This is a genomic window from Bremerella cremea (assembly GCF_039541315.1).
GTDB lineage: Bacteria > Planctomycetota > Planctomycetia > Pirellulales > Pirellulaceae > Bremerella > Bremerella cremea.
Map to the genome: position 1 here is coordinate 2,880,895 of NZ_BAABFZ010000003.1, position 56,973 is coordinate 2,937,867.

The 56,973-nt window shown below is 56.8% G+C and carries 51 protein-coding genes (2 of these 51 cut by a window edge); 29 read left to right on the forward strand and 22 right to left on the reverse strand.

Annotated elements, in window-relative coordinates; genetic code table 11:
* Positions 1–1,208 carry the 3' portion of a penicillin acylase family protein gene (locus ABD890_RS14035; protein WP_345090454.1) on the forward strand. Its footprint begins 1,027 nt before the window's first position, so the window shows 1,208 of its 2,235 coding nt (coding positions 1,028–2,235); the start codon falls outside the window, past its left edge; its stop codon occupies positions 1,206–1,208.
* On the opposite strand, the gene ABD890_RS14040 is transcribed toward ABD890_RS14035, so the two are convergent.
* The 3 genes from ABD890_RS14040 to ABD890_RS14050 all read right to left on the reverse strand — a co-directional run bounded on the left by ABD890_RS14040 (position 1,159) and on the right by ABD890_RS14050 (position 2,976).
* Positions 1,159–1,371 carry a hypothetical protein gene (locus tag ABD890_RS14040; RefSeq protein ID WP_345090456.1) on the reverse strand — a complete coding sequence of 71 codons (213 nt, stop codon included), beginning with the start codon at positions 1,369–1,371 and terminating at the stop codon, positions 1,159–1,161. The two genes, ABD890_RS14035 and ABD890_RS14040, sit on opposite strands and share 50 nt — an antisense overlap.
* 27 nt (positions 1,372–1,398) lie before the next feature.
* Positions 1,399–2,031, reverse strand: coding sequence for a DUF6677 family protein (locus ABD890_RS14045; protein ID WP_345090459.1), 633 nt, complete (start codon positions 2,029–2,031; stop codon positions 1,399–1,401).
* Between the two features lie 207 nt (positions 2,032–2,238).
* Complete coding sequence (locus ABD890_RS14050; protein WP_345090461.1) at positions 2,239–2,976, reverse strand: AAA family ATPase; 738 nt, start codon at positions 2,974–2,976, stop codon at positions 2,239–2,241.
* A gap of 138 nt (positions 2,977–3,114) precedes the next feature.
* Here ABD890_RS14050 and ABD890_RS14055 point away from each other — a divergent pair, with 138 nt between their 5' ends.
* The gene (locus ABD890_RS14055; protein ID WP_345090464.1) at positions 3,115–3,819 is read left to right on the forward strand and encodes an RsmE family RNA methyltransferase; all 705 of its coding nucleotides are present in this window, start codon (positions 3,115–3,117) and stop codon (positions 3,817–3,819) included.
* Here ABD890_RS14055 and ABD890_RS14060 read toward each other — a convergent pair.
* Entirely contained in the window at positions 3,788–4,300 is a 513-nt protein-coding gene (locus ABD890_RS14060; RefSeq protein WP_345090466.1) for a hypothetical protein, read from the reverse strand. The genes ABD890_RS14055 and ABD890_RS14060 overlap by 32 nt on opposite strands.
* 77 nt (positions 4,301–4,377) lie before the next feature.
* A complete protein-coding gene (locus tag ABD890_RS14065) occupies positions 4,378–5,163 on the reverse strand; it encodes a sugar phosphate isomerase/epimerase family protein (protein ID WP_345090469.1) in 786 nt (261 codons plus the stop codon).
* 207 nt (positions 5,164–5,370) lie between these two features.
* Here ABD890_RS14065 and ABD890_RS14070 point away from each other — a divergent pair, with 207 nt between their 5' ends.
* The 6 genes from ABD890_RS14070 (at position 5,371) to rpiB (ending at position 13,626) form a co-directional block, all read left to right on the forward strand.
* Positions 5,371–8,037, forward strand: a complete 2,667-nt coding sequence (locus ABD890_RS14070; protein WP_345090472.1) for a hypothetical protein — start codon at positions 5,371–5,373, stop codon at positions 8,035–8,037.
* A 47-nt stretch (positions 8,038–8,084) separates the two neighbouring features.
* A complete protein-coding gene (locus ABD890_RS14075) occupies positions 8,085–8,903 on the forward strand; it encodes a Nif3-like dinuclear metal center hexameric protein (RefSeq protein WP_345090475.1) in 819 nt (272 codons plus the stop codon).
* Between the two features lie 281 nt (positions 8,904–9,184).
* Positions 9,185–9,925: a glycosyltransferase family 2 protein gene (locus ABD890_RS14080; RefSeq protein ID WP_345090478.1), complete on the forward strand. Its 741-nt coding sequence runs from the start codon at positions 9,185–9,187 to the stop codon at positions 9,923–9,925.
* Complete coding sequence (locus ABD890_RS14085; protein WP_345090481.1) at positions 9,919–11,559, forward strand: hypothetical protein; 1,641 nt, start codon at positions 9,919–9,921, stop codon at positions 11,557–11,559. Before ABD890_RS14080 ends, ABD890_RS14085 begins: the two co-directional genes overlap by 7 nt.
* A gap of 59 nt (positions 11,560–11,618) precedes the next feature.
* On the forward strand, positions 11,619–12,989 hold the full coding sequence (locus tag ABD890_RS14090) for a GNAT family N-acetyltransferase (protein WP_345090484.1): 1,371 nt from the start codon (positions 11,619–11,621) through the stop codon (positions 12,987–12,989).
* 193 nt (positions 12,990–13,182) lie between these two features.
* Complete coding sequence (gene rpiB, locus ABD890_RS14095) at positions 13,183–13,626, forward strand: ribose 5-phosphate isomerase B (RefSeq protein ID WP_345090486.1); 444 nt, start codon at positions 13,183–13,185, stop codon at positions 13,624–13,626.
* A gap of 18 nt (positions 13,627–13,644) precedes the next feature.
* On the opposite strand, the gene ABD890_RS14100 is transcribed toward rpiB, so the two are convergent.
* On the reverse strand, positions 13,645–13,899 hold the full coding sequence (locus ABD890_RS14100; protein ID WP_345090490.1) for a biotin/lipoyl-containing protein: 255 nt from the start codon (positions 13,897–13,899) through the stop codon (positions 13,645–13,647).
* Between the two features lie 337 nt (positions 13,900–14,236).
* Between ABD890_RS14100 and ABD890_RS14105 the strand changes: the two genes are divergently transcribed.
* Positions 14,237–14,695, forward strand: coding sequence for a hypothetical protein (locus tag ABD890_RS14105; RefSeq protein WP_345090493.1), 459 nt, complete (start codon positions 14,237–14,239; stop codon positions 14,693–14,695).
* A gap of 399 nt (positions 14,696–15,094) precedes the next feature.
* Complete coding sequence (locus ABD890_RS14110) at positions 15,095–15,958, forward strand: hypothetical protein (protein ID WP_345090496.1); 864 nt, start codon at positions 15,095–15,097, stop codon at positions 15,956–15,958.
* Between the two features lie 9 nt (positions 15,959–15,967).
* Here ABD890_RS14110 and ABD890_RS14115 read toward each other — a convergent pair whose 3' ends face one another.
* The gene (locus ABD890_RS14115) at positions 15,968–17,158 is read right to left on the reverse strand and encodes a YcxB family protein (RefSeq protein ID WP_345090499.1); all 1,191 of its coding nucleotides are present in this window, start codon (positions 17,156–17,158) and stop codon (positions 15,968–15,970) included.
* A 130-nt stretch (positions 17,159–17,288) separates the two neighbouring features.
* Between ABD890_RS14115 and ABD890_RS14120 the strand changes: the two genes are divergently transcribed.
* Positions 17,289–19,007, forward strand: a complete 1,719-nt coding sequence (locus tag ABD890_RS14120) for an arylsulfatase (protein WP_345090502.1) — start codon at positions 17,289–17,291, stop codon at positions 19,005–19,007.
* Here ABD890_RS14120 and ABD890_RS14125 read toward each other — a convergent pair.
* Both ABD890_RS14125 and ppk1 read right to left on the reverse strand, forming a co-directional pair.
* Positions 19,004–20,215: a S1C family serine protease gene (locus tag ABD890_RS14125; RefSeq protein ID WP_345090505.1), complete on the reverse strand. Its 1,212-nt coding sequence runs from the start codon at positions 20,213–20,215 to the stop codon at positions 19,004–19,006. The genes ABD890_RS14120 and ABD890_RS14125 overlap by 4 nt on opposite strands.
* 112 nt (positions 20,216–20,327) lie before the next feature.
* Positions 20,328–22,499 (reverse strand): polyphosphate kinase 1, encoded by a 2,172-nt coding sequence (ppk1, locus tag ABD890_RS14130; RefSeq protein WP_345090508.1) that lies wholly within the window; start codon positions 22,497–22,499, stop codon positions 20,328–20,330.
* A 213-nt stretch (positions 22,500–22,712) separates the two neighbouring features.
* Between ppk1 and gmhB the strand changes: the two genes are divergently transcribed.
* Positions 22,713–23,420 carry a D-glycero-beta-D-manno-heptose 1,7-bisphosphate 7-phosphatase gene (gene gmhB / locus ABD890_RS14135; protein WP_345090511.1) on the forward strand — a complete coding sequence of 236 codons (708 nt, stop codon included), beginning with the start codon at positions 22,713–22,715 and terminating at the stop codon, positions 23,418–23,420.
* On the opposite strand, the gene ABD890_RS14140 is transcribed toward gmhB, so the two are convergent.
* Positions 23,368–24,441, reverse strand: a complete 1,074-nt coding sequence (locus ABD890_RS14140) for a hypothetical protein (protein WP_345090514.1) — start codon at positions 24,439–24,441, stop codon at positions 23,368–23,370. The genes gmhB and ABD890_RS14140 overlap by 53 nt on opposite strands.
* A gap of 276 nt (positions 24,442–24,717) precedes the next feature.
* Here ABD890_RS14140 and ABD890_RS14145 point away from each other — a divergent pair, with 276 nt between their 5' ends.
* From ABD890_RS14145 to ABD890_RS14160, 4 genes are all read left to right on the forward strand, one after another.
* A complete protein-coding gene (locus tag ABD890_RS14145; protein WP_345090517.1) occupies positions 24,718–25,914 on the forward strand; it encodes an SGNH/GDSL hydrolase family protein in 1,197 nt (398 codons plus the stop codon).
* 62 nt (positions 25,915–25,976) lie between these two features.
* Positions 25,977–29,447 (forward strand): PVC-type heme-binding CxxCH protein, encoded by a 3,471-nt coding sequence (locus tag ABD890_RS14150; RefSeq protein WP_345090519.1) that lies wholly within the window; start codon positions 25,977–25,979, stop codon positions 29,445–29,447.
* Between the two features lie 120 nt (positions 29,448–29,567).
* Complete coding sequence (locus ABD890_RS14155) at positions 29,568–30,773, forward strand: hypothetical protein (protein WP_345090522.1); 1,206 nt, start codon at positions 29,568–29,570, stop codon at positions 30,771–30,773.
* 96 nt (positions 30,774–30,869) lie between these two features.
* Positions 30,870–31,913, forward strand: a complete 1,044-nt coding sequence (locus ABD890_RS14160; RefSeq protein ID WP_345090525.1) for a DUF6268 family outer membrane beta-barrel protein — start codon at positions 30,870–30,872, stop codon at positions 31,911–31,913.
* A 16-nt stretch (positions 31,914–31,929) separates the two neighbouring features.
* Here the strand turns inward: ABD890_RS14160 and ABD890_RS14165 are convergent, their stop codons facing one another.
* From ABD890_RS14165 to panB, 5 genes are all read right to left on the reverse strand, one after another.
* Positions 31,930–32,397 carry a DUF4112 domain-containing protein gene (locus tag ABD890_RS14165; protein ID WP_345090528.1) on the reverse strand — a complete coding sequence of 156 codons (468 nt, stop codon included), beginning with the start codon at positions 32,395–32,397 and terminating at the stop codon, positions 31,930–31,932.
* Between the two features lie 192 nt (positions 32,398–32,589).
* Entirely contained in the window at positions 32,590–33,501 is a 912-nt protein-coding gene (locus ABD890_RS14170; protein WP_345090531.1) for a hypothetical protein, read from the reverse strand.
* 6 nt (positions 33,502–33,507) lie between these two features.
* Complete coding sequence (locus ABD890_RS14175) at positions 33,508–34,416, reverse strand: YceI family protein (protein WP_345090534.1); 909 nt, start codon at positions 34,414–34,416, stop codon at positions 33,508–33,510.
* Positions 34,417–34,526: 110 nt separating this feature from the next.
* The gene (locus ABD890_RS14180; protein ID WP_345090537.1) at positions 34,527–36,602 is read right to left on the reverse strand and encodes a thioredoxin domain-containing protein; all 2,076 of its coding nucleotides are present in this window, start codon (positions 36,600–36,602) and stop codon (positions 34,527–34,529) included.
* 59 nt (positions 36,603–36,661) lie between these two features.
* Positions 36,662–37,471: a 3-methyl-2-oxobutanoate hydroxymethyltransferase gene (gene panB / locus ABD890_RS14185; protein WP_345090540.1), complete on the reverse strand. Its 810-nt coding sequence runs from the start codon at positions 37,469–37,471 to the stop codon at positions 36,662–36,664.
* 283 nt (positions 37,472–37,754) lie between these two features.
* Between panB and ABD890_RS14190 the strand changes: the two genes are divergently transcribed.
* The 5 genes from ABD890_RS14190 (at position 37,755) to ABD890_RS14210 (ending at position 43,328) form a co-directional block, all read left to right on the forward strand.
* Positions 37,755–38,564 (forward strand): hypothetical protein, encoded by an 810-nt coding sequence (locus ABD890_RS14190; RefSeq protein WP_345090543.1) that lies wholly within the window; start codon positions 37,755–37,757, stop codon positions 38,562–38,564.
* 389 nt (positions 38,565–38,953) lie between these two features.
* Positions 38,954–39,316 (forward strand): DUF6438 domain-containing protein, encoded by a 363-nt coding sequence (locus tag ABD890_RS14195; RefSeq protein ID WP_345090546.1) that lies wholly within the window; start codon positions 38,954–38,956, stop codon positions 39,314–39,316.
* Positions 39,317–39,456: 140 nt separating this feature from the next.
* Positions 39,457–40,020 (forward strand): hypothetical protein, encoded by a 564-nt coding sequence (locus ABD890_RS14200; RefSeq protein ID WP_345090549.1) that lies wholly within the window; start codon positions 39,457–39,459, stop codon positions 40,018–40,020.
* Between the two features lie 203 nt (positions 40,021–40,223).
* A complete protein-coding gene (locus ABD890_RS14205) occupies positions 40,224–41,732 on the forward strand; it encodes an arylsulfatase (RefSeq protein WP_345090552.1) in 1,509 nt (502 codons plus the stop codon).
* Positions 41,733–41,807: 75 nt separating this feature from the next.
* Positions 41,808–43,328, forward strand: coding sequence for an RtcB family protein (locus ABD890_RS14210; RefSeq protein ID WP_345090555.1), 1,521 nt, complete (start codon positions 41,808–41,810; stop codon positions 43,326–43,328).
* Between the two features lie 75 nt (positions 43,329–43,403).
* Here the strand turns inward: ABD890_RS14210 and ABD890_RS14215 are convergent, their stop codons facing one another.
* Complete coding sequence (locus ABD890_RS14215) at positions 43,404–44,777, reverse strand: Gfo/Idh/MocA family protein (protein WP_345090558.1); 1,374 nt, start codon at positions 44,775–44,777, stop codon at positions 43,404–43,406.
* Between the two features lie 818 nt (positions 44,778–45,595).
* Between ABD890_RS14215 and ABD890_RS14220 the strand changes: the two genes are divergently transcribed.
* Together ABD890_RS14220 and ABD890_RS14225 are read left to right on the forward strand one after the other, a co-directional pair.
* Positions 45,596–46,558 (forward strand): DUF1559 family PulG-like putative transporter, encoded by a 963-nt coding sequence (locus ABD890_RS14220; protein WP_345090561.1) that lies wholly within the window; start codon positions 45,596–45,598, stop codon positions 46,556–46,558.
* Between the two features lie 39 nt (positions 46,559–46,597).
* Entirely contained in the window at positions 46,598–47,020 is a 423-nt protein-coding gene (locus ABD890_RS14225) for a leucine-rich repeat domain-containing protein (RefSeq protein WP_345090564.1), read from the forward strand.
* A gap of 102 nt (positions 47,021–47,122) precedes the next feature.
* On the opposite strand, the gene ABD890_RS14230 is transcribed toward ABD890_RS14225, so the two are convergent.
* Entirely contained in the window at positions 47,123–47,887 is a 765-nt protein-coding gene (locus ABD890_RS14230; RefSeq protein ID WP_345090567.1) for a rhamnogalacturonan acetylesterase, read from the reverse strand.
* Between the two features lie 160 nt (positions 47,888–48,047).
* Here ABD890_RS14230 and ABD890_RS14235 point away from each other — a divergent pair, with 160 nt between their 5' ends.
* Both ABD890_RS14235 and ABD890_RS14240 read left to right on the forward strand, forming a co-directional pair.
* A complete protein-coding gene (locus tag ABD890_RS14235) occupies positions 48,048–48,428 on the forward strand; it encodes a YciI family protein (protein WP_345090570.1) in 381 nt (126 codons plus the stop codon).
* A gap of 33 nt (positions 48,429–48,461) precedes the next feature.
* On the forward strand, positions 48,462–49,421 hold the full coding sequence (locus ABD890_RS14240) for an SGNH/GDSL hydrolase family protein (RefSeq protein WP_345090573.1): 960 nt from the start codon (positions 48,462–48,464) through the stop codon (positions 49,419–49,421).
* Here ABD890_RS14240 and ABD890_RS14245 read toward each other — a convergent pair.
* The 3 genes from ABD890_RS14245 to hpt are packed head-to-tail and all read right to left on the reverse strand — an operon-like array spanning position 49,400 to position 51,792.
* The gene (locus tag ABD890_RS14245; RefSeq protein ID WP_345090576.1) at positions 49,400–50,023 is read right to left on the reverse strand and encodes an exopolysaccharide biosynthesis protein; all 624 of its coding nucleotides are present in this window, start codon (positions 50,021–50,023) and stop codon (positions 49,400–49,402) included. The genes ABD890_RS14240 and ABD890_RS14245 overlap by 22 nt on opposite strands.
* A 60-nt stretch (positions 50,024–50,083) precedes the next feature.
* Positions 50,084–51,265 (reverse strand): glycosyltransferase family 4 protein, encoded by a 1,182-nt coding sequence (locus ABD890_RS14250; protein WP_345090579.1) that lies wholly within the window; start codon positions 51,263–51,265, stop codon positions 50,084–50,086.
* A complete protein-coding gene (gene hpt, locus ABD890_RS14255; RefSeq protein WP_345090582.1) occupies positions 51,262–51,792 on the reverse strand; it encodes a hypoxanthine phosphoribosyltransferase in 531 nt (176 codons plus the stop codon). The genes ABD890_RS14250 and hpt overlap by 4 nt, the downstream gene beginning before the upstream one ends.
* 118 nt (positions 51,793–51,910) lie before the next feature.
* On the opposite strand from hpt, the gene ABD890_RS14260 reads away from it, so the two are divergent.
* Positions 51,911–52,828, forward strand: coding sequence for a metallophosphoesterase (locus ABD890_RS14260; RefSeq protein WP_345090585.1), 918 nt, complete (start codon positions 51,911–51,913; stop codon positions 52,826–52,828).
* 16 nt (positions 52,829–52,844) lie between these two features.
* On the opposite strand, the gene ABD890_RS14265 is transcribed toward ABD890_RS14260, so the two are convergent.
* Positions 52,845–53,105 (reverse strand): DUF4190 domain-containing protein, encoded by a 261-nt coding sequence (locus ABD890_RS14265; RefSeq protein ID WP_345090587.1) that lies wholly within the window; start codon positions 53,103–53,105, stop codon positions 52,845–52,847.
* Positions 53,106–53,260: 155 nt separating this feature from the next.
* On the opposite strand from ABD890_RS14265, the gene ABD890_RS14270 reads away from it, so the two are divergent.
* The 3 genes from ABD890_RS14270 to ABD890_RS14280 all read left to right on the forward strand — a co-directional run bounded on the left by ABD890_RS14270 (position 53,261) and on the right by ABD890_RS14280 (position 56,543).
* The gene (locus tag ABD890_RS14270) at positions 53,261–54,022 is read left to right on the forward strand and encodes an alpha/beta hydrolase-fold protein (protein ID WP_345090590.1); all 762 of its coding nucleotides are present in this window, start codon (positions 53,261–53,263) and stop codon (positions 54,020–54,022) included.
* Between the two features lie 30 nt (positions 54,023–54,052).
* Positions 54,053–55,138, forward strand: coding sequence for a glycosyltransferase (locus ABD890_RS14275; protein WP_345090593.1), 1,086 nt, complete (start codon positions 54,053–54,055; stop codon positions 55,136–55,138).
* Between the two features lie 169 nt (positions 55,139–55,307).
* Positions 55,308–56,543, forward strand: a complete 1,236-nt coding sequence (locus ABD890_RS14280; RefSeq protein ID WP_345090596.1) for an LL-diaminopimelate aminotransferase — start codon at positions 55,308–55,310, stop codon at positions 56,541–56,543.
* Positions 56,544–56,550: 7 nt separating this feature from the next.
* On the opposite strand, the gene ABD890_RS14285 is transcribed toward ABD890_RS14280, so the two are convergent.
* A protein-coding gene (locus ABD890_RS14285; RefSeq protein ID WP_345090598.1) for a hypothetical protein crosses the window boundary here: on the reverse strand, positions 56,551–56,973 show its 3' portion. The gene runs 366 nt beyond the window's last position; only the last 423 of its 789 coding nucleotides appear in the window; its start codon lies beyond the right edge, outside the window; the stop codon is at positions 56,551–56,553.

The following is a 56,973-nucleotide window of genomic DNA, read 5'->3' on the forward strand; positions in this document are numbered from 1 at the left end:
CAGAGCAGTTCGGCGATGGCTACTACTTCTCGCTGGCCTGGACCGGGACGCAGGCACGTTCGGGCATGGCGATCGCCTCGTGGCTGCAGATGCTCCGGGCCGAAAGTACGGCTGAAGGTTTAGATGTCGCCAAGCATTGCCCGCAGCCAACCTTGTGCTGGGTGGTTAGCGATGTGTATGGCAATATCGGCCTGCAAGGGAACGGGCGATTCCCACGGCGGCGACACGATGTTTCCGGACTGGGACCGGTCGCAGCGTGGGACGCACGGAATCATTGGCAAGGTTCGATCGGGATCGACCAGTTGCCGCGAATCTATAATCCGGAATGTGGGTTCATCGCGACCGCCAACGAAGACATCAATCAGCCAGATCACCCGAAGCTGGTCAGCCAGACGTTGCCAGATTATCGCAAGCGGCGAATCGTTGAACGGCTGAACGAGATGGAGCAGATCACGGTCACCGATATGCAGCAACTGCAGTACGACCTGCTGAGCATTCAAGCCCGCGAGATCCTGCCGATTCTGCTCCCTTTCGCACCGGATGAACTGAAGGAAAAGCTGAAAGGCTGGGACTTCCGCTACGATCCAGCAAGCACCGAAGCGGTCGCGTTTCAGCGATTTTATCGCAACACCTTGCTCGAGATCTTTGGGCACGAGCGAGGTATGGGCCCGCGCCGAACGTTGTACCTGGTGACACGTGCAGGTTTCTCGAGCATGATCATCGCGGCCTGTGATGCGATCTTGAAGAAGGACTTGTCACTATGGTGGCAGTCGCGCGACAAAGGCGAAATGATCCATACGGCGGGGAAAAAGGTGCTGCTCGAAAAGGAGACGACCTGGGGCCAGTTCAACAGTTTCCATTTTACTGACCGCTTCTTTGGTGGTGGGCACGTGGGGCGGCTGCTTGGTTTCGACAGTCCGCAATATGCGATGCCAGGTTGCCATGCCACGGTGTTTCAAGGACACGTTCTGCAGACAGCGACACGCGAGTCGACCTTCGCGCCAAGTTATCACCTGGTGACTGACATGGCGAAGGAAGAGGCCTGGACGAACTTGCCAGGCGGGCCGAGCGAGAGTCGCTTTTCGTGGTATTACAAAAGCGACGTGCCGCGTTGGCTGGAAGGTGGCTACAAGCGGATTGCTCCCCAGAAAGAGGCGCCTACTGAGTCCAGCCCGCCAAAAGAATTACCAGAAAAACCGCTCCCATAAATCCCAGGATCCAAACGGCGGTATCCCACGAGTGCTTCAGGATGGCTGGCCAGGTTTCGTGCCGAGTCGCGCCGTAAACCAGGCTGACCACCACGATCAGTGGCAACGCATAAAGCACCAGTTGCGAGCCAGGGAACATAGCCAAGAGCGAGATTGGAAACATGGTCGAAGGTCTTCCAGTTGAAGGCGTTTAGGCGGGGCTTTCGGCCGATTGATTACGCTTCGTCTCGTCAGACGGAGCTTCTTCCTCTTCGTCGTCGCTACTGGAATCTTCTGCCTTGCGACTACGTTTCTTCTTTTCAGAATCGGGAATCATCCAGACTGGGCCGGCCCCGGCATCGTAGATCGCCAGCACGTTCAACAGACCCGCGATCATCGTGTACAGCGTGCCCATTTCAAACAGGTAGCCGTAGGTGCGATGCAGGTCGGCCATCTCACTGACATCGGCCGGCGGCGCCATGAAGCGGACGCCGTTGATTTCGATTGGGTCCATCTTCTGACGAATCAGCGCCGACTGGATCAACGCTGGCATCGCCGGCAGTCCGACGCCCAACTGGCAGAACAATGGCAAACGCTTCTCGGTGTTATCCCACTTGGCATACACCACGCGACCACCACCCATCGACAAGCCAAGGAAGTAGATCGACAGGATGCAGACCAAAAACAAGATCCCTTTGCCACGGCGACCCTGGTAAAGATGCCCAGCCCCCGGGACCAGCCAGGCCAGGATGGCGGCGGTCGTTGGGTTCTTCAGATCGACCGGAATGGGGGCGTAGGGATCTTGGTCCGATGCGGTAGGCTGGGACCCGGTGTCATTCGACATAGGTTAGACCGGTTAAAATATTCTGCTTGCGTAATCTCTCAATCTTAGCCGAATACGCTCTTGAATCCAGGCCAGTTATCGCCCTGCGAACGTGTTGCCAGATGATGCAACTTGAGAGATAGCAATTGGTTGCAATGCTAGAAGAGGTCGCGAAAGCTTGGGCCGATTCGACAAAATGATCGCCGGTTGGGCCTGGCGGAACTGGGCTCAGAGCAGTTCTTCGCGAATCGATTCGATCGATTCTGCAGTGACTGTTTCCGATTGGCCAGCTTCGGCGGCGAGCCGGGAAAGATCGAGAATCTGGGAGATCACCCGCGGCAAGCCTTCCGAATACCGCGAGACCGCAGCGATCGCCGCTTCGTCGATCTCTAAGGTTGGCTCAGGGTGCTCGGCCAAATAAGCGGCCGTGTACCGGGCCACGTCGGTTGGTTCCCAGGCTTCCAGCTCGATCTTCAGATCAGCCAGCTTCAGCAAGCGGAGATCGAACGAGTGCAGGTACTTCTGATCGACCGAAAGCAGCAGCGTGCTGTTGGCCTCGGACCCGCAGTGCATGCGAGCCAAGGAAAGCAGGATATCGGCTGTTTCGCGAGCGATTTCCTCGACATGGTCCACCACCACCACGACCGGACGTTGCTCGAGCGAATACGCTGTCAGTTGTTCGCGAATCTGGAACCACAGTTCGGCCGGCGTCGAAGTCATGCCGACGTCGGCTTTGAGCTGCGTGGCCAGTTCCCACAGGAAGTCGTGTTCGAAGGTTCCTGGCGTTTTCAGATAGGGAACAATCAATCCCTGGCGACGCTGCTGGGCGGTCCATTTCTCGAGCAAAGTCGACTTTCCGCTACCCATCGGGCCGGTCAAAATCGCAACGCGATCGCGACGCTGGAGGGCATACTCCAGACGGGCGATGGCCTCCAGATAAGCTGGGCTCTCGAAAAAGGGACTCATGTAGGGGACAATCGTTTGAAGGCTGCTAGCAGGTCGCGGGCGATAGCACCCGCGCAGGGCATTCCTGCCCTCAGTTTGTTTCGGTAGAATCCGGCCGCAGTCTTCACGCATTCCTGAACCTTGATTGCGCAACGCCGCATGTCTGAACGATTTTTTCTCGATCAACCTCCCGTCGCGGGTGAAGTCACCTTCGACGAAGCCGAGTCGCAGCATTTGGCAAAAGTGATGCGCGCCAACGTGGGCGACATGGTCGTCGGTTTCGACGGTGTCGGTATCGAATACCAGATCGAACTCATCTCCGTCGGTAAAAAGAAGGTGATCGGTACGGTTCGCCAGCAGGAAGAAGTTTCCCGCGAGGCGGCCCGGCAACTGACGCTGGCGGTCGCCTTGCCGAAAGGGGATCGTCAACGCTGGCTGATCGAGAAGTGTGTCGAATTGGGCGTGGCTCGGTTGATTCCGCTTCTCACGCAACGCGGAGTTGCCCAGCCGGTCGAAAAGGCGATTGAACGGCTACGCCGAGCCGTGATTGAAGCCAGCAAGCAGTGCGAACGCAACGTGCTGATGGAAGTGGCTGAGGGGCAGACGCTCGAGCAGGTCTTGGCCTCGCAGCCGGAAGTCGCCCTGATGCTACATCCCAGTGGCGACGCGATTCAACCGGCAACGATTGCGGCTGCCGGCCAGGTCTTAGGAATCATCGGACCCGAAGGTGGTTTCAGCGAGGAAGAAGTCGCCCAAGCAGCCGCCGCTGGCTGCCAGGTCGTTTCGCTCGGACCTCGCATTCTGAGAGTCGAAACGGCAGCCTTGGCGATGGCTAGTTTGGTGACGATTCCGCCGGGGCCTTAGCCTTTTCCAGCTTCTCGATTCGACCGAACAGGTGACCGCCGACCGGGCCATGCATCCAGGTACCTGCGTACTTGTCGCCATCGATCACGACATGAGAACTGAAGGTGCCCAGGCCCGGGATCGTCGTTTGATCAAGCGTGATCACAGGGGTCTTTCCCGCCCACTTCACTTCCAACGGGATCGGGAACTGGACGTCATGGTCGCCGTACTTGATCCGAGCGTTGAAGACCCATAGGTCTCCTTCGTCCAGTTTGCGGACGCTTTTGATCTCGTAGCGTTCCGGCTTGAGCCCTTTGTTTTCCTGGCCGACGATCGTGAACGAACCGATCAACGCGACATCTTTCATGTCGTTGGTGAAAGCCTCGAAAAGCTTGGCCTGGGTATCTTCAGGTTGGGCAGGCTCGTCCGCTGACGAAGTAGTCGGCAGCAAGATCGAAGCGGCCAAAGTCAATAGCAGCAGCAGAGGGGCGATACGAGGCATGGTTGTTCTCCGAGAAAGCTCGCGCGGTGGACGTTCTCGTTCATCCTACCGTTCTGGCAAGGGACCGCCAAACAAGATCACGGAATCTGAACGTTTCGGAGGTACTCCAGGCCATCGGACACTTCCTGGACGGGATGCTCTGGATGTTCGCGTTCGATGGTGATGAAGCCGCGATAACGCGCTTCTTCCAGCGAAGCGATCAACCATTGAAAGTCGACCGTGCCCCGTCCTAAGGGGACTTCAATACCACGACCACGAGCGAGATCTTTCACGCCATCTTTACCGCGGACATTGACCACGTACTTGGAGAGTGCCTGATACGACTCGTCCGCCGAGAAGCCGTTGATGATCAAAGCCCCAGGGTCGAAGTCGACACCGATCGCTCCTTCCGGAAGCTTATCGAGAAACTCTTTCATCACCGGGCCATCGACCTGACCGGTCTTCGCGGCGAAGGTGACGCCACAAATATCGGCGTGACGAGCAAGGTCATCCAGTACTTCCAACAGGCGTCCGTTGGTTTCAGCCTCCATGTCGGGATCGATGCCGCCGATGCGATTGACCAGGACTTTCGCGCCTAGATCGTAAGCCGCGGTCATCGCCGTCTTAGTGGCAGCAACACGGCGTTCGAGATCTTCCAGCACGTTATAGCCACGGCGGGTCGGGAAGCTGACGGAAGCGACTTTCAGGTTGTAGTCGGAAAGGATCTTCTTGAGGTGGCGGATCCCAGTTTGCGAGAGGTCTTCCGGACGCAATTCGTTGCGCAGATCGATCTCGATACCATCGGCACCCAGCTCGCCAGCGGTTTGCAGGGCCTTACGGAACGGAAGACGAAGACTACGAAGTTGGACGCTCAGCGGGATCATAGATGATGGAAAACCACGTGAAGGTAGCCAGGAATCAGAACAGATGCATCGATTATAACGTTTGACGCGACTTTCATCGTGGTGGCGAATGGCGGAATTCCGGAGCCATGCCAGCGGTCCCGTCGGGGTATGCAAGAGTTTAGCGGATTGCGCGTGGATGCTGCGTGCTCTGCTGGACGAAGTTCTGAAAATAGCCTGTGAAACGCCATGTCGCCTTTGTTTCTTTTGCCTCTGTTTATTCTGGCCGCGGACTGGAAGGATGCGCCCATTGAACAGCGACATCCCGAGGCGATCGAACTGTTTCAGTGCGACTTCGGTGAAACGGTCGACTTGAACTACGACCTTTGGCCCGATCAATGGACCCGCCGAACCGGGCCAGGCTATCCCCGCTATATCGATGTCGAAATCAACGAAGACGAAACCGCCGGCAATGGCCGGTCATTGCTCGTCGATCTGGATGGTGGGGCGGCCACGATCTACAGCCCGCCAATCGCCGTTCGCGATATCTTCAGCTATGTCCTTGAAGGCCGACTGAAGACCGAAGGTTTGCATTACGACAAAGCCTACATCTCGCTGACGTTCTTCAACGACAAGCAGCAACCGGTCGAGACGTACTACTCGGAGAAGTTCCGCGAATCTGGCGGTTGGGTGAAGATCCGTATCGGACCGATCGCTCCGCAAAACACGGGCCTTGATCTGGCCGTGATTGGTTTGCATGTCGTGCCAGAGGCAGGGGTTGATGAAGACCTGACCGGCAAGGTCTGGTTCGACGATATCTGGTTTGCCCGGTTGCCGAAAATGACATTGGCAACGCTCGATGGGGGTAGCGTTTACCTTGACGATCAAGATATCGAGGTAACCTGCAATGTCTCGGGCATCCTCGAACAAAATCCGACCGTGATCTTCGAATTGGTCGACGTCGGCCGGCAGTCGCTGGCCCGGCAGGAAAGCCGACTCGATGGTAAGGTGGTGGCCCGTAAGACGGAGAAGATCTCGGAACTGTTCGGCAAACGTGCCTACCAGGACGAGAACTGGGATGTCGGCTACGCCGGCGATATCAACTGGAAACCACCGATCGAGGAAAATGGCTTTTACGAAATTCGTGCCACGATGCTCGGAAGCTCGGGGCTGATGCATCGCCGCATCATGACCTTGGCGGTTGTTTCACGCGACAAAGTCCCAGAACGGGGCGAGTTCGGCTGGTCGCTGCCCAACGGAGAAGAGCCGCTTGACTTTCAGCGGATGTTCGACTTGCTGACAACGGCCGGCGTTAACTGGGTGAAGTTCCCGGTCTGGTACAACGACAACGACACTGATCGGGCTAACAACCTGGCCCGGTTCGCCGAGCGGCTGCATAAGCACAATATCAGTATGGTCGCGGTGATCGATAAGCCGCCGGCTGATATTCGCAACCTGTTTGGTGAACAGGAAACAATGCTGGTCGCTAACGTGTTCGCCGAACCGCTGTTGTGGCGACCTTATGTCGAACCAATTCTCACGCGGCTCTCGTTGACGGTGCATTACTGGCAACTTGGGGCCGACGACGACGTGAGCTTTGTCGGCTACACGAACCTGCTCGAGAAGCTGCAGCAAATTCGCCAGGAACTGCGGACCAGCGGTCAGGATATCATGCTGGGGATTCCTTGGCGTTGGATGGCGCAGACGCCTGAAGGGCAGAAGCCTCCGTACGATTTCCTTGCCTATTCGATCTTGCCTCCAACTGGAGCGTTGGATGGGCTGATTCCGATGACCAAGGATGAACTGGGGGCTTACCTCGATAAGTCGAAGGGAAAGACGACTCGGTTCGCAACCATCTACCCACTGCCACGTTCGCGCTATACGACCGAAGAGCGGGCTCGCGACCTGGTCGAGAAGATGCTGGCCGCCAAGATCCACGAAGCTGACGCCGCGTTCATTCCGAAACCGTTCGATCAGGAATATGGCTTGATGAACGAAGATGGTTCGCCGGCAGAACTGCTACTGCCTTGGCGTACGACCGCTCGTTTGATTTCGGGAACCAAGTACCAGGGATCGATCCAGCTTCCCAACCGCAGCCGAAATTACGTCTTTTCCCGAGAAGGCCGAACGGTGATGGTGGTGTGGAACTCGCGGGAAACGGAAGAGACGCTCTACCTGGGCGATGACGTCAAGATCGTCGACTTGTGGGGCCGCGAATTGATTCCGAAGCAAGATGGTAAGAAACAAGTCGTGCCGGTTGGCCCCATTCCACAGTTTCTAATCGGCTTGAACGACAGTGTCGCGACAATGCGTCTGGCGTTCCAGTTCGATCCTGCTCAGTTGGAGAGCGACTTCGGACGAACGCAGCGGATCGATGCCACGATCAAGAATACCTTCCCGGCGGCAATCAGCGGTACGGCGCGGCTTGTGGCTCCCGACGTCTGGAATGTGAACCCAGGCATTTTGCGGTTTAAGCTGACACGAGGTGGGGAACTGAAGTCTCCGTATAAGATTTTGCTGCGAGCCGATGCCGACAGCGGGATGCAACCGGTGCGGATCGACTTCAACATCACGACCGATCAGGAATACGAATTCAGCGTTTACCGCGAGATTCAAGTTGGATCAGGCATGATGCAGGTCGAGTCCTCCTCGGTGCTCGATAAAGAAACGGGCGATTTGATTGTCGAAGCGACGATTTACAACTTGTCCGAAGAACTGATGTCGTTTGACTGCTTGCTCTATGCGAGCGGGCGACGACAGATGCGGCAGCGGATTATGAACTTCGGTCTCGGACGGACGACCATCGTCTATCGCATTCCAGATGGCAAACAGCTGCAAGGCTCGACATTGTTGCTACGATTGCGAGAAATTGGCGGAACCCGGGTTTTCAATCATCGTGTGGAAGTCAAGGATTAAGGGACAACGGTTCCCTTTGCCTTCGATTCGTGACGAAAGAGTAGCTTGTGGCTTCATCGATCCCTCTTAGCAATGTCTGCGACTTCCTCGAACGCTTTGCCCCCAGCCAATTGGCTGAGTCATGGGACAACGTCGGTCTGCTGATCGGCGACACGGCACAGGAAGTCCATGCGGTGGTGACCTGTTTGACGATTACTCCTGAGGTAGTCGACGAGGCGATCGAGGGAAACGCGAACCTGATCGTGACTCACCATCCCCTGCCCTTTCGTCCACTTAAGCGAATCACGACTCGCGATACAACTGGCCAGATGCTGCTGAAGCTGATCCAAAACGGGATCGCCGTTTACAGTCCTCATACAGCGTTCGACTCGTGTGCCGAAGGAATCAATTTCCAGTTGGCTTCCGCTTTGGGGCTATCCGATATTCAGCCATTGTTGCCGGTCGATCTGCTTGGCGTGTCGGGGCCGACCTCGCAGGTGGGGACCGGACGATGGGGAGTGTTGGCGGATGGCGCGACGCCGTTGGCCCGGATCGCCGAACAAGCCAAGCAGGCAACCCAGGCCGCCATGGTCAAAGTAGTGGGCCGGGGAACGTCGGAAATCAAATCGGTTGCGGTTGGTTGCGGATCGGCTGGAGAACTGCTCGGGGCAGCGATCACCAAAGAGGTCGATTGCTTGATCCTGGGGGAAACGAGCTTCCATACTTGCCTGGAAGCGAAAGCCCAGGGAATCGCTCTAATTCTGACCGGTCATTATGCGAGTGAACGGTTTGCGGTAGAGAACCTGGCGGCCATCCTGGCAGAAGCGTTCCCTGACCTGAATATCTGGAGCAGTCAGCAGGAATCCGACCCGATCCACTTCGCTTAAAATTTCTGCAACGCCCTCGATTTAGTCGGCATCCAAACTACTGTTGCCACAACGGTTGTGTCCCCAATGGCGGGTTTATGATCCGCGTTGACGAATTTCCGCAGGGAGTTTGTCAATCTAAGGCATTGAGATAACAATGGTTATGACGACTTCGGGCCGGGCAGCGAGTCGGTCAGCGGTAGCTTGGGCTAAGAATTTTGGCCCCACCCGTTTGACCGCGACGCAGAATGGTTACGAAAAACCTGTCGTAAATTAACGTCCAGCAACGATCGGCGAACTTTATGCAACATCCTGAGAAGGCCCTTATCGCCCTCCCTGTCTACAACGAAGCCAAAACGATTCATTCCGTGCTGGACCAGGTCGTCGGCTATGGTCACCCCGTGTTGGTGGTCAACGACGGCTCGACCGACGATACGTTGTCGCTGCTGCAAGAGCGTGACGACATCATCGTTGTGACCCACGAAAAGAACTCGGGCTACGGTGCCGCGCTGCTGACAGCGTTCCAATACGCTCAGGAACATGCGTTCGACATCCTCGTCACGATGGATTGCGATGGTCAGCACGAACCGCAGTTGATTCCGAAGTTCGTCAAAGCGTGCCGTTCGGTCGACATCGTTTCCGGTAGCCGCTACCTGAAGCAGTTCGAGGGACAAAGCGAGCCGCCAGCGCAGCGGTTGTTTATCAATCGTCGTGTCACGTCGGAATTGAATCGCCTGCTCGGCTTTCAATTGACCGACGCGTTCTGCGGATTTAAAGCGTATCGCGTCGAAGCGCTGCAGAAGATGGACGTCACCGAAACCGGCTATGCGATGCCGCTGGAATTGTGGGTCGAAGCTGCCAAGGCTGGCCTGACGATCGTGGAACTGCCGGTGCCGCTGATCTACCTCGACGAAAATCGTTCGTTCGGTGGTGCGCTCGATGACGGCGGAACGCGTTTGAACTATTACCATTTCGTGTTGGATCGCAGCTTGGCACGCAGTGGCCTGACCAAGGCAGGCGTCCAAACGATGGCCTCGTGCTGAACCTCTCTCCCAACGCGGCAGTTTCCATGACCGGCGAGCAATCAGGAATCCGGTACCATCGTATCCGCGCGCCTCGTGGCCATGCCGAAGCGATGGTCGAGCCAAGTCCGCTCGAACCTGGTTTGCTGCTCGAAGAGAATGCCCGCCGATATCAGGTCGCCGCGGAAGCATCGATCGGTGGCGTTTCGCTCGCAACCCTACGTCGTCAGGCACATGCCGATATGATCCGTCTGGCGATGGAACATTCGGCCCCTTATCGGGAAGTTCCTGCCGCGATCGACGAACAGATGCCACTGATTGTTTCCGGGCATCAGCCGGCTCTGTATCATCCAGGTGTCTGGTTCAAGAACTTTCTGATCGATCAAATCGCCAATAAAACTAATGGCCTGGCGATCAACGTGATTGTCGACAACGATGTCGCCCCTGCCCCTTCAATCGCGGCGCTTACCGGCACACCTGACGAGCCGGTTCCAACACGTATCGCCTACGACGAACCAGGGCCACGCGTACCGTGGGAGATGACTTCGGTCCAGTCGCTCGACACGCTTCGCTCCTTTGCCCAGCGAGTTGCCGAAACCTTTCAGCCCTTCGTCGATGACCCTGCGGTCCTGCATGTCTGGCCCGATGTGGTCCGCGAAGTGGAAGCAGGCAAGCCGCTCGGGTTGGCCTTCTCGGTGGCGCGGAATCGCTTGGAAGCGGCGTTCGGTTTGAACACGCTTGATGTGCCCTTGAGCCAGCTATGTCGGACCAGTTGGTTTTGCCAGTTCGTGGCCTCTATTTTGATCGAGGCGGAGCGCTACCGATCGATCTACAACGACTGCGTGAACCAATACCGCAAAGTCCATGGGATTCGCAGTACTTCCCATCCCGTCCCCGACTTGGAAATGGAGGATGACTGGATCGAAGTTCCCTTCTGGATCTGGACGACCGACAACGCGCATCGGCGGCAATTGTGGGTTACCCACGAGGAAGATGCCCTCCGTTTATCGGATCGAGCCGGCTGGGAAATCCGTTGCCCGGCGGATGATCGACTGGTGCCGACGCTGCAAGGTTTGATCGAGCACGGAGCTTACCTGCGGCCACGCGCGTTGTCGAACACGACGATCCTGCGACTCGCCGCATCGGACCTGTTTGCCCATGGCATTGGCGGGGCGAAATATGATCAGGTAACCGACGAAATCATTCGGCAGTTCTACGGGATCGAGCCACCTCAGTACGTGACGGCTACGGCAACCGTGTTGTTGCCGATCGAACGTCCGGCTGCCGATGCGGACGACGTTCGGGCCATCGATCACAAGCTGCGCGATGCGGTTTTCAATCCTGACCGCGCGGTCGAAGCGTGTGCGGAAGATCATACTGAGTGGTACGCACTCGTCTCACAGAAGCAGGCCTTGCTGAACGACATACCTGGTTTTCCAGAAAAAGCTGCGTGGCATCGACAGTTGGAAGAAGTCAACGCAAAGCTGCGATCGCAAATCACCGAACCTGTTGCGCGCCTTCGAATTGAGCGCGATCAGATCACGCACCAATTGAACGAGAAACAGTTGTTGGCGTCACGCGAGTTTTCGTTTGTTCTCTTTCCAATCGAACGATTGCGGAATTTGCTACTGGACCTTGCTGAAAAAGAGTCTTAACCTAAGAGAAGAGTTCACTTCGCAAAGGGATTTGTCTTTATTGAACGGAGTCGGATTGAATGCGTCGCGTCGTTACTTCGACCTATCCGCTATCGACTCAACAGCCACCCAGCACTTCTGCCCTCGCGAGCTTCTCTCGCCGAGATCCGGACCGGTTCCGGCTTACCAGCAGTCAGGAAGGTGATCAGTTTGCGATCTTGCAACTGATGAAGCACTGTCTGTACTCGTATGACGAGAACGAGTTTCACTCGCAGCAGGAACGCCCCGATTACGACACTCGCGAACGGCTCACGTTTCGGCTGGGTAATCAAATCATCGGCCATATTCGTTGCGTCCCGCAACAGATCTGGCTGCACGGAATGTTGATGCCTTACCTCCGCGCAAGCGAGTTCGTTCTGGCACCCGAGCATGTCGATGCGACGAATGTCGACGCGTTCTTTGGTTGTCTCGACGAGTCATTTCATCACCTTTCCGGCTCGTTCATCATGCATCGCACGAGTGCGGCGATGGCACAACGGCTCACGCGGTTTGGCTGGATCAAGCTTTCCAGCGGGTTCCGAAGTATCGCCGCGACGGAGCCGTTCCTGGCTTCTGTCCGCGGCGAGTCGACGTCGCAGACCTGGAAAGAGCCACCTCGCAAGGAAGCCGGGCTTTGGATTCGCCTGATGCGTCAGGTCGAAGCGGACGCGTTGGTCGCGCTGTACGAGAAGTCTTTCCAGTCGCACCAAGTCGGAACTCCCCGGACCGCGGGTATGTGGGATTGGTTGCTCCGGCGAAAGGCGTTCGACGCCCTATACGTGGCGATCCGAGGTGGAAACAAGTTGGCGCTGGATGACGCGATCGATCGAATCGCCGGCTATGCCATCGTGCAGGAAGGGCAGATTCTGGAGGTTGTCACGCAGCCGCACGAACGCGCCGTGCGTGTGCCGCTGGTGAATCGTATCTGCAGCGATCTTTACGAAGCCGACTATCGCGAACTGCGATTTGAATCGTCGGTCGATGATCCGCTGCATCAGGTCTTGCGGAGCGTTGGCGGAACCAGCAATTCGCCTCCAGGAGAAGAAATTCTCGTCCGCATGCCGAACGCCGTGCAGCAGTTGGCCGAGTTTTGCACGCTGCTACATCAACGAGCCAAATTGCGAGGGTTGGAACTGCCGGTCGATCTGGGGCTGCTGGTCGACGGAGAAAAATTCTGCATCCAACTCAGCAAACGCAAAGGTACATTGACCGACGGCAAGTTAGGGAGAAGCTACCTGGAACTAAGCGGGGCTCAACTGGTTCGGCTGGTCCTGGGGGACTTGCCGATTGAAGCTATGGTCCAGCTAGGCGAGATCCAGGCCTCGACGCAAGTGGCAGTGCATGTTGCCTCGCAATTGTTCGACTATTCGCCACCCTGGTTCCCCGCGATCGACACGCTACCGATGCGATAGCAGTGGCATCTGCCAGCGAGCGATGGGCAGGAGGTTCGTCGCGTGACAAATCTCTCCGGTCTCAGGGACATGGCAAACCGAGCGGATTGAGGTATCATTGATCGCTCGAATGGTCACCTGTGGGATGATTTATGCGAACTGCGTAGGTCCTCCATTTTCCTGATTAGCTGTTTTCTTTCCCTGCCGCTTCACCATGAAGATCGCCATCGCCTCGGATCACGCCGGTTATCGTTACAAGTCCATCATCATCGAGCACTTGAAGTCGCTGGGGCATGAAGTGGTCGATTTCGGGACCGATTCGGCGGAATCGTGTGACTATCCCGACTTCATTATTCCGGCCGCCAAGGCTGTTTCAGCCGGCGAGTGCGAACGAGGTATCGTTCTGGGTGGCTCGGGCAATGGCGAAGCAATCGCCGCAAATCGAATCCACGGCGTTCGTTGCGCATTGACCTGGAATATCGAGACCGCCCAGCTTGGCCGTCAGCACAACAAGGCCAACATGATCTCGATCGGCGAACGTCTGACCGCCGAAGGGGATGTGCTGAAGATTGTCGATACCTGGCTCGAAACCGAGTTCGAGGGTGGTCGACACGAGCGACGAATCGAGAAGATCGATTCCTTGTCGCGCGATCAGTAAGCGAGAATCGGGCGCTGCTTACGCCCCGACGCGAATCTTTCCGAGGACCTGACCCTCGGAGACGATATCGTCTTCTTCGGTGCTGGTTTCACACAGCACCCCGGTCGCCGGCGAGACCAAATCGAAGGTCACTTCGCCAGCCAGAACTTCCAGCACGCGATCTCCTTCGCGAACGAAAGAACCACGCGGAACAAGCCACAGACTTGTCCGCACCAAAATATCGGCTAGACCAAGTTCCGGCAAAACTAGCGGTTGTAACTCTTCGCGCAGCATGGATTTGAGATTTCTATGTTCTGGCGGTGGCGAGATTGCCCGATCCATCTGGCAATCTGTCTCGTCCTGTTTGACGGTTCCCGAGAGGGTTCGTCGCAGGGCTGGAGATTAATAACGAGGAAGCAGTATCGGTTCAAGGTCGAATCCCGATCGTAAATCGTGGTCTTTTAAGTTCTTGGCGACGTTTGCAGTGCTTGCTTTGCCGTGTGATATCAGAGCTATCGTTGGCCGGTGTCAGAATTTTCGCCCAATATTTTGCCACTTCTAGGGAATTAGCTTACGGTAAACGAACTAGTTGATCCTGGGAGGCAGCTTCTGGCTGGGCAGGGGGATAAGCATGTCGAAGCAAATCAAGTCGATACTACTGATCGTTTGCGTGCTGGCCGCCTTTTGTTTCTGTTACGAGTCGTCGATCAGGCGTCTGGCCGATTGCGGTGGTGAATGGCTCCGCCGACACAACGGGCAGTTCTGCCAGGCAGGTTATCGGCTGCATTCCGAGTTTCAAATCGAGTCGGTCGGCGGCATCACCTACAACGTCTATGTCTTCGAGGCGAACGGAAATCGGTCAGGTCCCAACACTGGCGTTCAGGTTCTGCTCGAAACGCTCGATCATCAAGAGCTCCATCGGATCGCGGTTCCGTCGCCAGACCGCCTCTTTAACACCACCTGTCTGAATAGCATTCATCCCAATCGTCTCGAGCTGTCGTTCTTCGTCGCCGGTGAGAAACGAGATATGTATTGCTATTACTGGGAAGTTCAATCAGGACGTCTGATCCCGTCCAGCTTCGGCGTGTGAGCGTTTGGTCGAGTGATGCTCCCGATTCGATCGGCCTGCGAGGCCTTGTTGCGCCGACAAGCCAACGCCCTGCTCGTCGTTGCCAACGAGACTTCGCCCTGGCCAACGATCGGTTGATTGCGGACTTGATGTAATACATCCCTAGGCTCAGGTTGCGGTAAGGCAACACGTTGCTTTGCCGCAACGTCCCTTTTGGGTGGGGACACCCCGGGGAAGAGGTTGGTGAGAAACTGTAAGTGCTGCTAGGGAAGTTGGTTACGTGGCTGTTGCAGCCAGCCGCAGCCGGTCTGGCACCCTCTTTGCGTTTAGTTGTGTCGCTCGAATAGCGAGCCAGGAAACGTTGCTTCGGCGACGCCTGAGAAGATCTCCAGACACTGCTAGACGTAAAGTAACTCCTCCATGCATGCCCGCGAACATGTCCAGCTTGCTGCCTACCTTGCCATCCATGCCCCTGCCTATCTCCGTGGTCGTGTTACCTATAGTCCTACCGCATTGGAGCAATACTGGATCGCCTCGAAGTGTCGCCTCGACCGCTGGGGGATCCGCCTGAAAACGCACTCGCAGCTTTTGGAAACAGGCAGCGTTTCCGATCTGCCACGTTTCTGGAACGCGGCTCGTCCGGTGATCGAAGAGATTTTGGTCAGCGATATCCTGACGCGAGTCTGGATTTCGATCTGCGTGGCCCACGATCGTATTCAAATGAAAAACGTGGCCGAGCCGGTGGCCCGCAGTGTCTTTCTCGGGCACATGGAAGCTCGCAATCGAGCCTTGAACTTACTGCTGCATGGCCGAGGGCTCGAAGCGACAATGATGGTTCCGCTGAATCGGCTACGACGGCGCAGCGAACGCTGGACCGATATGCTGCTGGGGTACATCGCCGCTGATACCGACGTGAACAGCTTCGGCTTCGACCAGGAACGGGTCCGAGAGTTTGGCAACGACATCCGATCGGAACGGGGCTCTTCGCACAAAACCGCTTCATGGACGTTGCTTTTGGAATCGGCGATCGAGGCGTTCGGCACACAGTTGGTCAACGAGCCTGCCAATGCCGATATGAACCGCGATATTGCCGGCGCGGTGATGAACACGTTCGGGGCGGAACTGTTCGACCAGAACACTCTGATCAATCCCATGTGGGAAGCACGCATCGTCAATCTGGCCGACGATGCTCAGCGACTGGTCGAACAACTCTTAACGACCAACGATCCGGTCCTCAAGCGAAAGCAGCAGCAACGAGCCCGTTGGAGTTCGCCCCGGATGTAAGTTTGACGGCTATTGGGCCGATGGCGACTGGTATGGATTGTCTGAGACTTCGGCCAGCACAATTTCTTCTTGGTTCGTGTTCGCTTCTTCGACCAGGCGATGAATCTGTTCGACCAGTTCGTCCGGCCGCGAAGTCTTGTTGATGACCGCTTTGGGGATGATCTGGGACATCTGGCGATTCGCATCGTAAAACACCATCGCCTCGCGGTCATCTGAGATTTGACCGAAGAGCCCCCATTGGTCGAGGCCGACTCCTTCTTCCGTCCATGTCGCAATCCCTTCGCGATAGATCCACATCCGCGTCAGGCTCGGCTTTTTCGCTTGCCGAGCTCGTTCTCGCCAGTATCGAACGAAGTTCGAGATCTGCTGCCCCAGGATCAACATAAAGAACGTCGCCAGGACCAGCAGAAAGTAATAGAAGAAGGTTGGTTCCGATGGTGTACCGATCAACCGGGGTGAGTCCCAGTCGAACGTCTTCAAGGCGATCAGTGCCGCGATTAAGATCACCGGAAAGATGAACTGCACCGCCAGTCCGCCCGGCGTTGGCATCGGATTGGTGCCATCCGGATCAGGGCCATTGATGATCAGCCGAGACTCCAATGAAAGATTCTTCTCCCATTGAACTTCGTCCTGGATCAGGTTGTACTCGGCAAGTTTGAAATCGCGATGAAAGTCTTCCCAGGTCGGAAGAGGCATCGTCTGCTGTTGAGCTTTGAGGTACAGCTCTTCCGCCTTCTTGGCGAACGCCTCGGCTGCTTCTGGGGAATCGAAGTAGCGCCGCGGGATGATGTAGGCCCGTAGCGACTCGATATAAATCGCGACCGAGTTCTTCGAGATGCGGACCCGTTTGATATAGCTCCACGGCAGACGACAGCAGCCTCGATCGCCTTGGAATTCGATGTATTCGTTAAAGAGACGGAGCGTTTGTTTGCCAGGGGGGACGGCGACTTTGTATTTCAGCCGAGCGACCATCCACATGTAGATGCCGGTCAGCAAAACGCCCACCATCAGGACGAAAACCCCGAGTAGCATCAGGAAATACCATTCCTGAACGATCACCAGCAACAGGGCAATCGGCCACAAGATGGTCAGCAGGGTGAGGGCTCGGAAATAGTCCTGCAGACGCTCTGTCCACGACATCCCCTGCAAAACCTCGATAATATCGGACGACTCGTTTTCGTAGGTTACTTCCAATGGCATAGGATCCGCTTTGTATGAAGCTTGGATAGGAAGCACCGATCCAAGCCGATTTTTCGTGGAAACAGGCTCGCGAATTCGAGAGAATGGTTCGACACGGTTACGTTCGTGGATGAGAAGTATTGGTTATTGCATGATGATTCGTATCGCATTTTCACTTGTCGTTTTGAGTGCCCTGCTGTCGACCGACAAGGTTTGCCAGGCCGAGGCCCGTCCGAATGTCATTCTGGTAATGACCGACGACCAAGGTTACGGTGATGTTGGCTTGCATGGCAACTCGATTGTGCAAACGCCAAACCTCGATCAGTTCGCGAAGCAGGGCGTTCAGCTCACGCAGTTTTATTGTAGCCCGGTTTGCGCCCCGACACGTGCGGCGCTGATGACCGGGCGTTACTTCTATCGAACCGGCGTGATCCACACCTCCCGAGGTGGTGCTCGGATGGCCAGCGACGAAAAGACGATGGCCGAGGTCTTTCAGGATGCGGGCTATGTCACCGGGGTCTTTGGGAAATGGCATCTGGGCGACAACTATCCGATGCGCCCCCAGGATCAAGGTTTCCAGCTTAGCCTGATCCACAAGTCAGGCGGAATCACCCAGCCGCCCGATCAGCCGAACGATTACTTCGATCCCATGCTGTGGAAGGACGGACAGCCAGTCCAGGCAAAAGGCTACTGCACCGACATATTCTTCACCGAGGCTATCCAATTTGTCGAGCAGAATCAGGACCAGCCTTTCTTTGCTTACATCGCCACCAACGCCCCGCACACACCGCTGATTGTCGACGAGACCGCTTGGAAAGGGTATGCCGCGAAAGGGCAGGAAGAATCAACCGCCAAGGTGTATGCCATGGTCGATAACATCGATCAGAACTTTGGTCGCCTGCTCGCGAAGCTGGATGAGCTGAAGCTGCGTGACAATACGATCGTGATCTTCTTGACCGACAACGGGCCGCAGCAGAGTCGCTTTAACGGTGCCCTGAACGGCCGGAAGTCGATGGTGCTGGAAGGTGGCATTCACGTTCCTTGCTTCATGCAGTGGCCGAGCCAGTTGGAAGGGGGCCAGAAGGTGGCAACCCGGCTGGCTCATATCGATTGGCTGCCGACGTTGATTGAAGCGACGCAAACCAAGGCCGATTTGCCAAATCGCTTGGACGGCGTCAGCTTCTGGTCGCTGCTTCAAGGGAAGCAGGATACGTGGCGCGAGCGGAATCTATTTTTCCAGGTTCATCGTGGGCTGCAGCCAGAGCCGTATCACAATGCGGCGGTGCTCGGCGAGCGGTACAAGCTGGTGATGAATGTCGGCAGTTTCGGTTTCGAGAAGCTCGACGAAGTGCCTCCGAAGCGGCGGACCGGGATCCAGTTGTTCGATCTGCAGAAAGATCCCGGCGAAACGAATGACCTGGCGGCATCGATGCCGGAGAAGGTCGAGCAGTTGACGGAAGCGTACGACGCCTGGTTTGCGGATGTGAAAGCGACCCGTAACTTCGAGACGCCGCCGATCGTCTTAGGATCGGAAGCTACCGAATCGACGCTGCTGTGCCGCTACCAGGATGCCTACTACGAACAAGACCGGGCCTTGGGCTGGAAGGTTAATGTTCCGCATGCCATGCTGGTGCAGCTTCGATTGAATCAGCCCGCCGAAGCTGGCCAAACTTTGATGGTGCAGTGGATGGGGAACGTCCAGGCCTTCGAGATCGAAGACCCACGCCAGCCAGTCGCCGCGCTGCAATTGACGCCAGGAACTGGCATTCTCGATGTCTGGCTGCAAACCGAAGGTAGCCCGCGGGAGTTCATTAAGAACAATACGACGCTGGGCGACGTGGTTGTTCAGCCAGTTGGCGAAGGGCTTTAATCGCCAACCGCCAGTTCGACTTGAACGCCGACCTTCTTTCCTTTGCGGAGCACGCTCAGCACGACCGTCTCGCCTGGCTTGTTGTTCTCGATGGCCGAAAGCAGATCGTCGGCGGTTTGCACGGGAACATTGTCGATACCGACAATCGTATCGGCTTCGCTACGATCGAGTCGGTTTTGCTCGTAGATGAATGGGCCACGCTGGATCTGTTCGCGGACGAGGCGAAAGCCTTTGATTCCGGCTCGGTCGGCAGGACCTCCTTGAGCCACGGTCGCCACCATCAAGCCTTGTTCGGTCTGATAAACACGCGTGATGCCAATGTCCGGACGAATGACACGGCCATTTTCGAGCAACTGCGGTACGACACGCTGAATGGCCGAAGCCGGGATGGCAAAGCCGACGCCCGTGTTCTCGCCGGTGCTGGAAGCGATGGCAGTGTTCATGCCGATCAGACGGCCGTTGCTGTCGAAGAGCGGCCCGCCGGAGTTACCCCGATTCAAGGCGGCATCGATCTGAATGATCGACTTCATCGTTCGTCCACTCCGCGATGGCAGCACGCGGTTGAGGCTCGAGATGATTCCAATCGTCATCGTTCGTTCCAAACCGAAAGGATTGCCGATGGCATACACCTTCTGGCCGACGCGTAGTCGTGACGAGTCGCCGAACTGCACCGGGTGCAGCAGGTCCGACGGAGCATCGATCTTCACCACGGCAATGTCGTTGACAGGGTCCTGACCAACAAGCGTGGCGGGATAGCTTTCGCCGTTGAAAAGCGTGGCCCGGATCTCGCGGGCCCCTTCGATGACGTGGTAATTGGTCAGGATCAAGCCAAGCTTGTCGAGAACGCTGCCACTACCAGAGCCTTCCGCCGGGCGTTCCATCAGATAGAAGTTGTCGATCTGGACACTTCGCGTCGTGATATGAACGACAGCGCGGTTCCCTTTCTCGTAGACGAAGATGTTGCGTTTCTCGTCTGGCGTCAGATCGAGTTCCCCTTCAGGAATCACCGGCGTCGTACGATGTTTAATATCGTTGATCAACGTGGTATCGGAACCGGGGACCACTTTCAGCTGCTGGTCACGCTGAATTTCGTAGACTGTTTCCCGCTCTTCGAGAGGTGCTTGAGCCAGCAACGTGTTCGCAGCGATGGCGAGTTGCAGTGGGAAAGCAATTCCAAAACAAAGGGGCAGGCTCTTCAATGCATGCATCGATCGTGCTCCTGATTCGACTGGGGGGACTCCTGTCGTGGTGGGGGTATCTAATTATTCACACATCGCCATTTACGTAACAAGCCACAAATGGTTCTGGCGCCCCTGCCAATTACTTGATGCGTTCTTTGATACGCTGTTGCGACAGCAACATGAGCGTGCGATGCGATCCCAGGCGGGCGATATCGCTATCTTCTTCGGTCGGAATGAGTTGCTCGTAGTCTCCGTCCGGCGTCATCACCCAGGCCTGGCGGCGATCTTTCATGGCGACGTCGAGGATTTCCCAGAGACGTTCCTTGTGCGAACGGAGTTCGATTGGGGCGACCGCTTCAACGCGATTGCTCAGGTTGCGCTGCATCCAGTCTGCCGAACCGATGTAGAACTCGCCTTCAAGTGGATCTTCGGAGCCGTTGGCGAAGAAGAAGATCCGCGAGTGCTCGAGGAAGCGGCCAATGATGCTGCGGATCGTGACGTTCTCGGTTAGCCCTGGGATTCCGGCTCGCAAGCACGAGAAGCCACGGACGATGCACTCGACTTTCACGCCTGCTTGCGAAGCGGCGACAATCGCCTGGCACATTTCAGGGTCTTCCAGTTGGTTGACCTTGATGACGATAAATGCCGGTTTGCCTGCCTTCTTGTTTTCGATCTCGCGACGAATCTTGACCAGGAACTGATCTCGCATGTTCGGCGGAGCGACCAGCAATTTCTGGAAGCTCGGTTCGCGCGAACGACCGGTCAGGGCGTGGAACAAGTTGACCACGTCGTCGGTCAACATCGGATCGCAGGTGAACAGTCCCAAGTCGGTATACAGCCGGGCGGTCTTCACGTGATAGTTGCCGGTACCGATATGGGCATAGCAGCGAATCCCGTCCGACTCTTGCCGCACGACCAGCGCGATCTTGGTGTGCGTCTTCAGACCCAGCACGCCATACACGACGTGGGCGCCGATCTTTTCCAGTTCTTTGGCCCAGTGCAGATTGCGTTCTTCATCGAAGCGGGCCTTCAGCTCGATCAAGCAGGCAACTTGTTTGCCCGTTTCGGCGGCGCGGATCAGACTTCGCACGAACGGCGTATCGTCACCAACGCGATACACAGTCATCTTGATCGCGATCACTTTGGGATCGTTGGCCGCGGCACGAATGAACTGCTCGACACTCGCGTCGAAGCTTTCATACGGATGATGCACCAGGAAGTCGCCGGACTTAATGACCGAGAAGATGTCGGCTTCTTCGCCTGCCAGGTCGGCGGGCACAATCGGGTTCCAAGGTTCGTCGCGGAGCTCTTTGATGTCGAGCGAGGCGAGCGGCCACATCCCGGCGTAGTCGAGTTCGCCCTGGAATTCATAGACGTCATCTTCCGAGAGCTCGAACTGATGCATCAGCAGCGAACGAACCCACGGGTTAGGATTCTCGGACAGTTCCAGGCGAACGACCGGCTCGAACTTTCGTTGACGCAGTTCTTCCGCGACGATCGTGCGGATGCTTTCCGATTCGTCGTCATCTTCGATTTCGACTTCCGAGTTTCGGGTGATCCGGAAGAGGCTCGAATCGATGATGGTCATGCCGGGGAAGAGCTTCTCGGCATTGTTATGGATCAGGTCGGCCAGGCGAATGTACGAACGCCCTTCTTCCATCTCGGAATCGAGTTGGATCCACTGCGGCAAAATGTTGGGAACCTTCACGCGGGCAAACAGGTTTTCTTCCGAATCGGGAACTCGCAAAACGAAGCCGAGCGACGTCGAGAGGTTCGACATATACGGGAACGGATGCCCAGGGTCGAGCGCCAGCGGCGTCAGCGCCGGGTAGACGTTCCGATTGAAATAGAGATTTGCCTTTTCACGCTGCGAGTCGGAAAGTTGTTCCCAATCGAGCAGGTGAATATTGTGCTCTGCCAGCAGCGGTTTTAAATCGCGGCGGAAGCAGCGGGCACGCTTTGATAGCATCGGCAGGATGACCTGACGCATCTCTTGCAGACGCTGCTGCACCGGCACCGGGCCGATCACCTTGTTCTTCAAACGCTCGGCCTGGCTACGGGTACGTAGCAGCCCGATTCGCTTCATAAAGAACTCGTCGAGGTTCGACGTGAAGATCGCCAGGAACTTGATCCGCTCGAGCGCCGGATTGCGGGGATCGAGCGCTTCATGCAGCACGCGGCTGTTGAATTGGAGCCAGCCCAGGTCGCGGTCCGAGTAAGCCTCGCGCCACGAAGGATCGGTCCAATCGATTTCAGGGTGGGTGGTCTTTAGATTCTGGTCGATCAGGCGAGCCGTAATTTCCTGCGTCATCAGTCCTTCGAGCCTATTGCTGCGGAAAACATTGCTGGCATCAATTCAGGGCAGAGAACGGCATTTTAGCCCAAACTGAGCTTCTTCGAGCCCCCCGGACACCCCTTTCGCTGGCAAATCATAGTTAAGATTGGCCTTGGGTACGGCCGACGAAAATTGTACAAACACCCCCCTCACCTGGTCTCTCTTGGCTTCTGCCCACGGAATGCTGTCATGGCGCTTGATACGAAAATCTGGACTGGCCCCGGTCGACCGGCTGTTTTTCTGGACCGCGACGGCACGATCAACGAGGAAGTCAAATACCTCAGTTCGCCCCATCAATTGCGGATTATCCCAGGGGCGGCAGAAGCGATTGCCCGGCTCAATAAGGCTGGCATTCCGGTGATTGTGATCACCAACCAATCGGGGATTGCCCGCGGTTATTACACCGAAGACGACGTACAGGACGTCCACAACTACATGGACAAGCTGCTGGCAGACCATGGCGCGTCGGTCGATGCGTACTATTACTGCCCGCATCATGGTGCCGCGATTGTGAAGAAGTACGCCCTGGACTGCGAGTGCCGTAAGCCACGCATCGGGATGCTGAGCGCGGCGGCGGCTCAGGAAAATGTCTCGCTGAGCCAGGCCTATATGGTTGGCGACAAGCGATCTGACTTGCGGGCCGCGGTGAACTGCGGAGCCCGAGGCATTCTGGTCCGAACCGGTTACGGCCGTCAGACCGAAGAAGAATTGCTCCGTGAAGCAGAAGCGACCGGCGCTGCCTTAGTGACCAACATTGTCGACGACCTGGCTGCGGCGGTGGATCAGATCTTAAATCAGATCGCTCACAACCATCCGCAGAGCGTCAAGGCACCGAAGTTCGCGTCTAATTATCGCCATCACCGACCGGAGATAGGTCAACATTACCCACATCAATAGGTGTGGTTTCGGTGGATGGGTGTGGCGGGATCTCGGCTCCGATCTCGCCTAATTCCTCGCTGGCGAGCGTGATCTGCTCGATCACTTCCGCCTCAATTGGCGTAGGTTCGGTCGGTTCCCCTTCTTCATCTTCGGGATCGACCATCGGTTTGGCCGTTTCGGTCATCATCGGAGGCGTTTCTTCCTCCGGCTTCTCTTCGACCTTGGGCTGTTCTTCTGCCATTGGTTTCGGCGTGGCCTTCGGTTCAACCTTGGCAGGCTTGTTGACAGCGCGAGGCTTAGGAGCGGGTTTGTCTTGCTTCGAGGCGTTTACTTGCTGCTGAAAGGCGGTTGCCAAAGGGCTTTCGTCCTCCTTCTCGCCCGCCGGTGCGTTGCGTGAGACCGGGGCGTTCGCTCCGTCGCCGTTTGCAGGAGGCTGATCGTCCAGCGGGATGGTTTCCGTCGGAACGGTCGGCGTCATCGTGTCGGCAGCTTCTTCTTCGGAACTGTTTTGGTTGGCAAGCTTCTTCATGTCAGGCGTTCGCAGTTCATGCGGCACAATGAAGTAAGCCTGAGCGGGAAGCTGCTTCACGATCCCGATGGGATCTTTGTGCATGAACCACATCACGGCGAAGAGCGCCAGGCCAAGACCGACCACGCCGCCCACGATCACTTTCAAGAACTCGATCGCAACATTCGGCTCTGGGCGTTTAGGACGTCGCGGCGGACGATTCGAATCAATCTTCGCCATCGGGGGCGAACTGGCCATGGGACCAGATTCTTTGAATTGAAAGTCGGTACGCGTTGCCTCGCTGTTGTCGACCAACGCATATTCCGAACCGTCGCTCGGCTCGTTCGGAAAGACCAGCTTCACTTCCGAGCCAGGCCCCGAGATGATCTCGGCTTCAGGTGGCAGCAGATTGATGATCTCGCCTAACGGGAACTGTTCGCCGCAACGAGGGCAACGGATGACCGACATTTCGGTCGCTGCCGAAGGAATACGAATCGAATCGTGGCAACGCGGGCAGGAACTCAACAGCATGTGGGGCTCCGAAAATTTCCGATGTCTACCAGGCAACCTTGAAGCGCGGCAGGGAACAAGTAACAAGGAGCTCCCCAGGCAGCCCGAAGCAACCAATTATATTATCAGGATTACACGGTAAAGGGTCGGATTGGGGCAAAGGGGCATAAGATTTCCTTAAAACCGCGTCGAATGGTTGCCTAGCTGGAAGTTCCGATACGAGCGGGCTAAACTAAGCGGTTCTCCCCCTTAAGCCTGCCTTTCCAACCTTTCAATCGCTCAGATCTGGAGCTGCCCGTGATTCGCTGCTTCTCGAACCCTAGGTTCGCCCCCTTCTGCATGGGGATCATCTTCGCCTGCTTGTCCGTTACCTCGGCACTGGCCCAATTCGGATCGGCTGGTGCCCCCAAGCCATACGAAATCCACGATGGTGATCGGATCGCTCTGGTCGGTGGCACCTTCATCGAACGCGAGCAGCAGTATGGCTACTTCGAGCTCGCGCTGCAGCTGTCGCTACCCGAAACCAACTTCAGCATCCGCAATCTGGGTTGGAGTGGTGACACGGCTACCGGAATTGCTCGAGCCCGGTTTGGCAACCAGCAAGAAGGCTGGTCGCATCTGACCAAGTCGCTTGATCTGGTGAACCCAACGGTGATCTTCGTTTGCTACGGCACCAACGAAGCATTCGAGGGTGAGAAAGGGCTGGAAGCATTCAAGGCGAACTATGGCAAGCTGCTCGACGAACTCGAAAAGCGAACCAAGCGAATCGTGATGATCTTGCCGCTGCCGATGGAAAACCTGGGCGAGCCTCTGCCGAATCCAGAACAGTACAACCAGAACGTTGAACTCTACTCGAAGGCGATCTCAGAAATTGCCTACGACCGGGGACATTCGTTCGTCAACGCGAGCAAGGCCGTCTCCGGTTATAAGCCACAAGAGTCAGGCGATCCTGCGTTTCTGACCGACAACGGCTTGCACCTGACTGGCTATGGCTACTGGAAGATCGCACCGGTGATGACCTCGCGGCTGGGGCTTTCGCCGAAGCGATCGCTGACAACGGCAAACCCTGCCAGTGAATTGGAAGGGGATAAAGGGGTTGCGATGCCGATCCCTTATCCTCGTTCGCCCCTGGCCGACAACCAGAATACGATCACTTACGCGATACATTTTCTGAACGACGGAGAGCATACGCTTCAGCTCGACGACCAGCCCAAGGTGACGGCGACCGCCAAGCAGTGGGCCGCGGGTGTCGATGTTCCGGCTGCTCCGCTCACCGATCGTGCGGAAGAACTTCGCCAGGCAATCTTGCGAAAGAATCAGCTCTTCTTCGATCGTTATCGTCCTCAGAACGAAACGTATCTCTACCTGTTCCGCAAGCACGAACAGGGCAACAACGCTGTGGAGATCCCACAGTTCGATCCTTTGGTGGAAGCTCAGGACAAGAAGATCTTCGAGCTTAAGCAGCCCCTGAACGTGAAAGTTCAGCTCGACTAATCGAGCTTGCTGGCCTGCTCTTTTCCGCGAAATCCATCCTTCCAACTGAGATAACCATACCAATGTATCGCTCTGCCCTTGCCTTGCTTTTAATGCTGATCGCGCCGGTTGCTTCCGCGCTGGCTCAACGCAACCTGACGGTAATCCCTGACACCGATCCTGAAGCGGAACGCAAGTCGTTCACCGTAGCGGAAGGCTTCGAGGTGAACCTGTTCGCTTCCGAGCCGATGATCGCCAGCCCGATTCAAATCAACTTCGACGCCCAGGGACGTTTGTGGGTTGCCTCCAGCGAGGTCTATCCGCAGATCGAACCAGGTCAGGTCGCCAACGACAAGATCTTGATGCTGGAAGACACCGACGGTGACGGCCAGGCCGACAAGTCAACGGTCTTCGCCGATGGCCTGCTGATTCCAACCGGCGTGCTGCCAGGGGATGGCGGCGTTTATGTCGCCAACAGTACGGAACTGCTGCACATGAAGGACACCGATGGCGACGGCAAGGCGGACTCGAAGCGAGTCGTTCTGTCTGGTTTCGGTACGGAAGATACCCACCACATTCTGCACACGCTGCGGTGGGGCTACGACGGCATGATGTACTTTAATCAGTCGATCTACATTCACAGCCATATCGAAACCCCGCATGGCGTCCGTCGTTTGAATGCCGGTGGTATCTGGCAGTTCCGTCCTGAAACGATGGAGCTCGATGTTTTCTGCCGTGGTTTCGTGAATACCTGGGGACATCACTACAACAACTATGGTGCCAACTTCGCGACCGACGGTGCCTATGGCGAAGGGATCAACTACACCTTCCCAGGAGCCGTGTTTGTGACGGCCGCCAACTCGCGTCGTCTGTTGACCGGTCTCAACCCAGGCAGCCCGAAGCATTGCGGTTTGGAACTGGTCGGTGGTTCGCATTTGCCCGAAGATTGGCAGACCAGTGCTTTGACCAATGACTTCCGTGCCCATCGGGTGTGCCGTTTCGTGCTGGAAGAAGATGGTTCCGGTTTCGCGAGCCGTCAGACCGAAGATGTGATCAAAGCAAGCCACGGTGCGTTTCGTCCGGTCGATATCAAGATGGGGCCTGATGGGGCCATCTACGTCGCCGACTGGTACAACCCGATCATTCAGCATGGCGAAGTCGACTTCCGTGATAAGCGTCGCGATCATGTTCATGGTCGTATCTGGCGAATCACCAAGAAGGGAAGTCCGCTGGTCAAGCCAACCAACCTGGAAGCGGCTTCGGTCGACGAACTGTTGGCCGCGCTCACCTCGTCCGAAAAGTGGGTTCGCACGCATGCCAAACTGCAGTTGAAGCTGCGTCCACGAGCCGAAGTGTTGGAAAAGCTGGCCGCCTGGATGAAGGCTCAAGCCAAAGATGATCCGGCAACTGCTCATCATCGGTTGGAAGGCCTGTGGGCGTATCAGGCGCTCGACGAAATCAACGAACCGCTGCTAAGCGAAATGTTGGCTTCGCCAGATCACAACATCCGTGCCGCTGGTGTCCGCGTCGCTTCGCAGTGGCACGACCAGCTTTCCGACCCGATGGCAATGTTCGCCGCGGCCGTTCGTGACGAACATCCCCGCGTTCGCCTGGAAGGGGTTCGCGCTCTGGCCACCATTCCAACTTCCGAGTCGATGATCGTTGGCCTGGAAGCGACGCGTCAACCGATGGACCGATTCCTCGACTTCGCTGTCTGGCAATTGACTGAAGACCTGGCTCCACAGTGGGTGCCAGAACTGAAGGAAGCGGTTGCCAGCAACGATACGAACTCGAAGATTCTGCAAGATGCCCTCGCGCATCCGGAAAGCTGGGTGTTCGCCCTCGAATCGATTACCAATCCGGAAGTGGCGGAAGCGGCCGTTGTGATGCTGTCCAAAGCAGACGTACCAACCTCGAACCGTTTGGTTCAGTTGGCCGCACAACGGGGTGACTCGCAACTGCTGGGCAAACTGCTCACGTCAATTTTGCCAGGTGGTAGCCGGGCAGAAGACAACGCTCAGATCGTGCCGATTCTGAAGTCGTTTCTGGTGGCGATGCAAGTTCGCAAGACCAAGCCGGAAGGTGACCTGGCGAGCATCGAAAAATTGTACGGCTCCGATTCGCCAGAAGTCTCGGCGCTGGCCTTCGACGCGGCGATTTCATGGAACGTTGCTTCGCAGGAACTGGTTCGTTCGTACGCCGCTGGTGAAAAAGAATTGCCACCAGCAGCACGCGTGGCGGCCGTTCGGGCCTTGGCCAAGATGCCAGGCGAAGCGACCGTGCAACTGCTGAATGGATTGATTCATAGCGACAAGGCTTCGGCTCCTGTCCGCATCGCGGCGATCGAAAGCCTGGCGACAATCAATCTGCCGGTGGCTGCCAATCAGGCTGCCGAGCTGCTCTCGAAAGAGAAGTCGGACGTGTCGGCGGAAGCAGTCTTGGCTCCATTTGTCAGCCGCAAGCAAGGACAGGTTCGCCTGGCAGAGGCCTTGAAGGATAAGAAGCTCCCGCGAGATGCCGCTCAGTTGGCACTCCGGGCCGTTCGTAGCAGCAGCCAGGCTTCGCCCGAGCTGGTCAGCGCAGTCCAGACCGCAGGCGGGCTGACTCAGGGCATTCGGCAATGGTCGGATGAAGAGTTGGCTCAGATCACGCAACTGACCATGGAATCGGGCGACCCGCACGCCGGCGAAGCGATTTATCGCAAGGAAGCCCTCAACTGCTACAAGTGTCACGCGATCGGCGAGTCAGGCGGAAAAGTCGGCCCGAACTTGATCAGCCTCGGTGCCAGTGCCCAGCCAGACTACATCGTCGAGTCGCTGCTGCGTCCGAGTGCCAAGGTGAAAGAGAACTTCCACTCGTTGATCATTCTGACGGACGAAGGCAAGGTGGTGACCGGGATCCCGGTTCGCGAGAACCAAGAGATGCTGGTCCTTCGCGATGCTGACGGGAAAGAGATCGAGATCCCTCAGGAAGCGATCGACGATCGTGCGGAAGGCCGTTCGCTGATGCCTGATGGTTCCATCGACTCGCTGACCCAGAAGGAAATCGTCGACCTGGCGACCTTCCTCTCGAAGCTGGGCAAGGACGAAGCGTTCTCGATTGGCAACAAACGCTATCTACGATCGTGGCAGACGTTGACGTACAGCGACGCTGCCCGTCATGTGATCAATCGGTCGAGCAACAACTCGGTCGGTCAGGGGAACGAAGCGTTCGTCTGGCAGCCAATCTTCGCTCAGGTCGATGGTAGCGTGCCGCTCGCAGAACTGCCGAAGTTCGACGTTCACCGCAATCAGCCAAGCTTCGCGTACCTGGAAACCGAAATTGATGTCGCTAACGAAGGGACATTCAAGTTCGCTCTGGATGGTGCGGAAGGGCTTTCGCTGTGGATCGATGGCAAGCCAATTCCAACGAGCCAGACGTTCGAGGCCCAATGGCAGCCAGGGAAGCACCGTCTGACGGTTGCTATCAACCTGGGCGAACGCCAGCAGGGGTTGAAAGTTCAATTCCTGGAAGCGGAATCGACCGGCCGATTGGCCACGGCGGCAAAGAATTAGCCGTTATCAATGAGAATGGGGCAATCTTGCCTTGACCTGCAAGATGCCCCTTTGGTAGTTACACGCTCCGGTCCAGCTAATTGGTATCGTCACAAGTTGACGGGGGACTTGAGCGTCATCGTGAAAAAAATTTCTCATCAGCCGTTATTCCGTATCTCAAGCTGCTTGTTGCTAGCACTGAGCGTGTTCGTAACCGAGCAGTCTGCCGATGCGCAAACAACCGTGGCCCCTGCCCCGGTGACTGGTTCTTCGGCCGGAGCTTCAATCTCGGGCTGGGATCCCTATTCAACGGCACCTCAGTACGGATCTTATGGGCAAGCGGCGCCCACCTACAGCGCCCCGACCTACGCAGCTCCGCCGACTTCGAGCTATCCTCCGCCGAGCAGTTTCCCGCCGGCTCCTTCTGCGCCACCGCCGAGTTTTTCGACGGGACCCAACTCGCTTTATCCACAGCAGCCACAGCCGCTTTATCAGCCGGCTCAGCCATTCGCTTACAACCAGCAGGATTTCCAGATCCCGTATGAACGCTTCATGGAAAACCTGGCGTTCAAGACGACCTTTCTGCCGAAGTTGAGCAACGACCCGGACACGCTGCAGATCCAGGACTTCGAGACCTCGGTCACGGCATTGTTCCCGAACTTCCTGTTCAGCGAGCATCCGCTGCTGGTGACTCCGGCGTTCGTGCTGCATTTGTGGGATGGTCCTTCGACCGGTGTGCAAGACTTGCCTGCCAATGCTTACAGTGCCTACTTGGACCTGGCTTGGAATCCGGAACTGACCCCGCGACTATATGCGGAACTCGGGTTCCGCGTGGGTGTGTATACCGACTTCGAGACCATCAACTCGGACAGCCTTCGTTTGCAAGGTTTGGGCGTCGGTAATATTCGCCTGACACCGACGATGACGTTGAAGGCAGGGGCGGTCTATCTCGACCGTATGGATACCAAGATTCTGCCTGTGCTCGGGCTGCTGTGGGAACCAGATAGCCTGACGCGATTCGACATTACCTTCCCCTACCCTCGCTTGTCGAAATACTGGACGACGGTTGGCGACCGGAAGGTGTGGTGGTATGTCGGTGGCGAGTATGGTGGCGGCAGTTGGACCATTCATCGGTACGACTTCCCCACGATGGACGACGTTTCCGATCAGATCGACATCAATGACTACCGCGTCTTCGTCGGTCTGGAAGCGACCCATCCGAACCGCCTGCGGGCCTATGCCGAAATCGGCTACGTCTGGGATCGAAACATCCTGTATCGATCGCCGACGGTTCCGAACCTGAAAGTTGACGACACCTTGATGATCCGGGCCGGGTTCAATTTCTAGGACGAGTCTTTGAAGCTACCAGCAATCTTCGCGACGTGTTGGCTTGTGGTGTGCACATTGCTATTGGGCAATGGCGTACACGAAGCTCGCGCGCAGATGCAGCCTTGGGCTCAGCGAGAATTCGGGAAGCTCGACAACGATTCGTTCCAACCGATTCAGCGGATTCCCCCCACGGAAGTCTTTCCGAACAACTATCCGCTTTCGCAGTTCAACAGCAATCCTTCTTTGAGCAATCCGGATGGTCCGGCCTATCGACTGGCCGAGAATCCTCCCGAGCTGAGCACCTTGTCCGACGATGTCGAAAAGCAAGATGCATTGTTTCTAACCGAAGATGAGGTCTTCACCTCGCGACCGAAGCTAAGCCCTGCGAAGAACGGCATTCTGCAGTCGCTGGCGATTCAAAGTACCTGGATTGCAGGCAGTGGCGACAACATTGGGATGACCGAAGTGAGCGGCAGTGCCACGCTGGGCTTTCCAGCCCCGACTCGCGAATCGCCGCTGTTGCTGACGCCGGGCTATGGCATGTATTTCCTGGTCGGACCTGACTCGATCCAGGCCCCGGCTACGCTGTATCAGGCTTACCTCACCACGCGTTGGATGTCGCAGCTTTCGCCCAAGTGGGGAACCGTACTCTCAGTCACCCCGGGCGTTTACAGCGACTTCAAGCGAACCGATGGCGACGCGTTCCGAGTCAGCGGGATGGCACTGCTCTCGTACCAATGGACCGACACGGTTCAGTTCCTGCTGGGTGTGGTGTACTTGAACCGCGAAGACTATTCGGTCCTACCTGCCGTCGGTTTAATTTGGACGCCCGACGACGATCACCGATTGGAACTCACTTTTCCTCGGCCTCGTTATATGCAGTTGTTCAACTACGGCGATGGGCACGAAGACTGGTGGTATGTCTCTGGTGAGTTCGGTGGAGGCACCTGGAGCGTCGAGCATCCGATTGGCCAGAACGACGACTTGACCCTCAGCGACTACCGCGTGCTGATTGGCATGGAGCGGAAGTCGGACGGGGGTGGCAAGTCGTTCGTCGAAATCGGATATGTCTTCGGGCGAAAGCTCGAATACAAGTACGATCCTGCTACTCTCGATATGAGCGACACCATCATGCTTCGCAGCGGATGGTGGTACTAGGCAGCGAATTCGCGGCCTAGTTCTTCTTACGCTTCTGCTGCTTCTCGAGTTCTTTCTCCAGCAGCTTCATGTTCCGGCGATTGGCTCGCCAAGTCACGTCGATCAGGTCACCAACCAGCGGAACCAGACCCACCAGGAAGTCGACCAGCACGTTGCCGACCATCTTCACCAAGGTCCAACGACTCGCACCGAGTCGATAAGCTTCCCACAGGAAGTAGGCCGAAACGGCGGTGGTAGCCGTATCACCGACGAATGGGATCAAACCGATCACGGCATCCCAACCGAGGGTGATTTTGGTACCTGGCACGGTAACCGCATCGTCGAACAATCGGGCGATCGTTCGCAGCCTGGCGACCAGCTTTTCGCGATCGTCGCTGGTGAGCGATGACTGAACCTTATTGCCAGCTTTGCCGACTTCGTCAGGATACTGCGGACGACGTGGCATTAGCCGAGACGTATTGGGGGATAAATAGCGAATACTCATGGCTTTCTACCGATTCAAAAGGGGCTGCACGAAAGCGTGCAAAAGAATCAGAAGCAATCGCTATACCAGCACGGCCGAATGTGACCGAATGAATCGTGGCGAGTGAACGTAAATCGCCTCGCTTCAATAGGTTGCAATGGTCTATGGCTGCCATAGATTACCGCTGGGTGGCTGGCAACCAACGGGTGCAGATCACTCAGGCATTGTTGCGAGAACTGCCAACGTGACAGCAACCAGCGATGGGATCGCTGCCACCAGCACGATGCAGGTGCCGCGGGCAAACCCAGATATTTTGCCAGGCAAAAGTGTCGCAACGACAACCGATAACAGAGGTCCAATCATCGGCAGCCAATAGCTGACCAGAGGGACATCGCTGAACGAATTGACGTGGGCAATCAGAAGGATCCCGCCCAGGTAGGTCGTTAAAGTCAGCCCTAGGCCCCCCAGCAGACCACGCCGCATCAGCATACCGCCAATTACCAGACCGAGCGAACCGCTAAAGGTAAGCCCAGCGATCTGGGCGAAGCGAAGGCTTTCGGAGAGTGCCACAACAATCGCCACCGCTAAGCAAGTTCCCAGCCAGACGATCGCAAACGACCAGCGACCTCGATCGGTGGCCCATTCGGTCGTGCATGCCAACAGCCAGGCCCCCGCGCACCAGCACGTCAGGTAAACGGGGTACGAAGGAGAAAGATCGTCCCAGGTCGGCATCAACATATAGCCGACGCCACCGACGACCCCAGCGTAAGCCAACGGCAGAAGGCCGAACCTGACGATTGCAAATCGTTGAAAGAAACCGACCAGCGTGGCCACCACGGCGGCAATCAAAACGCCGAGCGGTAGCCATTCGTAATGGGCCTTGGGAACTAACGGCCCCAACTCCAGTTGAAAGTATCCGATCGCTGCGGCGGCAATCAGCGGGATGGCGGTTTCCAGAGGGATCGCCATCGGAGCGGCAATCTTTGTCGTTGCCTCTTCGGAGGTTTCGATAGACGGAGCCGTATCGAACCAAGAGACAATCCACGACAATACAAAACGAAGCCCGGTCGCCGCCAGAAGCGGGACGACCAGGCTCCAGATCAGATCATTCGACGAGAAAGGCATCGTGGGTTACTTACCAACCTTGATCGTCATGGTGACATCTTTATGAACCTTGTCCGGGCTGTAGGTCATGCCGAACTCGGTACGGTCGATGACGAACTCAGCGGTCAGATTGACTTCCTTACCGATGGTCACAACGGCTGGGAAGGTGATCGACTTGGTTTCGCCCAGCAGTGTCAGGTCGCCGGTGATGTTGAACTTGCCGTCGTCGCCTGCTTCGATCTTCTTCGAGACGAACTTCGCTTCTGGGTGCTGACGGACATCGAAAAAGTCGGGGCTCTTCAAGTGGTTGGTCAGCTTTTCAAATTCAGTTTCAATCGAAGCGGTTTCGATCGTGACCGAGACTTCCGAAAGCTTGCCGTCCGCAGCCTTGGCGGTGCCAGTCAGCTTGCCGAACTTACCGGTTCGTGGATCTGGCTTGTCGCCGACGTGCGTGCCAACAAACTGAACCAAGGTATTGTCCGGAGTCAAAGCCGTTTCTACCGGGCCGGTCGCTTCGGTCGAAACAGTTTCGGTCGGTTCAGCCTTCTTCATTTCGGCGCCAGCTTCGGGAGCAGGCTTTTCATCCAACAGGCCTTCGACGGAATCGGCGGGCGTTGGTTGGGCGGCCGCGGCTGGATCGACTTCTTCCGGCTTGGCTTCTTCTTTCGGAGTTTCCGCCGGGGGAGCTGGCTCGGCCTTCGGTTCTTCCTTTGGCGGTTCCATCGGAGCCACTTTTTCGGCCGGCTTGGTCATCTCTTCCTTCGGAGCTTCTTCCGCAGGCTTCACGTCTTCTGCCGGAGGAGGCATCGTTTCGTTGGAAACTTCCGGGGCAGCCGTTTCGTTGCTGCCAGTCGTTCCAGGTGTGGTCTTGCCTTCAGGTGGCTTGCAGCCCAGGCAGGCAATCGTAAGTATTAGCACTAAACCCATTAAACGCATCGTCTCATTCTCCGTTGTTGCTGTGGTTTCGAGTGGCGAGGTGGGGAGCCTCGCAGGTGTGTATCATTCGCTGCGGGGTGTCGGAGCAATTGGTCATGCTCCATGCAGCATTAAACCATAGGTCCCGATTCGTTTCCATTCGCCGAGAGATCCGACAAATACTGCGACGCGTCGATCGGAGCGTTGCAGTGGAAGTTCTCGCACACATAAACTTGTGCCGCACCGTTGTGTGCTGTCTTTCCCGCTTTCATCGAGTTCAGCAACGGGCTTTCTGGCTCATCGTCAAGAGCAACGGCAACCAGTACTCCAGGGGCATAGGTTCGCGCCAATTGTCGGACGAGCGGTTCGATCTCCGCACGATCGCTCGCCGCGATCACGATCTCGCGCGAGTTGCTTTCCAGGTAGTGATGGGCGATCAACAGTTGACCGGCCGCGAAAGGATGCTTCTGCAAGACATCGGCCCCAGCGGAAATCGTTTCGTTGGCCAACGCCAGATACGATTCGTTGCCGAGCAGTCGTCCCAGTTTCGCCAGCACCAGCGCTGCCACGCCATTGCCGCTGGGGACGCTGTGATCGTAGAAGTCTTTGTTGCGGGCAATCAACGCTTCGTGATCGTCGGCCGTGTAGAAGAAGCCACCCTGGTCGTCGTCGTAGAAATGCTCGATGGCCTGATCCACGAGTGTCTTGCACTCGACCAGCCACTGCTCGTCGAAGGTCGCTTCATATAGGGCGAACATCGCCGCGGCGAGATAAGTGTAGTCATCGAGATACGCGGCCAGTTTGGCTTTGCCATGGCGATAGGTGTGCAGCAGTCGGCCTGCTTCGTTTCGCATGTCTTGCAAGACAAAGCGAGCGGCCTTTGCAGCGGCGGCGATGTAGGTGGGTTCGGCAAGGGCAGCACCGGCGCCAGCCATCGCTTCGATCATCAGGCCATTCCAACTGGCGAGAATCTTGTCGTCCTTGCCTGGGCGAATGCGATCGCAGCGAGCATGGAACAATACTTCCTTGCCGCGATTCATTTCGTCACGCAGTTCTTCCTCCGAAGTCTCCAGCAGCCGGGCATACTCGGCCAGCGGCTTCTTCAGTCGCGGAATGCTGTGCCCCTCGAAGTTGCCAGACTCGGTGATGTCGTAGACCTGGCAGAAGCGATCCGCAATGACCGGATCGCCCAGCAGTCGATGCACTTCCGCTGGAGTCCAGACATAAAACTTGCCTTCTTCCCCTTCGCTGTCAGCATCTTCGGTGCTGTGGAACCCACCACGTTCGTCGGTCATGTCCCGCAGGATGTAGTCGCACGATTCGCGGATGACTCGGGCATAGTTCGGGTTGCCGGTCAAGCGATAGGCATCGACGTAGTTGCCCACCAGCAGGGCGTTGTCGTACAGCATCTTCTCGAAGTGCGGGACAAGCCAGAACTCGTCGACGCTGTAACGAGCGAACCCGCCACCAAGATGATCGTAGATGCCGCCCATCGACATCTTGTCGAGCGTTGTCGTGACCATCGGCAAGACCGAGTCGTCTTGCGATTGATGGTAGTAACGCAGGATCAAGTCGACATTCATCGTATGCGGAAACTTCGGAGCCGATCCGAATCCGCCGTGCGTCGCATCGAACGATTGTCGCATCTGATCGATCGCCAACAGGATGCGGCCTGGGGCGATCTCGCCCGATTCGCTGGTGCCTGCTCCGATCATCTGCAAACGCTCGGTCAGAATGCCGGACTGCTCCAAGACTTTGTCCTGGCGGTTCACCCACGCATCGACCACCGCTTTCAAGACCTGGTCGAAGCCAGGCATGCCACGACCGGCAGTCGGCGGCCAGTACGTTCCGCCAAAGAACGGTTTGAGCTCGCACGTCAGAAAGACCGACATCGGCCAACCGCCATGCCCCGTCAGAAGCTGCACGGCGTTCATGTAAATCTGATCGAGATCAGGCCGTTCTTCCCGATCGACCTTGATGCTGACGAAGTGCTCGTTCAGGTAGTCGGCGATCTCTTGCGACTCGAAGCTTTCGTGCTCCATCACGTGGCACCAGTGGCAAGCCGAATAGCCGATCGAAAGAAAGATCGGCTTGTTCTCTTGCTTGGCCTTGGCCAGTGCTTCTTCCCCCCACGCATACCAATCAACAGGATTGTTGGCATGCTGCAGGAGGTAGGGGCTCGTTTCGTGGGCGAGTCGATTCGGCATCGTTCGAAATTCCTTTCGCGCGATCCTTCGCCGCGCGGATAGTAGGGCGCGGGTTCGTTCTATCGGAACGAATGAGACGGAGCAGGGAACTCGCCTGATTGGACCTCTTCGCAGTATTGGCGAACGGCATCGGTAACTGTTTCGCGAATTTTGGCGTACTGTTTCACAAACTTCGGCACATGGCCTTCCGTTAGACCCAGCATATCATTCAGCACCAGGACTTGCCCGTCGCATTCTTTGCCGGCACCGATTCCGATGGTCGGGATATCGATCATCTTGGTGATCTCGGCGGCGTCGGTCTGCGGAATGCATTCCAGCACGATGCTGAACGCACCGGCATCCGCCGCGGCCCGAGCATCGTTGAAGAGACGGTCTTGATCGCGTTGAACTTTGTAGCCACCCATCTGATGCACCAACTGCGGACGCAAGCCAATGTGGGCCATCACCGGAATCCCGGCGTTCACCAGACCCGAGATCACCTCGGCCTGATCGGCTCCCCCTTCCAGCTTGACTGCTTGGGCACCGGTCTCTTTGAGAATCCGGCCTGCGTTGCGGATGGCTTCATGGACCCCTAAAAGGTTCGACGGAAATGGCATATCGACGATGACCAATGCGTTGCGAACCGCTCGGGTCACCATTTCGGCATGATAGATCATCTCGTCCAGGGTGACCGGAATGGTCGAATCGTGTCCCTGAACGACCATCGATAGGGTATCGCCCACCAGGATGGCATCGACCCCAGCTTGATCGACCAAGCTGGCCATCGGATAGTCGTAAGCTGTTAGTACGGTTAGCTTTTTGCCTTCCGCTTTCCGTGCGACGAACTGGGGAACGGTGAGACGCGATTTGCGTCGGGGGGGCGTGGACATTTGCCTGGGCCTTCTTCATTGCAAGTTTCGAACCTGTCAGCACTTATTTTCGCGAGTGCACTTCCGGGCGGCAACCGCTGCCAACGGGGAGCCCCGTGAAATTTCCAGACGGACACGCTTTGGTTTAGGCGAGTTCGGCACGCAACTCGCGGTTGAAAGCCCAGTTTCCTCGTGGGTAGGGGGCGGTTCGAATTGATTGGCAAATTCGCCATGAAGCCGTTATTCTGAACGATCAACTCCCTCTCCGCGCTTATCTCCCCCTCCGGAACCAGGCAGGATTCTCATGCTTCACCCGATTGTTCGACTCTGTTCGTCTGTCTCGCTTTGCCTCGCGGTAGCCTTCGTGGCGTCGTCCGCTTCGGCTCAGAACCCCAACCAACCGCCACAGCAGGGAATGCCCAACTTCCAAGGGAAGCCAGGCCAGAAGCAAGAGAAACTGAACCTGACTGGAACCTTGACCGCCGCCCAAGCCCCGCTGATTAAGGTGAAGCCGGAAAAGGGAAACACCGAGTGGACAATCCGTGTCGAATCGAAGCCGGACGAAATCATCGTCCGTGGTGAAGCCGAAAAGGAATGGGTCCGCCCTGGCATGTTCGTCATGTTTCAGGCCACCCTCGACAAGAAGGGTTTCGGCCAAGAAGCCGTGAGCGAAGTAAGCGTTTTCACCCCTACCCCGCAGATCGAACTGGGCGTGACCAACTCGTCGCTGCCAACGCTGACCGAACAAAGCTCGGAAGCGAGTGATGAAGAAGTCTCGAAGTACACCGTCGTCGGACGCCTCAGTGGCGTGGCCCGAGATGGCAAGTGGAGCGTGACGGCAGGCCGAGCCAAGGTGACAGTTGAAGTCGCGGAAGATGCCAAGGTCTCGGTCGAACTTCCAGACCCACGGTTAATTCGCATTGGCGACACCGTGAAAGGTACCGTCATGTATTACAACGAAGGCGCCGGCATCATGAAGGGCCAGGTCGAAATCGAAGCCTCCCAGCCGTTCGCCGCCCCGGAAGATCCCAAGAAGGCTCGCCGCAATCGCCGCGAACGTGACGACGACGGTCCCGCCAAGCCCGAAGAAGCCAAGAGCATCTTTGACATGTAATCGATCGCTCGGCGAACGAAACCAATCCAGGAGGAGGCTTCGCGGCCTCCTCGTTTGCTGCGCGAAACAAGAAACCATCCACCATCGCGGATCGTCAGACTGGTACGCCACCCGACCAGAATGGTTGTCTGGCAGGCAATTCCTACACCGCGAGCGTTCTTCCGATGGTTCACCAATCAACTTGGATCTTTCGAGCCGGAGTGGTTCTGGCAGTTGGCATCGCCGTGGTGGCGATCTTTCAAGTAGCGCATTGGGTCGGTCCCTTCGGCATAGTTTCGACCCACCCGGGTTCTTCTCCACGGATCGTACGTACTTCGCCGCGGTACGATGGCGTGAAGATCGAGCCATCGCCGGCTACCTCATTTCGGTTCGTGGAGTGCGGCGAAGGAATGGTCATCAATGACGTGACGATCTATTTGGATGGCACCGTGGTGTACTCGAGCGTCTTTCTCGGTAATGGCCCCAACCCGCAGCCCAACACCAAGGCAAAACTCGCTCCTGAAGAAGTCCAGGCGTTTTGCGACGTATTGAACGAGATCGAGTTCATCAATCTTCCTGACAGTTACAGCACCGATGTCGTTTGTGGGACATCGATCTACTGCACGCTGCAAATCGGAACCATTCGCAAGGAAGTTAAGTGCGACAACCTCTTTCCTGACGAGGTCATGAAGATCACGCAGTTTCTGGAAGCGAAGGTGCTGCCCAAGGTGCAACCTCCTGGTTTACCGTTGACCGGCAGCACGATTCTGTAGAAGTCGATTGTTTTCCCCGCCGGTGGTGAAACTCGTTGCGATGCCGCGCAAGGTGCTTTATCTTTTGTCTGTCAGATGAATCGAGAACGATTAACTCTGACTGGTATCCTCTTCGCGCGCTGTTCAGGTTTGTCCTCGTGATGAAAACTGCCCTTCTTTCCTTCGATTGTCCTTTCGCCATCGTGCTATGGACCACCTTGCTGGTCGTCGGCTGCGGCGATCCTGCTCAGCAATCGCAAGAGGTCATGGTGGGCTCGCATCTGTTGATCTCGCATCCGGTTTCGCAAGCCAGCGAAGCCGAGCTGTTCAAAGGAGAGCCAGTGACCATCGAGCCGAGTGAGGAGTTCTATTTAGAGTACGCCTTGGGAAGCGGCGACGATGGCTACGACATCTTGAAGGTGCACGGCGATGGTGCGTCGCTTTATACCTACTGGGACAAGGGTGCCGAGAAACTTCGCCAGAAGAAAGAAGAATTCACCTTGGATGCCGATCAGGTGAAAGCGATCTGCGACAAGATCAACCAGTCGCAAATTGTCACGCTGGGCGACGAGTATCTGGCCGACGTTCCTTCCGGCAAGCAGATCGCGTTGACGATCGTTTCAGGCGACTACGAAAAAGAAGTCTATTGCGACAGCCACTTTCCGCCACCGGTCGTTGAACTGGCCAACTATCTGGAAGTGAGCGTGATTCCGAAGAAGGAATAACGCAATCGGATCGCGGGAAATCTGACCTGCGCTGGGCGACTTCGCCACTTTCAACTGGAAACGGAACTCGATTGCAGAGACAATCGAGAACGTCACACGCAGCAGGAATGCTTTCTAGCTGAACGTGCTGACGCGCGGTTTCCCCGCTCGATCGAATCGATCACGCCCACCTGATCATGCCCTCCCCGAAAGGTGTTTGCATCATGCGAACGAACTGGTTGCTGCTAACCTTGCTTGGATTGTGCTGTGTCCCTGGCCTTGCTTGGGCCGACGAAGCGAAGCAGCCGAACATCATTCTGATCATGTGCGACGACATGGGGTTTTCGGATGTTGGGGCGTATGGCGGAGAGATCGAAACGCCCAACATCGATCGCCTGGCAAACGAAGGGATGCGATTCCGAACCTTCTACAACAATGCCAAGTGCGAACACACACGCGCCTCGCTGCTTACTGGGCATTGGTGGCATCATGTCGGGGCCTCGGCCAATGTGGTTTACTCGGCTCCGACCTTTGGCGAGATGATGCGCGACGTGGCCGGCTATCGCACTTTGATGGTCGGTAAATGGCACGCAGGGCAAACACCGTACAAGCGAGGCTTCGATCGTTACTACGGTCTGACCGACGGGTGCTGCAACTTCTGGAACCCAGGACATGCTCGCGAAGATGAACCAGAGCCGGCCAAGAAGAAGGTGCGTCGCTGGGCAATCGATGATCAAGAGTTCCTGCCTTACACGCCGGAAGACAAGGACTTTTACACCACTGATGCGTTCACCGACTATGCGGTGGAATACCTAGAGACTTACAAGGAAGAGACGAAGCCGTTTCTGCTGTATGTGGCTTACACCGCCCCGCACTACCCGATGCACGCCAGCGAAGAAGATATCGCCAAGTACCGTGGCAAGTACGGAGAGATCGGCTGGGATAAGCTGCGAGAGCAACGCTTCGCCCAGCAGCAGAAGCTCGGCGTGTTGCCGCCAAACGCGACCCTTTCGCCCCGAGATCCAGGCCTTCCTGGCTGGGACGAAATTCCCGAGGCAGACCGTGATTGGTGGGACCTGCGTATGGCAACCTATGCCGCGATGATCGATCGCATGGACCGCAACATTGGTCGAATTCTGAAGAAGCTCGACGACGTTGGGAAAGCGGACAACACGGTCATCTTCTTTCTGTCGGACAATGGTGCGTGCGAAGATTCTTCGGATCGCTCGACCGTCAAGCGTTCGATGCCGTGGGAAGTGACCAGCTACTTGACCCAGGGACGCAACTGGGCGAACGCCTCGAACACGCCGTATCGAAAGTACAAGACGACCGACTACGAAGGTGGCACACGTACGCCGATGATTGCCTGGGCACCGGGACGTATTCAGCCAGGCAGCTTCACCGATCAGGCCGGTCACCTGGTCGACTTCCTGCCGACGATGCTCGATCTGGCGGGCGCCGATATCGAGCACGACCTGCCCGGGGTTTCGCTCGTCGATGCTTTGCAAGGAAAAGCTTCGCCGCGACCAGGGCCGATCTATTGGCAGTTCGGCAAAGCCCAAGCGATTCGCGATGGCGATTGGAAGTTGGTGAAGTACGGAAAGACCAATTGGGAATTGTACGATCTGGCCAGTGATCCCACCGAGCTGAACGACCTGGCAGCCACGCAGCCGAAGAAGGTCGAGCAGCTTAATGCCCAGTGGCAAGCATGGTGGAAAGACAAGGGAAAATAACCGCAACGCCAGAACCTTTCGTAGCAGGCGGTGTCTGCCCAGCTAAACGCTTTCTACAAAGGATTCAGGTGATGCATGGCTTCCGGTAATTTGGTTCGACGCGACGCGAATCGTCTCGAACTGCTGCGGTCCGACGATATTCCCGTCACAGTATTTGCCAACGAGCAAGTCCCGATCGAACCTGTTGCGGTGGCTGAACTTCAGGCAATGCTCGAAGTTCAAGAAACCGCTCAGGCCGTCTACCAGGCCTGTCCGGATCAGTTTCATACCGAGCCACGTCTTCAGAAGGTCGCCGTCACGCCAGACTTTCACAAGGCGAGTGGCATTCCGGTTGGCACGGTGCTGCAGACTGAAGGCTTCGTCATTCCTCAGGCGATCGGCAACGACATCAACTGCGGCATGCGGTTGCATCTGACTGACCTCTCGGCCGGCAAAGTCGAGTCGCACGCCGACGTCCTAGAGACCACGTTTCGCGAAATGTACTTCGAGGCAGGCCGACGGATTCCGATGCAATGGAAGCACCGGGAGTCGCTTCTGCTCGATGGGATTCGCGGCCTGTTTGATACGGTCGATTCAGCATTCGACGACGGTCTTTGGAGCTACTTCCATCGAACCGATCGGCAAGAGACGCTGGCGAGGATCGATCGAGCAGGCAGTTTGCCAGCAGCGAAGATCGTGGGACTCGAGAGCTTCTTAGGTGAGCCGGACCGTGTGCATCGTGACAGCCAGATTGGTTCAATCGGCGGCGGGAATCACTTTGTCGAGATTCAGCGCGTCGAGCGGATCATCGAGCCGCAGATCGCGCATGCCTGGGGACTTCGGCCAGGACAAGTGACTGTGATGGTGCACACAGGGAGCGTGTCGATCGGCTACGCCAGCGGCAGCCACTACCGCAGTCAGCTTCGGACGCACTACCCTTCTTCGCTACTGCATCCCGCCAACGGAATCTACGTGTTGCCGCTCGCTTCGCCGCAGGAAGGGACGTTCTGGGATGCCATGCACAACGCCGCCAACTTCGCCTTCGCCAACCGGATGTTCCTGGGGCTGATGGCATGGGCGAGCCTGGAGAAGGTGTTAGGGGAAGTCGCCTTTCCACTGCTGTACGATGCCCCGCATAACATGATCTGGCCCGAGCAGAGTGACGGCCGCACGGTCTATGTGCATCGGAAGGGAGCTTGCCCGGCCCGCGGTTTCGAGCAGATGGAAGCGACGCCGTTCGCCTACTACGGCGAACCGGTGTTGGTGCCTGGTTCGATGGGGGCCAGTAGTTATGTCCTGGCCGGTAACGGGCTAGAGGATGCCATCCACAGCGCTGCCCATGGAGCCGGCCGACAGATTTCACGCGGTGCTTCGATGAAGAAGTACGACCGCGAGTTCGACGAATTCATGAAGGCGTTTCGCGTGGTGACCCCGGTCGACTTTCGCCGACAAGAGATCGCCCGACGCCGTGATATTGCCGCCAAGAAGCTGGCCGATTTACGGCAAGAGGCCCCATTTGCCTACAAAGGAATTGGCCCGGTGATTGAAACGATTGAGAACGGTGGCCTGGCTCGGCCAGTTGCGGAACTGCGGCCGATTATGACCATCAAAGGGTAACGGTGGCTTCACGAAAAAAGCCACCGGCGACAACCGGTGGCTTTGGGTAGTTTGCTTGGGAATGAATCCGTGGACTTAGCCCATCTGGATTTCGTAACCCTTGCGGCTTTCTCGCGACAGGAACGAGTTGGCCTGATCGTCGCCAACGACTTCGCGCTTGTCGGCATCCCAGTTGAGTGGGCGACCCAGACGCATGGCGATGTTCGACAGATGGCAAACTTCGAGCATGCGGTTGTGCGACCAAACGTCCGACACTGGCTGCTTGCGAGATTCCATGCTTTCGATGAAGTTCACGCTGTGGTTGGCAGGAACCTTGCCACCGTAGACCAGTTCGATCGCGTCGTCGGCGAGCGGCTTCTCCTTCAGGTCTTCAACCGGCTTACCAACGATCTTGCCACGGTTCACGAAGAAGCGACCTTCGGTTCCTTCAAACAGGATGCCGTTGTCACCTTCGCTGGTGATGATCATTTCGACATCGTTTGGCATGTCGGCCTGGATCTTGAACTTGGTGGCCACGTTGTAGCGATCGTGGACGACTGGGTTGCCGTCTTTGTATTCGCAGGCCAGTTCGTATTCCAGAGGCGTGACCTTGCTTGGGCCGCTGTCGGAAGCACCCAATGCCCAGCATGCGATGTCGACGTGGTGAGCGCCCCAGTCGGTCAGCTTACCGCCAGAGTATTCGTGCCAGTTACGGAACGAGTAGTGACCATTGCTATAGAGCGGAACGCCGCCGCCGTATCCCTTGCGCATTTCTGGCAACGCGCGGTAGTCGACCTTCTCGGCTGGGCCGAGCCAGAAATCCCAGTCCAAGCCGGAGGGAACTTCGGCGACGGGAATCTCAGGTGAACCGGTCATGCCGTTGATACCGCAGGTCACCTTCTGAACCTTACCGATGCGGCCGTCGCGGATCATGGCGATCGCTTGCAAGAAGCGGCTGTCGCATTCACTACGCTGCATGGTTCCGACCTGGAAGACCTTGCCGGTTTCCTTGACCACCTTTTCGATCAGCTTGCCTTCGGCGATGGTCAGCGTCAGTGGCTTTTCGCAATAGACGTCTTTACCAGCGTACATCGCTTCGATGGCGATCTTGGTGTGCCAGTGGTCTGGCGTGGCGATCATGACGGCGTCGATGTCGTTGCGATCGAGAACCTTGCGGTAATCTTTGTACGAATCAGGCTTCTTACCCTGCTTCTTTTCGACCTTGGCGACGTTGTCTTCCAGGATACCGGCGTCAACGTCGGCCAGGGCAACGAAGTCGGCGAATGGAATCGTCTTCGAGGTGATCGTCCAGCCTTGGTTACGCAGACCGATTGTGGCGAACTTGGGGCGGTCGTTGGCATTCTGGAAGCCGAACGCACGTTGCGACGATGGGATGATGATGGTGGCGGCACCAACAGCGGCCATGCCCTGCAGGAACCGACGTCGCGAACTATGGCGAGAGTTTGACATGAGCTAGGAATTCCTTTGAGGAAGCATAAGGAAGTGCTTCACGAATAGGGTGGGTGGGGTGAAGTGCCAGGCGGGAAGGTTTCAGACGCACACCAGGAGAGACCAAATGGCTTCCCGTAAGCATTTCATTCTAGTCAGATTTAGATAGCCAATTATATCAAAAATCGGCAGCAGAGGGCACTTTCCGGGGGTAGGTAACCGGCGAACCCAAGGCCACGCCATTTGATTTGCATGGAAGAAAAGGTTTTGTAAGCATTCGCCATGGCTACTTTGTTTTTGGCCTGGAATCTGACCCGAGGCGGGCACAATTTCCGATTTAAATTCTAGCCGTTCATCGGCTAACGCTTTGGCTGTCACGATTGGAGATCGTTGTCGTTGGCTTTGAAAGTGATTGCGCGAGCAAGCTGCGAGTAGGACCAGACGCGATTGTGACATCTGTCTTCGGTGATGCATTTTTTTCAGAAGATATATGGCGGGGCCCTCTGGTTGGTGGACACGTTACTGCTTGAAAATAAAACGCAAAAAGGATTTAAATGGGCAAAATATCTCTTTCGCTCTGCTGGGGTGTTTTGATATCCTCCAAGTAATTCTCGCCAGCTTGTGCTCCATATGGGGTGCGGTTGAATTAGAAATTCCTTATCTCAACTCATTTGGTTCCTGTTCGAGCCCGACTTTCTGCCTGAGCTCTTCTGGCGGTTAATCTCCCCCAACCGCAACTAAGGCAGTGATTGTGGCTCTTGGCTACCGGTATGTCTGCACTTGTGGCGACTGGCCGTTGGCAAACCTCCTCATTCCTTTTCTTAACTTGGGAGATCGTGATGAAAATGCGCTTCGTGCGATCGGGTTTTACGTTGGTTGAACTGCTGGTGGTGATTGCCATCATCGGTGTATTAATTGCCTTGCTCTTGCCGGCCGTGCAGCAAGCCCGAGAGGCAGCTCGTCGGATGCAATGCACCAACAATCTGAAACAGTTGGGGTTGGCTCTTCACAACCACCACGACACCTACGGCCAGTTTCCACCTGGCTACAAATTTCCCTCTGGCTTCACCGACGGCGATCCGACTTGGGGCTGGGGAGCATTCATCCTTCCGTTCATTGAACAAGTGACTGTCTACGATGCCTTGGATCCACAGAACCAGACATTGGCAACGGCCATCGCCGATACTGCCAACGATTTGAAGGTTTTGCAGACTCCGTTGAGCGCGTTCCGCTGCCCAACCGATACCGGTCCAAAACTGAACGACCAGCGTAAGCTCGACGATCAGGCAACCGCCGTGTCGAACTACATCGGTTCGAACTCGAGCGACCTGGCATGCCGTAATGATGGGATCCCCGGCACCAACTACGGCGCGGACGGCATCTTCTGGGAAAACAGCGAGTGCCGCTTTAAAGACGTTACCGACGGAACCTCGAACACGGTTGCCATTGGCGAACGCTGCTGGCAGATGAATCGCAAGAATGGCACCGGCAAGGCGAACTACTACGCCGGTAACATCTATGGCGTGGAAGGTCGACTGGTGACCGGTGGGAGCCCGATCAGCACGTTGACGCTGTACTCGGTCGTGGGTGGCACGGTTCGTGCCCTCAATTATGCCCGCAACGATGCCTATGAAAGCTCGTCTTACAGCAGCTTGCATCCTGGTGGCGTGCAGTTCGTCTTCTGCGACGGCAGTGTGCAGTTTATCCCGGACACGGTTCAGTTCGATGCGGACAACACGCCAGACACCGTACTGGAGTTGCTCGTCTCGCGAAACGACGGCCAGCCGGTCACGCTTCCTTAACCATTCGCCAGACTTTTATCAAAGATCAGGATAGATCCGATGCAAATATTTCGTAACTTCACAGGCATCGCCGCCGGTGCGGCATGTCTGGCGTTGACCGTCCTGCTATTTGCCAGCGGCTGTGGCATGGGAGGCTCACTCGATGCGAAAGAGGCTCCCGTCAAGCAGTTTGTCGAAAGCAAAGGGGGAATGGTCGAAGTCGAGAACTCTCATATTGTGACCGTCTGGCTGGAAAGTGCCGGACTGCAGAATAGCGATCTCGATCAGTTTGCTTCGCTGCCAGAACTGAAGCACCTGCACTTGAACTACAACGGTGATCTAACGAACGAAGTGTTCGCCACCGCTGAAAAGATGCCGAAGCTGGAAACGCTGGAGCTGACCGAAACCAAGATCACCAATGGTGCCGCCGACAAGTTCCGCGACACCCATCCTCAGGTGTCAATTTCTGGACCTGGGGCCTAATCGCCTGCAAACGTTCGGGGACGAACCTGGTTCGGGCCCAACCGAAAAGACCGGAGAGTTGGCCAGCCGTGGCTGCTCTCCGGTCTTTTTTATGCCGAGACATTACTTTGCCTGGCGATAGATTTCGATCGCTTCTGCTTCCGATGGAAGGTCGTCGCGAATCAGCGGCTTGGTCTCAGGCAACACCTTCGCCAGTTCGGCGGCGACCAGCGTTCCAAACAATTGGCTGCCGATCGCATTGAAGTGCGTGATGTCTTCCTTGCCGTTCGGGCCTGGCGGCTGCATCTTCATGCAGGCCTCTCTGCCCAGTTCTTCGTAGACGCGGATAGAGATCTTGTGCAGATCGATCAGCGGAACGTCTTTCTCCTTTGCAACTGATCGCGTCCCTTCGGCGTAGCCTCCAAGGATCGATTCAATCCGTTTCCCGTCGGCATCCCAGAAACGTCGCGAGACCGAAGTGACTAAGATCGGTTGGGCGCCGGCAGCTTTGGCCTCGTCGACATAGCGGGCCATGTTCTCGCGGAAGGTTGTCTTCGGATCGGTTTCACGCTTGGGGCCTTTGCCCGGCTGGTCGTTGTGCCCGAACTGAATGAGCACGTAAGTCGGCTCGGCACTGATCACGTTTTTCCAGCGGCCTTCGTCACGAAAGCTTTTGCTGCTACGGCCACCCATCGCCAGGTTGATGCAGGTTGCGTTTTCGTTGAGGGAATTCGCAAAACCAACGCCCCACCCTGCCCCGTCGGTCACGGTCGAATCGCCTGCGAGAATAATCTTAGGTTTGGCAGGCTTGTCCGCCGCGAGCAGCAGCGAACTGGTGGTAAGGAAGGCAGCGGCGACCAAAGCGGCAAGTTGGGGCATTCGAGGCATGGCGATTCTCGCAATCCAAGAAATCGATCGAGGTTAGGTGATGGGTTACTTCTAGTGTAACTCGTGTTCGCACGAATCGCTGCGGGCTATCGCTTGAAGCAGGCCGATACGGCGAATTACAATCACTCTCGCACCGGAAGTGGGTCAGGCGAAGTCTGGCATGCCACTGCAGATCGGAAACGAGAACGAGAAGATCATGAAATACATGCTGCTAGTTTATGGCGCCGAATCGAGTTGGACTCCCGACGAACGGGAAGATTGCATGCGCACGAGCATGGGAATCTGCGACGAGCTGGTCAAAGAAGGAAAGCTGATCACGTCGGCTCCGCTTCAATCGGTGGCCACCGCCAAGAGCATCCGCGTTCGCGACGGCCAACAGCTTGTCACCACGGGGCCTTTCGCGGAGACGACCGAGCAGTTGGGTGGCTTCTATTTGCTGGATGTCGAAACGGAAGCAGAGGCGATCGCGATTGCTTCGCGGATCCCACCTGCCCAAAAGGGAACGGTCGAGTTGCGTCCGCTGGAAGACCTGCCGCAGTAGGTCACTCAAGTAACGGAATTCGCTGGGGCAAAGATGAAGTTCAACAAGATCCATCTGGCAGTTCTCGCCGCGACCGGTTTGCTGGTGGTGGCCGGTGCGCTGTTCTACTTGCAATACTTCATGCTCCGGCCGATTGGCAGCGGCCCTGCGGGACCGCTGGTGCCGTCTGCTCCGTTCGACAATGTTTGGAATGAGCAGAAGGTTCTGCTGCTGGGCATTGGCGACAGCATCACGGCGGGGCTCGGAGCTGATTCGGTCGATCGCAGCTACTTCAATCGGCTGTGGAAAAACCCGGAAGGCGAATATGTCGACATGCATGACAAGTCGCTTTCGATCGTCCTGCCGAACATCACGACCGAGAACCTCGCGGTCTCCGGCTCGACTTCGGAAGATCATATGCGGACGATCGAACAGCGTCTGCCGGAACATCCCGACGACGTGTTCGGCCTGGTGGTGATGACCAGTGGCGGAAACGACTTGATTCATAGCTATGGTCGTCGACCGCCTCGCGAGTGTGCGATGTACGGGGCAACGCTGGCTCAGGCCGAGCCCTGGATCGAAGCGTTCCGAGTGCGGCTTGGTTCGATGCTCGATAAGATCGACGCGGCCTTCCCGGGCGGATGCGAGATCTACCTGGCCGACATATACGATCCGACCGATGGTGTCGGCGATGCCGCGAGCGTGTTTCTGCCCAACTGGCCCGACGCTTTAGCGATTCATTCTCGCTACAACGAGGTAATCCTCGAAGCGATCGACGCTCGCGAGAACGTGCATCATGTGCCGTTGCACGCGGCCTTTCTGGGGCATGGCTCGCATTGTCGGCAGTTTTGGCGATCGACGTACATCGCCGACGATCCTTATTATTGGTTCTACGAAAACATCGAAGATCCCAACGATCGCGGCTACGATGCGATCCGCCGATTGTTTCTCAACGAAATCGTCGAGCACTCGCAGTTATCGTCCTTAGACGATCAGAACGGCCAGAAGAAATAAGTCACGCCCACCGCCACGCCGGCAATCGCCAGCCCCAAGAGCACCATCACTCCATCTTCCACGGTTATGCCTAAGGCGAACAACGCCACGGCCAGTCCAGGGATAGAGACGGCGAAGGGGAGCAAGGCCAGGGGAATGAACAAGATCGCCAGTAACGCGATGATAATCGCCAGCACGTAATAAAAGGGAGCCGTGGTAAGAAACGTCAGACGCCGAGCGGTAAACTTCTCTAGCCACTTGGCCCAAGGCAGGGTCTTATCGATCCCTTGGGCAAACGTTTCCCGCGAGAACGAAAAGTTGAGCAATCGCTTCGGCAGCCACGGGCGGCCGCTGGAAACAAGCATCTGGACCGATACCAGCAGCAGTACCAGTCCCGTGGCGATCGACATGCCGGGGATTGCCCCAATCGGAGAAACGGCCAAGATCGCCGGCACCAATAACAGAGGCCCAAAACTTCGGCTGTCGAGGGCGTCGAGAACGTCTCCGAGCGAGATTTGATCCCCCTCGGTATTCTCTTTCATTTGCTGCAGAACTTCCGTCAGACTTTCAGGCGAATCATCTTCCTGATTCTGATCTGACTGAGCTGCTTCTGTATCGGGCATGTGCTTACTTGGGTTTGCATATCGTTGGTTTCCACAACTTAACAGCAAACAGCATACCAGCTACATCAACTGCTTTTGTTCCCGGAGCGTGTGAAAGAGCGAAACGTGGTCCTCCGCACTCCGGGCAAGGCTGAAGTGATCGATGACTCGCTTCCTCGCCGCACTGCCGAGCGATTGCGATAGCTGGCGGCTATCGAGCACCCGGATCAAGGCCTCCGCGAGGGTCTGAACGTCGTCGACCGGAAAGATCAGCCCGTTCTCTTCAGGCTGGATTAAGATTCGATTCCCTGGAATGTCGCTGACGACGCATGGCAGGTTGGCGGCCATTGCTTCCAGCAGCGCGATCGACATTCCTTCATGCAGCGACGGCAACACGAACGCATCGGCAGCCGCCAGAACGTCTTCCACCGTATCGAACGCCCCTGGCAGGATGATCCGGCTTTGCAGCCCCATCGCCCCGATCATGGCCGTGAGTTCGCTTTCCTGGGGGCCCTCTCCGATCAGCCACAACCGGGCCGCAGGAAAACGCTGCAGAACCAAAGGCCAGGCCCGGACCAGTTTGGCAAGTCCTTTGCCGGGATGAAGCCTGCCGGTAAACACCACCAGCGGAGCCGATTCGGTGAGGGTGAGAATAGGATTGGCCGTGCCCAGGGCCATGCGAGCCTGGCGGCGATCTTCGGCGGTACGAAGCGGTCCAATCTTCACGCCGTTGGGGATGAAGCGTATGCGCTGGCGGTCGAACCCGGCCGAGAGCATCTCGTCGAAGATCTGCTGGCTCGGCGCGATGAAGGCATCGGCTTGCTGGCAATAGCGACGAATCCTCAGGCCAAAGTTGGCGGTGTCGTGGAAGGCACAGTCGCCGGTATCGCCGGAACCTTCGGCACGCAGCACGACCGGCACTTTGCTGCCAGCCAACCGCGAGGTTGCCACCACGGCGCTATGCTTCAACATCGAGACGTAGACGCCGTCGAGTTCGTGTTGTTCGGCCCTAAGCCAACGACCGAGCGACATCATATAGCGAACCGTTCCCCAGCCGCGGACTGAAGGGTTGGGTAAGCGAACGACCGGGATGCCACGGTGTGAAATCTGCTTCGGCCAATCGGGATGCCACTGGGCGGTGAGTACCTGAACGTGGTGCCCCTGACGGGTCAGCTCTTCCGCCATGTTAGCCATCACCATTTCGGCACCGCCGACCAATGGCCAAAATCGGCGAGTGACAAGAGCCAGTCGGAGAGGGGTCATGCGTGCGCGGCGATCTCGTGTTCTTCCAGGACAGCAACGAACGGCAAATTGCGATAAAGATCTTGGTAATCCAAACCGTAACCCACCACAAACTGATTGGGAATCGTAAACCCAGTGAAGTCAGGTTGAAGATCAACTTCATGGCGATCTGGCTTCGAGAGCAGCACCAGTGATCGAACCGAACGGGCACCATTGGCTTGGATGCTGGTCAGCACTCGGTCCAGCGTGCGACCAGTGTCGAAAATATCGTCCACCACCAGTACGTCCTGGTTGGCAACGCTGGGCATCATGTCGAGATTCAGCGCCAGTTCGCCCGCAGAGGTCGCTGTACCGCGATAGCTGCGGGCCTGCATCACGCCCACCTTCAAAGGCATCTCGAGATGGCGGATCAGGTCCGCCATCAGCACCAGACTGCCCGTCATCACGCCCAAGACCGTCAGTGGTTGGTCTCCGTACGTTTCGCGCAGTTCGTCAGAAAGTTCAGCGACTCGGGCCGCCAGCTTGTTGGGAGGAATCAGAATCTGCAACGGTACTTCCTGGGATGGTCCTGGGGGAGCATTTCTTCGTTGGAATCGCCATTGTAAGCTGGCCCTGAGAAAATCTGTAGAACCCGCGCGAATTGCTTTGCTGCCTCGAGGAAATGCGATGTACGACCTGATCGGAGATATCCACGGCCACGCCCAGCCCCTAATGGCCTTGCTCGAGAAGCTTGACTATCGGCAGCAGGATGGAGTTTATCAGCATCCCGAGCGGAAGGTGATTTTTCTCGGAGATTTCGTCGATCGCGGCCCGCAGATTCGCGAAGTGCTGGAAATCGTAAGGCCGATGGTCCAGACCGGGGTAGCCTTGGCGGTTATGGGTAACCACGAGCTCAACACGCTCGCCTTCCATCTGCCTCATCCTGATCGCCCAGGCGAATACGTTCGCCAGCATACCCCCAAGAACGAGAAGCAATGCCAGCAGACGTTGCAGCAGTTGAGCGACAGTCAACTTGCCGACGCCCTGGATTGGTTCCGTACGCTGCCGATGTGGCTCGATCTGGACGGGCTGCGCGCGGTGCATGCCTGCTGGGATCCGGTAGAAATCGACCATCTGCAGCAGGCGTTTGCCGGGGAAAGCCAGCTCACCGATCGCCTGATTCAAGCGGCATGTCTGCCGGAAGGCGAGCTCTTTCATCCGGTGGAAGTGGTCCTGAAGGGAAAAGAGATGGCGCTGCCGGAAGGCATTCAGTTCGCCGACAAAGATGGCAATGTACGGACAAAGACGCGGATGCGCTGGTATCTTTCGCCAGAAGGGCATACCTATGGTAGCTACGCAATGACCGATCCGATTGCGTGCGATCTGCCGCTGCCGGCATCGATCGCGGCGAAGGCCAGGCCGTACGAAGCGACCGAGAAACCCGTGTTTGTCGGGCATTATTGGCTAAAAAAAGACACGCCACAGTTACTCAGCAGTAATGTGGCGTGTCTTGATTACAGTGTTGCGAAAGGCGGCTTTTTGTGTGCCTATCGCTGGAGCGGCGAGCAGGTCCTTGGCGATGCGAATTTCGTCGTGGCGACCTGATCCCGTCGATTGTGCTTTAGTTGCCGACTGCGGCGACGCCGCCAGCCAGAGCCACCATGGCAACCTGGATGATGATACCCAAGATCAGCAATACGCAGCCAACGATACCCAGGATCATACCAACCTGAGTGAGCTGCTTGCCTTCGGGATCCATACGACCAGCTTCGATCTCAGCCATGTCCTGCGAGCCCATCCACCATGCGAGTGGCGCGCAGATGCAGCAGAAAAATCCCAAGATACCAAGGACCAGGATGAGAACGCCGCGATGTGGTTTCATGAATGATTTCCTTCGTTAATTCCGTAACGCCTTCGTGGTGATACAATCAATGTTTCTGCTTCAAACACGATCCCTGCCTGGGATATCGGGCAGTATCATACCACTTCCGAAGTAGGAATCCTAGGAAACTTTTTGTTCTGTCATTAAGAAGTTGCATGACCGAGAAACCAATCTTCGGCAACTGGAAAGATGTCGACGTCGATGGCCACGTTTGCGAGGTCTTCGAGCCCCAGCAGCGAAACGATCACGGGTACGTCGGGATCTATTTACATGGCGTGCATCTGGGAAAGCTTTTCCATAGCCCGGCGTTTGTCGAGTCGCTCGAAGAAGTTGGCTTGCCGGTGGTGGCACCGGTAACCGAGCGTAGCTGGTGGACCGATCGGATCTGTCCCGAGTTCGACGCCGAGCGGACGTCGCAGCAATATCTGCTCGACAGCGTGCTCCCTTTCATCGAGCGTGAATTCGCCGCGAAGGCACCCCAGGTGGCCCTATTTGGTACCAGCATGGGGGGGCAAGGCTCGCTGCGTTTCGCTTACAAGTTCCCGGATCTGTTTCCGATCGTGGCGGCCGTCAGCCCGGCGATCGATTATCAGAATCGGATGCGAGATGACGACGAAGACAACTTGTGGCAGATGTATGACAGCACCGAGCAGGCTCGTCAGGACACGGCGACGCTTCACATTCATCCGCTGAATTGGCCGAGAAACCAGTTCTTTTGCTGCTGTCCCGAGGACACCTCTTGGTGGGAAAGCTCGGATCGGCTACGAATGAAACTCGCGTCTTTGGGAGTTCCGCATACGTGCGACCTCGAGACAAAGGGTGGGGGCCATGGTTTCAACTATTACAGCTTGATGGCCCCCAAGGTCGTGCAGTTCCTTTGGGAATCGCTCGAGAAAGAACGTCGCCGCGTGGCATAGGAAGTCGCAAACGCACCGATGCAGAAACTCATGCTTATCATCCCGACGCTTGATCGATCGGGAGCCGAGAAACAGCTTACGCTTCTGGCGAAGGGGCTTCCGCGTGACCAGTTCGATGTATCGGTTTGCTGTCTAACCCGGGGTGGTCCCTACAGCGAAGAGCTCGCCGCCGCCGGGATTCCGGTCACCGTGATTGGGAAGAAGCTGAAGATCGACCCGGCCGCATATTACCGAACGAAGAAGCATATTCGAGCGGTTCAGCCCGACATCGTGCATACGTGGCTCTTCGCCGCCAACAGCTACGGCCGCAAGGCTGCCCGGGCCGCAAAGGTTCCGCATATCCTCTGTGGCGAACGTTGTGTCGATCCATGGAAGATCACCCACGAACATCTGATCGATCGCTATCTCGATCGATTCACCGACAAGATCGTTTGCAACAGCTCGGGGATTGTCGACTTCTACACCCGCAAGGGACGTCGGGCCGACAAGTTTGTGACGATCGGCAACGGGATCGATCTGATCGATGGCCCACCGACTCAGAGCAAAGAAGCACTGTGGCAAGACTTGAAGTTGCCCCCGCACGCCAAGATGATGCTGACCGTCGGCCGCCTGTGGCCGCAGAAGCGGATGAAAGATCTGATCTGGGCGACCGAGATCCTCAAGCGAATCCGCGACGACGCTTATCTAGTGATTGTCGGAGATGGTCCCCAGCGAGAGCGACTCCAACGCTACACGGAACAAGTCACCATTCACGATCGCGTCCGCATCGTGGGGGCGCGGACCGATGTGCCTGACTTGATGAAGCATGCCACGCTCTTCATGCTGGCCAGCGGGTACGAAGGACAGTCGAACGCCCTGATGGAAGCGATGGCGACTGGGTTACCGGTGGCGGTGAGCGATATTCCTGGCAACCGCGACCTGGTAAAGCATGACGAGAACGGCTATCTGGTCGGGCTGGGGCAGCGCACCGAGTACTCGCGTTTCGCCAACTTCCTGCTGGAAGACGAAGCTTTGCGGAATCGTTTCGCCGAAGCAGGTCGCAAGACGATCGCCGAGCAGTTCAGTATTTCGCAGATGATCGAGCGTCATGTCCGGCTTTATCAAAGCCTGCGGTAGACTCTAAAGGCCCACGCTCAAACAGCTTACAGGCCGAGCTTTTCCCCTCGCTGGCAGGCGCCGGCCGAACCGCCCTGCCCCGGTTGTTGTCTCTTTCGGGCAGCGGTAGGCTAGTAGGTTTGAATTCTGGCCATCCGTTTGAACCTATAGAAACCTCAGAACGAAGACCATGAGCGATCCCTATTTCCAGAAGCTGTTTGCCGAACGTATTGGTGGTGAAAACTACGGTAAGGGAACCGCGATCTACAAGTTCGAGAAGATCAAGCGGGCCAAGCGTAAGGCCCTGGCCGACTATCCCGATCGCAAGCTGATCGACTTCGGGATCGGCGAAAATGACGAGATGGCTCCCGAAGCTGTCCGCAAGGTGATGGCCGACGAGATCAACAAGCCAGAAAACCGTGGCTACGCCGACAACGGCATCGCCGACTTCAAGAACGCCGTCGCTGGCTTCATGAAGCGATTCTTCGGCGTTGAGCTGGATGCCGCGACCGAAGTGAACCACTGCATCGGTTCCAAGACCGCGTTGGCCATGCTGCCAGCTTGCTTCATCAACCCAGGCGACATCTGCCTGATGACGGTGCCTGGTTATCCCGTCGCAGGTACGCACTCGGCCTACTACGGCGGTACCGTTTACAAGCTGCCTCTGCTCGCCGAAAACGACTTCTTCCCGGATCTGGACGGCATTCCAGCCGAAGTGAAGGAAAAGGCCAAGCTGCTGGTGATCAACTATCCCAACAGCCCGACTGGCAAGGTCGCGACCAAGGCGTTCTACGAAAAGGTCGTTGCCTTCGCGAAGGAAAACAACCTGGTCGTCGTGCAAGACGCGGCTCACACCGTGCTGACCTTCGAAGGTGAACCTCTCAGCTTCCTGAGCGTTCCTGGTGCCAAGGATGTCGGCGTCGAAGTCCACTCGCTGTCGAAGGGTTTCGACATGATTGGCTGGCGCATCGGTTGGGTCTGCGGCAATCCTCTGCTGGTCCAGGCCTTCAGCGACGTCAAAGACAACTGCGACAGCGGTCAGTTCATGGCGATTCAGAAGGCTGCCGCGGCGGCTCTGGGTAATGAAGAAATCCCGAAGCAGACCAAGGCCAAGTATCAGCGCCGCCTGGAAAAGCTGGTGGCCATGCTGAAGCGTTGCGGCTTTCAGTGCGAAATGCCTGGCGGTACCTACTTCCTTTACACGAAGTCGCCAACCGGGATCGAAGGTGGTCCAAGCTTCGCCAACGCCGAAGAAGCTTCGCAGTACCTGATCACCCAGCAGTCGATTTGCACAGTGCCTTGGGACGACGCCGGCTCGTTCCTTCGCTTCTCGGTGACCTATGTCGCCGCGGACGAAGCCGCCGAAGATGCCTTGATGGCCGACACCGAAGAACGACTGAAGCAGATCTCGCTGAAGTTCGACTAACAAGCCGTTACGAAGGCTGCTCGCTCTGAGATCTCAGGGCGAGTAGTCGCACGGCAATCAAAACCGGCCGGGCATTTCTCTCGCCCTGCCGGCATCGCAAGGCGTCGTTGCCGGTTGATTGATCCCGCAGCACCAGCCTGCCTTCATTGGCATCTTCTACCAGGAAGGCCGCGTCGCTGTAAGCGATCGAGACCGGAAGATCACCTCGTCTGGAAACCTTCAAGCCCTCTGGCTGCAAGATGCATTCGTTCGTCCATACGACGGAATCTCCCTTTGCTATGGCCTGATAGATCTCGGTTGCCAGATGCTCGCTAAGTCGGCTTAACGCGGCATCGATATCAGGCTGATCTTTGGTCGTCGATGTCCAGTGAAACTTCAGCGGCCGGCTTGGGGTCGTTTTCTGCTCGATGGCCAGGCTGTGATGAGAGTG

What these genes read in the sequence shown, in the direction of transcription:
- ABD890_RS14040 (WP_345090456.1), bottom strand. Translation starts at nt 1,371, where the DNA reads ATGTTTCCAATCTCGCTCTTGGCTATGTTCCCTGGCTCGCAACTGGTG.
- ABD890_RS14045 (WP_345090459.1), bottom strand. Translation starts at nt 2,031, where the DNA reads ATGTCGAATGACACCGGGTCCCAGCCTACCGCATCGGACCAAGATCCC.
- ABD890_RS14050 (WP_345090461.1), bottom strand. Translation starts at nt 2,976, where the DNA reads ATGAGTCCCTTTTTCGAGAGCCCAGCTTATCTGGAGGCCATCGCCCGT.
- ABD890_RS14055 (WP_345090464.1), top strand. Translation starts at nt 3,115, where the DNA reads ATGTCTGAACGATTTTTTCTCGATCAACCTCCCGTCGCGGGTGAAGTC.
- ABD890_RS14060 (WP_345090466.1), bottom strand. Translation starts at nt 4,300, where the DNA reads ATGCCTCGTATCGCCCCTCTGCTGCTGCTATTGACTTTGGCCGCTTCG.
- ABD890_RS14065 (WP_345090469.1), bottom strand. Translation starts at nt 5,163, where the DNA reads ATGATCCCGCTGAGCGTCCAACTTCGTAGTCTTCGTCTTCCGTTCCGT.
- ABD890_RS14070 (WP_345090472.1), top strand. Translation starts at nt 5,371, where the DNA reads ATGTCGCCTTTGTTTCTTTTGCCTCTGTTTATTCTGGCCGCGGACTGG.
- ABD890_RS14080 (WP_345090478.1), top strand. Translation starts at nt 9,185, where the DNA reads ATGCAACATCCTGAGAAGGCCCTTATCGCCCTCCCTGTCTACAACGAA.
- ABD890_RS14090 (WP_345090484.1), top strand. Translation starts at nt 11,619, where the DNA reads ATGCGTCGCGTCGTTACTTCGACCTATCCGCTATCGACTCAACAGCCA.
- rpiB (WP_345090486.1), top strand. Translation starts at nt 13,183, where the DNA reads ATGAAGATCGCCATCGCCTCGGATCACGCCGGTTATCGTTACAAGTCC.
- ABD890_RS14100 (WP_345090490.1), bottom strand. Translation starts at nt 13,899, where the DNA reads ATGCTGCGCGAAGAGTTACAACCGCTAGTTTTGCCGGAACTTGGTCTA.
- ABD890_RS14105 (WP_345090493.1), top strand. Translation starts at nt 14,237, where the DNA reads ATGTCGAAGCAAATCAAGTCGATACTACTGATCGTTTGCGTGCTGGCC.
- ABD890_RS14110 (WP_345090496.1), top strand. Translation starts at nt 15,095, where the DNA reads ATGCATGCCCGCGAACATGTCCAGCTTGCTGCCTACCTTGCCATCCAT.
- ABD890_RS14115 (WP_345090499.1), bottom strand. Translation starts at nt 17,158, where the DNA reads ATGCCATTGGAAGTAACCTACGAAAACGAGTCGTCCGATATTATCGAG.
- ABD890_RS14120 (WP_345090502.1), top strand. Translation starts at nt 17,289, where the DNA reads ATGATGATTCGTATCGCATTTTCACTTGTCGTTTTGAGTGCCCTGCTG.
- ABD890_RS14125 (WP_345090505.1), bottom strand. Translation starts at nt 20,215, where the DNA reads ATGCATGCATTGAAGAGCCTGCCCCTTTGTTTTGGAATTGCTTTCCCA.
- ppk1 (WP_345090508.1), bottom strand. Translation starts at nt 22,499, where the DNA reads ATGACGCAGGAAATTACGGCTCGCCTGATCGACCAGAATCTAAAGACC.
- gmhB (WP_345090511.1), top strand. Translation starts at nt 22,713, where the DNA reads ATGGCGCTTGATACGAAAATCTGGACTGGCCCCGGTCGACCGGCTGTT.
- ABD890_RS14140 (WP_345090514.1), bottom strand. Translation starts at nt 24,441, where the DNA reads ATGCTGTTGAGTTCCTGCCCGCGTTGCCACGATTCGATTCGTATTCCT.
- ABD890_RS14150 (WP_345090519.1), top strand. Translation starts at nt 25,977, where the DNA reads ATGTATCGCTCTGCCCTTGCCTTGCTTTTAATGCTGATCGCGCCGGTT.
- ABD890_RS14160 (WP_345090525.1), top strand. Translation starts at nt 30,870, where the DNA reads ATGCAGCCTTGGGCTCAGCGAGAATTCGGGAAGCTCGACAACGATTCG.
- ABD890_RS14165 (WP_345090528.1), bottom strand. Translation starts at nt 32,397, where the DNA reads ATGAGTATTCGCTATTTATCCCCCAATACGTCTCGGCTAATGCCACGT.
- ABD890_RS14170 (WP_345090531.1), bottom strand. Translation starts at nt 33,501, where the DNA reads ATGCCTTTCTCGTCGAATGATCTGATCTGGAGCCTGGTCGTCCCGCTT.
- ABD890_RS14175 (WP_345090534.1), bottom strand. Translation starts at nt 34,416, where the DNA reads ATGCGTTTAATGGGTTTAGTGCTAATACTTACGATTGCCTGCCTGGGC.
- ABD890_RS14180 (WP_345090537.1), bottom strand. Translation starts at nt 36,602, where the DNA reads ATGCCGAATCGACTCGCCCACGAAACGAGCCCCTACCTCCTGCAGCAT.
- panB (WP_345090540.1), bottom strand. Translation starts at nt 37,471, where the DNA reads ATGTCCACGCCCCCCCGACGCAAATCGCGTCTCACCGTTCCCCAGTTC.
- ABD890_RS14190 (WP_345090543.1), top strand. Translation starts at nt 37,755, where the DNA reads ATGCTTCACCCGATTGTTCGACTCTGTTCGTCTGTCTCGCTTTGCCTC.
- ABD890_RS14195 (WP_345090546.1), top strand. Translation starts at nt 38,954, where the DNA reads ATGGTCATCAATGACGTGACGATCTATTTGGATGGCACCGTGGTGTAC.
- ABD890_RS14200 (WP_345090549.1), top strand. Translation starts at nt 39,457, where the DNA reads ATGAAAACTGCCCTTCTTTCCTTCGATTGTCCTTTCGCCATCGTGCTA.
- ABD890_RS14205 (WP_345090552.1), top strand. Translation starts at nt 40,224, where the DNA reads ATGCGAACGAACTGGTTGCTGCTAACCTTGCTTGGATTGTGCTGTGTC.
- ABD890_RS14210 (WP_345090555.1), top strand. Translation starts at nt 41,808, where the DNA reads ATGGCTTCCGGTAATTTGGTTCGACGCGACGCGAATCGTCTCGAACTG.
- ABD890_RS14215 (WP_345090558.1), bottom strand. Translation starts at nt 44,777, where the DNA reads ATGTCAAACTCTCGCCATAGTTCGCGACGTCGGTTCCTGCAGGGCATG.
- ABD890_RS14220 (WP_345090561.1), top strand. Translation starts at nt 45,596, where the DNA reads ATGAAAATGCGCTTCGTGCGATCGGGTTTTACGTTGGTTGAACTGCTG.
- ABD890_RS14225 (WP_345090564.1), top strand. Translation starts at nt 46,598, where the DNA reads ATGCAAATATTTCGTAACTTCACAGGCATCGCCGCCGGTGCGGCATGT.
- ABD890_RS14230 (WP_345090567.1), bottom strand. Translation starts at nt 47,887, where the DNA reads ATGCCTCGAATGCCCCAACTTGCCGCTTTGGTCGCCGCTGCCTTCCTT.
- ABD890_RS14235 (WP_345090570.1), top strand. Translation starts at nt 48,048, where the DNA reads ATGCCACTGCAGATCGGAAACGAGAACGAGAAGATCATGAAATACATG.
- ABD890_RS14240 (WP_345090573.1), top strand. Translation starts at nt 48,462, where the DNA reads ATGAAGTTCAACAAGATCCATCTGGCAGTTCTCGCCGCGACCGGTTTG.
- ABD890_RS14245 (WP_345090576.1), bottom strand. Translation starts at nt 50,023, where the DNA reads ATGCCCGATACAGAAGCAGCTCAGTCAGATCAGAATCAGGAAGATGAT.
- ABD890_RS14250 (WP_345090579.1), bottom strand. Translation starts at nt 51,265, where the DNA reads ATGACCCCTCTCCGACTGGCTCTTGTCACTCGCCGATTTTGGCCATTG.
- ABD890_RS14260 (WP_345090585.1), top strand. Translation starts at nt 51,911, where the DNA reads ATGTACGACCTGATCGGAGATATCCACGGCCACGCCCAGCCCCTAATG.
- ABD890_RS14265 (WP_345090587.1), bottom strand. Translation starts at nt 53,105, where the DNA reads ATGAAACCACATCGCGGCGTTCTCATCCTGGTCCTTGGTATCTTGGGA.
- ABD890_RS14270 (WP_345090590.1), top strand. Translation starts at nt 53,261, where the DNA reads ATGACCGAGAAACCAATCTTCGGCAACTGGAAAGATGTCGACGTCGAT.
- ABD890_RS14275 (WP_345090593.1), top strand. Translation starts at nt 54,053, where the DNA reads ATGCTTATCATCCCGACGCTTGATCGATCGGGAGCCGAGAAACAGCTT.
- ABD890_RS14280 (WP_345090596.1), top strand. Translation starts at nt 55,308, where the DNA reads ATGAGCGATCCCTATTTCCAGAAGCTGTTTGCCGAACGTATTGGTGGT.